Genomic DNA, 57,671 nt, shown 5'->3' with positions numbered 1-57,671 from the left:
ATGGGTTTAGCTGTATGATATGCAAACAAAAATATCAGAATTCACCTCCAAAAAAAAATTATTGTTACTTTTGATTCGATTTTAATTTTTAGCACATGCAGAAAGTACTCATAACAGGTGGAGCAGGATATATCGGGTCCCACACAGCCGTGAAACTGATCGAGAGCGGCATCACACCAGTCATAGTGGATAATTTTAATAATTCCGAGCGCTTCGTTTTAGACCGCTTAGAAGAAATTACCAAACAAAAAATCACTTGCTACGAGGGTGACTGTAACGATCAAGCTTTATGGATTCCCTCTTTAGCCAAGAAAAACTAGACGGTATGATACACTTTGCAGCCTACAAAGCCGTGGGAGAAAGCACGCAGAAACCGCTCAACTATTATGAAAATAATGTGGGCAGCCTAGTAGTTTTACTGCGCCTCATGGAGAAATATGGGGTGAAAAACCTTGTTTTTAGCTCGTCTTGTACAGTTTATGGGCAACCTGAACTGCTCCCCGTCTCGGAAGATACGCCGAGAAAGCCTGCTGAAAGCCCCTATGGAAATACAAAGAAAATTTGTGAAGACATCTTAAAGGATGTAATCAACAGTAAAAGTGGGCTGAAAATTATTTCCTTACGTTATTTTAATCCGATCGGCGCACACCCTTCCGCTCTCATCGGTGAGCTGCCAAGGGGAGTGCCAAATAACCTGGTCCCCTTTATCACACAAACCGCAGTCGGCCTAAGAGAAAAACTCTCCGTTTTCGGCAGTGATTATCCGACTCCGGATGGTACCTGTGTGCGCGATTATATTCACGTGATGGATCTCGCTGATGCCCATTTGAAAGCCCTAGAGTACGTAGAAAAGCAGCCCGATAATTTTATCGACATCTTTAATGTGGGGACAGGTAAGGGAAATACCGTCTTGGAAGTGATTCATGCCTTCGAATCGGCCTCCGGCCAAAAGCTACGCTACGAGCTTACCAGCCGCAGACCGGGTGATGTGGAGCAGGTATGGGCAGATACTACGAAAATAGCTGCGCTACTGAACTGGAAAGCAGCTTTCTCTTTAGAAGATGCATTACGAGATGCTTGGAGATGGCAGCTAGCGCTGAGCAAGGGCTGAAATTATAGTAGCTGATAATGAAGCGCATAAATAAGTGAACAGTAAATTTTTATTTGGTAGCTTGGCACTTATCAAACAAAAACTTACCTTTGCATCACTTCAAAAGAGAAGGGAGCGCATAACAAATTAAAAAGGAGTGGTAGTTCAGCTGGTTAGAATGCCTGCCTGTCACGCAGGAGGTCGCGGGTTCGAGTCCCGTCCATTCCGCTTTTGTTTTGTTATGTTTGTTATAAGGAGTGGTAGTTCAGCTGGTTAGAATGCCTGCCTGTCACGCAGGAGGTCGCGGGTTCGAGTCCCGTCCGTTCCGCATTAAAGGCACCACATGGTGCTTTTTTTGTTTTATGACCGTTTCATTCTAAGTACTTGAATGTCGCCTTTCATTTTTTTAATTCTTATCTTTGTTACGTAGAAAGACCTATGCCGTATAAAGAAAAAGATATCGAGAAAAAGTACTTCACCATCGGGGAGGTAGCACAGCTTATGGGCGTAAGCACTTCTGCCATTCGCTACTGGGAGGGTGAATTTTCGATAATCAAGCCAAAAAAGGACAGAAAAGGCAACCGTCAGTTCACAAAAGAAGACATCGAAAAACTGCGCTTTATCCATCATCTTATAAAAGAGAAGGGATACACCATTCAAGGTGCACAGGAGGTGGTCAAGCAGCAGCAAAATACTTTTTACGATAAAGCTGCTTTAATCGAAAGATTAAAGGCGATCAAACATTTTTTACATGAAATCAGACAATCTCTCGACCAGCGCACCGGAGGGTGAAGCGCTTTATGAGGTAGCACTAAGCCTCATGCCTAATTTAGGCCCTCTTGCCTTTAAAAATTTAATAAGCTATACGGGAAAGGCTTCCCACCTATTCACCTGGCCACCAAAACAACTTTTGCGTATCCCACGCATAACGCTAAAAGTGCTAGAGCATGCGAAAGAAGCGAATCGATGGCTCGAAAAAGCTCACCGTATCCAAGAACAAGCAACCAAAAGAGGAATGGAGGTTCTCCATTTTTCTCACCCCCATTATCCCGACAGACTGCGCCGAATTGAGGACAGTCCTCTGGTGCTTTTCGTCAAACAGGAATCCAGCCACAACCTCAGCCCACTTCGTACCGTCGGAATTGTAGGAACGCGTCACGCCAGTGCCTATGGTCTTCAAATTACCAAGCACATCATAGAAGAACTGAGCCCCTATACGCCCACCATCATATCTGGACTAGCCTATGGTATCGACATTCAGGCACATAAGCATGCCATGCGCCTCGGGCTTTCTACTTGGGCAGTATTAGGCTCGCCCTTAGATCAAATTTATCCCAGTCAGCATGAAAAGGAAGCGAAAGCGCTCGTACAGACGGGAGCTTTAATCAGTGAATACCGCCCGGGAGAGAAAATGCTCCCTAGCAATTTCCCACAGCGAAACCGGCTAATAGCGGGTCTATCCGACGCCATCATCGTGGTCGAGGCAGCCAAACAAGGTGGGGCGCTCATCACCGCAGAACTCGCGTATGGCTATCAAAAAGAAGTCTTCGCAGTACCTGGAAATTTAACGCTACCCTACAGCGAAGGCTGTAATGCCTTAATAAAGACACTGAAAAGTGCGATTTATATGGATGCACGGCAGGTAGCCAAGGCATTACACTGGAACGAACCAAAAGAAAAGAAGCGCAACCGCCCTAAAAACCTTTTAGATAAGCGTTCCCTTTCCGCCACCGAATTAGCCGTGGTGGAATTCCTGGAAATCCATAAAGAAAGTCACCTTGATGCCCTCTGCCGAGCGCTTCACTTAAACTCAGCTGTTCTCGCTCCTAGTTTACTTAAACTGGAATTTGAAGGTGTCCTTTGCAGCCTACCCGGAAATAAAATTCGCTGGACTGCATGATGCGCTTTCAAAGCTGACCTTAAGGACTGTAGCTTAAAAGTACCACCTTAAAGCATTTCAGCCCTAACACAATTAGGCGGGTGATGGGACAAGCTGCTCCTATGACCCGATTACGCATAAAAAAACTTTCTTTTTTACCTGAGGATAAAAAAGAAAGGTGAAAAAAGAATACGCCGATAGGCGAAGCTGTGCATAAGACACTTTAAGCTGCCGCTCGTAGAGCTACGCAGCACCTGCCCTACCGCCTTTTCATATTAGGAACCATAGAACCTAAAGCCTTTTGAGCACCGCCCATTTTATTCATTTGCTTCATTAGCTTACGCATATCATTAAACTGCTTCAGCAGGTTATTTACTTCTGTAATGCTGCGTCCACTGCCCTTTGCGATGCGCTTCCTACGGCTACCATCTAAAATATCTGGGTGCTCGCGCTCGGCAGGAGTCATACTACGGATAATCGCTTCTATCGGCTTAAAGGAATCGTCATCGATATCCAAACCTTTTAACGCCTTGCCCATGCCAGGAATCATGCCCATGAGGTCTTTGAGATTCCCCATTTTCTTGATTTGCTCCAGTTGAGAGAGAAAATCATCAAAATTGAACTGGTTTTTACGAATCTTAGCATTAATACGCTTCGCCTCATCCTCGTCGAAAGACTGCTGAGCGCGCTCTACTAAGGAAATAACGTCGCCCATTCCGAGGATTCGCTGCGCCATACGATCTGGATGAAAAGCATCGATGTTTTCCATCTTTTCCCCAGTCGAAATAAACTTGATCGGCTTATTGACCACGTGACGAATCGAAATCGCCGCACCACCACGGGTATCCCCATCAAGCTTGGTTAGCACCACCCCGTCGAAATCCAGACGCTCGTCGAAGGTCTTCGCCGTATTCACAGCGTCCTGACCCGTCATGGAGTCCACCACAAAGAGTGTCTCCGATGGATTTAAGGCTTTTTTCAATGCCTCAATCTCCTGCATCATCTGCTCGTCCACAGCTAGACGACCCGCCGTATCGACGATTACGGTCTTTTTACCCGTCTTCTTCGCATGCGCAATCGCACGGCTGGCGATTTCTAAAGCATTTTTATTCTCAGGCTCAGCATACACCTCTACTCCGATCTGCTCACCGAGCACCTTTAACTGGTCGATCGCTGCCGGACGGTAAATATCACAGGCCACTAATAATACCTGCCTGCCTTGCTTTTTTAATTGACCCGCTAGTTTTCCAGAAAAAGTTGTCTTACCAGAACCTTGAAGACCTGAAATTAGCACCACAGCAGGATCACCCTGCAAGTTGATATCCTCTTTCTTGCCCCCCATTAATTTGGTAAGCTCCTCTTGGGTGATTTTGACTAAAAGTTGGCCCGGAGAAACGGCGATCAGTACATCGCGTCCAAGCGCTTCCTGTTTGATGGTATCTGTTACCTCTTTGGCTACCTTATAGTTAACATCCGCATCGATTAGCGCACGACGGATTTCTTTTACTGTGGAGGCCACATTAATTTCTGTAATCTTCCCAGTACCTTTCAGCGTTTTGAACGCCCGATCTAATTTATAACTTAAATTATCAAACATGTCGCGAAATTCTTTTCATGCAAAAATAAGCAAAAACTATTTCTAAACCTGCGGAATGCAAGAATTACCTGCCCGATCGCCTATTTCCTGTCCGATGGAGGGAATCCTAGTAGGAATTTATTTATTTTGCGAAGCAAATGCCAAAAAAGACATGCCATCCATTCATTTTCGTTCTATTCTTCCCCATGCACTCAGCCTCATCGGTTTTTACCTACTGGTGCTCGTGTATTTTTCTCCACTCGTTTTCGACGATAAGATCATCTTCCAAAACGATATCTTGCAGTGGGAAGGTGGCGCTAAGGAAATCCTAGACCATCGAGCAGCCACAGGGGAACAGCTCCTCTGGACGAACCGCCTCTTTGGTGGCATGCCTGCCTACCTAGTGAGCCTAGAAGTACCCGGCGACATCACAAATAGCGTCTTAAAAGTGATTAGCCTAGGATTGCCGCATCCGGTAAACAGCCTTTTTATCGGCATGATCGGCATGTATGTGCTGCTGCTCAGCTTCCGCATCCGATCCAGCATCGCCGCCCTCGGAGCGATTGCCTTTGCCTTTAACACCTTCCACCTCATTAGCTTAGACGCAGGCCATAATGCGAAAATCTGGGCCATCTGCTTGATTCCACTCATCTTCACCGGCATGCACCTGGTTTTTGAACGCAAAACCCTGCTCGGCATGGCGCTCTTTGCCTTTGCACTCATGCTGCAGCTGAAATTTAACCACCTACAAATCACCTATTACACCTTACTTGTCATTCTAATTTATGGTATCCCGCGCATCATCGCAGGCTGCGCCGCAAGCAATTCCCACAGATGGGTACCGCCATTGGCGTACTAATCCTGGCTGCAGGCATTGCCTTTGGTGCGAACAGCACCCGCATCGCCACTGTCCTCGAATACGGAACCTACTCCACACGTGGCGCCGCGAACCTGCCCGGAGAACAGCAGGAAGGTGAAAGTGGGCTAGGAAAAGCCTATGCCTTTAACTGGTCACAGGGCAAGTTAGAAACCTTTACCCTGCTGGTTCCTTACCTCTATGGCGGAGGCAGCGTGGAAGCACTGCGACCAGATAGCCAGTCGGAAAAGGTGCTGCGGCAGCAGGGTGCAGATGGCTCCCAGATTCGTGGCTTCACCGCTGGAGCGCCGACCTACTGGGGGGATCAGCCCGGTACAGGAGGCCCTATTTACGGAGGAGCTCTCATGCTGGGGCTCTTTATTCTCGGCCTGCTATTCGCAGAAAAAAGCTACCGCTGGATCTTTTTAGGAATGGCACTTACAGGAATTATTTTGGCCCTAGGGGCCAATTTAAGCAGCGTAAATTATTTCCTATTCGATTACTTACCTGGCTATAATAAATTTAGAGCTGTGACTATGGCACTCAGCATCACCCTGTTTGCGATTCCCATCCTCGGTGCGCTCGGTGCAGAGCAGTTTCTCGCGAAGGACTGGCCGGAGAAAAAGCGCTATCAGGGGCTTGCCATCATGGCGGGCGTGCCACTTGTGTTTTTGTTATTCGGAGCACTCTTCCTCGATTTTAGAGGAAAAGTAGATGCCAATCTACCCGACTGGCTCGTAGATGCCCTTCGCGCCGATCGCCGTAGCCTTTTCCTGCGAAGTGCCTTCTCCAGTCTCGCGATGATCCTTGGAAGCGCAGCGCTTCTTTGGGCCATTTGGAAAAATAAACTGCGCAGTGAAATCGGTATCGGCTTGATGGTACTAATCCTGACCGTGGATCTATGGATCATTAACAAACGCTACCTTGGAGAAGAAGCCATGCGCACCAGCCCGGCTGCCGCCTTCTTTGGCGAAACGCCTGCCGATAAAAAAATCGCCGAAGACTCCGGCTATTTCCGGGTTTTTAATCTCGAGAATCCTTTTAATGAAGCCCGGACCTCCTACCGCTTTGCAAGTATCGGCGGCTATCATGGCGCGAAAATGCGGCGCTACCAAGAGCTAATCGAAGCGGGCATCAGCCCTGAAATAGATAATTTTATCCTCGCCGCGCAGGAGGGACAGTTTAATTATCAAGACCTCCCCATCCTGAATATGCTAAATACGCGCTACCTCATGGCGGGGCGCTCGGAACAAAGCGTATTTCGTAATCCCCGCGCCTCGGTCCGGCCTGGTTTCCCCGAGAGGTGGTGCATGTACGTAGCGCACAGGAAGAGATGGATAAACTGAAGCGGATGAATACGGCTACCGTAGCCGTGATGGATGTCCGACAGCAGGAGGCGCTTTCTCCAGGTGCAGGGACACTGGAACTGCTGGACAGCCGGCCGGATCGCTTGCGCTATGCCGCACAGGTGGATAAAGCTGGCCTCGCCGTCTTTTCGGAAATTCACTACCCAGAAGGCTGGGTCGCTGAAATTAATGGCGAGGAGCTACCGATTTATCGGGTCAACTATCTCCTGCGGGGGCTCAACTTGCCCGAGGGAGCCTACGAGATCAGCATGCGCTTCGAGCCGAAGAGTTATTTTGGCACCAAGACCCTGCTGGTCATCTTCCAGTATGTGAGTGTGTTGCTTTTACTCGGAGCTCTTGGGGTAGCCTTCGGCCAAAAACAAAGGAGAATGCCACCTAAATTACTGCATATCTTTCCACAAGCGAGCAGTTTTATACAAGAAGATCAGGCCCAGCTGGAAAACTATTTTGAGGTACTGCAGGATGTGCGCCCCTGGACTGATAAACGAAAAGCGATCGGGAATTTCCTGGGCCAAGGGCTCTTTCTCCTTCGCCGACTGGCTGAGGTGGATTATGTCTTGGTGCAGTTTGCGGGCTACTGGTCCTTTCTGCCCACGCTCCTAGGCAAATGGTACGGCAAGCCGGTGTACATCGTGCTGCATGGAACCGATGTGGCGGCACTTCCCGAGCTGGGCTATGGCAGTCTTCGCATCCCACTCTTGCGCCGTGCCATACACTGGAGTTTGAAATGGGCGACTGCCCTATTTCCAGTGTCCAGCGCTTTAGTATGGACCGAGCTTCATTTCGACACGCGGATTCAAAACCGAAAGCAGGGGCTTTATGCCCATTTTCCGGATTTACTGAGTCCGGTGGCCATCATTCGGCAGGGTGTAAATACCCGCTTTTGGGCGGCGCCCCACCAGCTGCCACGACAGGAAAAACAGTTTGCTGCCGTGATGGGCCCGGGCCAAGAATATTTAAAAGGCTTGGATTTTATAGGAGAACTAGCAAAACAGATGCCCGAATATACCTTTCATATCGCAGGGATAGCGGCAGAAAAACATTCTTCCTTACCGCCAAATGTGTACTTGCTCGGGCGCCTAGATGCTGAAGCCTTACGCGAACTTTACCGCTGTAGCGGATTTTACCTGCAACTCTCTCTTTTTGAAGGGTTTGGATGTGCCTTAGTGGAAGCCATGGCGGCAGGTTGCTTACCGATCGTGGCCCAGACCATGCACCTGCCCCACATTATCGGTGAAAGCGGCTACCTCCTCCCCTACCGGACGCTCTACGCCTGGGAAGCACTGTGGAAGCAGATCGAAAGTGAGCGGGAGGCATGGGGGACTTTGCGCCAGCGGGCGCAAAACCGAGCCAAAACCTATTTCGATAGCACACTGCGCGGGGAATATTTACAAGAAGCCATACGGATATGATGGAAAAATTAGCGGCCAAAATCGCCCGAAATGTTTACTGGATTCCTGGAGGCTACTTTATAGCGAAGGCGCTGCGAAGCTTGTTTTTCCAAGTGAAAACACGGAAGGAAAATCGCCGCTACCAGTTTCGAGGCGTGCAGTTTGAGATCAAGCCAGAACAGCAAATGGGAGCGGCCATGTATTGGAGGGGCTCGCATGACTGGGCACCTATTTTCGCGATGGAGAATCTACTACAACCTGGAAATACTGTGCTGGACATCGGTGCCAACCAAGGGGAATATACGCTTTGGGCAGCGCGGAAGGTAGGCCCCAGGGCCACGTGTACGCCTTCGAACCTTTCCCGCCTTTATTTTCACAACTCACCCGACAGCTGAAGCAAAACCCTGCCTTCCACGATCGCGTTACCTGTCTACCTATCGGGCTAGCGGAGACCCCTGGACGGCAAATGCTGTACACGCGCGCGGGAGCGAATGAAGGGGTAAATACCCTTTTTCAGGACGCTCAGCATCAGCAGGCCTTAGAAGAGATTGTGCTGGACACCTTAGATGCAGTCTGTAAAGCGCAAGGCATAAAGCGTATAGACTTTATCAAAATCGATATCGAAGGAGCTGAACTATCGGCCTTAAAAGGTGCTGAGCAGACCCTAAGAGCGCATCTCCCCACCCTGCTGCTAGAGGTCAACAAACAAGCCTGTGCCGCAGCAGGATACACGGCTGAAGAACTTCTTAGCTTTCTAAGGGAGCTCGGCTACAGACGTTTCGAGCGGGTCGGCCTTCGCGGCAGACTGCTTCCGCTTGGGGAGTTACCTGCCTTTAGTAATTTGATTATCAGATCGTAGCCATGCAAAACCTAAAGCGTCAAAGCCTGCTTACGGGGCTCTCCTCTTATGCAGGAGTGGTCATCGGATATGTTAATTTGCTTTGGCTTTTGCCCTTCATTTTTAGCCCCGAGGAGTTCGGCACCTTCCGCGCGGTGCAGGATTTGGGGCTTCTGCTCGTCCCTTTCGCTCAGCTGGGCGCCGCGAATGGCCTAATTCGCTTCTTCCCTACGGTTCGGGACCGCCCATTACGGCTTGTAATGATGAGCTTTGGTTTATCTGCTTTCGGGTTTTTACTTGTGCTGGCCGCCTTTCAGCTATTTGATACCGCACTGACACAGGCCTTTAGCCAAAATGCCGCTGCTTTACTCGAACAGCTTACTGCAACCAAGTTGTTGCTCTTTTTTGCGCTGAGCGTCACGCTATTAGAGGCACTTTCTGCTAGCTACTTTAAAATGGCGATGCCGACCTTTTTGCGTGATGTGGGGATTCGGCTGATGACCTTTGGCTTAGGCCTCAGCTACTACTTCGGACTCATCGATTTCGATCAGACCTGCCTGGGGCTAGCGGTCATTTATGCTCTCAACAGCCTTTTTCTCGTCCTTTATCTCCTTCGGCAGTCCTCCCCGACTCTTCCAGCAGCTGCTCAGCGTGATGGTACTCCACCCGCAATTTTATCCCTCCGCAACTTCCTGACCTATAGCCTGATTACGATGCTGGGAGCCGCAGGGGGCATCATCGTCTCCCGGGTGGATAGCCTGATGGTCAGTAGCTTGATTGGCCTAGAGGCGACGGCGGTGTATGCGATTGGCTTCAGCATGGCTGTGGTAATCGAGCTCCCGCGAAGAGTGTTGTCACAGGTACATATTCCGGCAATTTCTCAGCACATGCAGCAGGAAGACCGCCAGGCCATAGCCAAGCTGTACACCCGGATGGGAGTAGCTCCCGCCCTGTTGGCTTTACTTGTTTTTATTTTGATATGGGTCTGCCTCGATGGCATTTACGCCTACATTCCGAATGCAGAGGTCTATCAAGCGGGAAAATGGGTGGTTTTTTGGATCGGCTGTGCCAAATTAATCGACGGTCTCTTTTCATTTAATGGAGAAATCATCGTCTATTCTAAGTATTACCGCTTTAACCTAGTGGCTACACTACTCATGAGTGTGGCGGTTATTGGCTTCAATTTACTGCTTATTCCGGTTCACGGGGTCTCGGGAGCAGCCTTTGCCAGTTTTTTGGCCATGGTAGGGTTTAACTTGCTGAAAGCCTGGTTTCTATATACTAAAATGCGCCTGCATCCCTTTTCTATTCGACAGCTTTACTTATTGGCTATCAGCCTTTTGGCGCTTACTCCTCATCTTTTCCTTAAAGGATTAGAGCTGGCACCATGGGGCACTATACTCTTACAGGGGACTGTGGCCGCGTTCATTTATGGTATAGGAATTTGGAGGATAGGCTTTGGCCAAAGGATATTTTTGGGAGCAAGTAAAAAATAAAACCTGGGTCTACAGAGTGTTACAAACCTCCATACTGACAAGATTTGAGCTGTCCTAAAATCGCAAACGTCCACTGTTAACCTGCTTGTTTTCCAAACGAGGCTTCCCGAAGGAAGTGAGGCCTGTTTTTGAAAGGGACTTCACTCGGCATTGTTATTAAATTGTGAAGTTTGAACATGTCGTCAACCCAGGTTCTGTACAAATATACGGAAATTCCTGGGACGCTGTTTTCTATTATAAGCTTTTTCCTGACTTTGAGCGCCGCATTTTGGTCATTGCATCGTGTATCTTCTTCTTTCCGAGTAGTCTATGGAATTTGAAGATTTTTACTATCTTTCTTTTCCGATTAAATGCAGGGCACCTTATAATTCTGGTTTAATCGCCATGTTTCCTGGGAGATCTTCGTTTTGTAAATAGATTTGAATCGGTAACTTCTCAAAATAGATGCATGAGAGAAAAGAAAATACACAAGTATTATTTCATCTGTAAGGCTATTATGCGTTAAAAGCGTAATTTTGTATGGTTTTCACACATTGCTATGTACGAAATTAAAAAATTAATCGTCTGCTTAGATTTAAGTAGTCTGGACGAGACGCTGATTCGGTTTGCCTCCTTCATCGCAGAGGCGAATAAGACGAAAAAAGTCTATTTTACGACGATCATCCGGCATTTAAATATCCCAAAAGAGGTGTTAAATGAGTTCCCGAATTTAATAGAGAAAATGATCGACGAGCGAAAGCAGCAGATGCGCGAACAAGTGGAGCGCCACTTTTCTGCTCCTTCGGCCATTTCCTACATCGTTAAGGATGGGCAGTTATCGAAAAAAATCCTCAAGCTGGCGCATGAGAAATCTGCTGACATGATTTTAGTGGGGCGGAAAACCACTTTGCCCGGGACGGGCGTTATCTCCCAGCGACTGGCACGCAGAGCTTCCTGCTCCTTACTTATCATTCCAGAGGGCAGCCAGCCGAAGATGGACCGCATCCTAGTGCCGAGTGATTTTTCGGACTACTCGCGCGATGCCATGGAGGAGGCTATCATGATCGCCGCCCGCTATGGGGATTCTGCCCATATCACCTGCCAAAATGTGTTTACCGTTCCTTCCGGCTACCATTTTACGGGTAAATCGTATCAAGAATTCTCGGAGATCATGCGCATGCACGCGGAGATCAATTTTAAGAAATTCATAAAAAAAAATCGATACGAAAGGGATACAGGTCACTCCTGTGTACACGAAGGATGAGGATGATGATCCGGTAGAAGATATTTTAGAAAAAGCGAAAGAGATTCAGGCGGACAGCATCATCATCGGCGTGAAAGGGCGGACAGCGGCGACAGCCCTATTCATCGGCTCGATGGCGGAGCGCCTGATCCAGCTCAACGATCATTTTCCGCTTTTGGTAACGCGTCCTAAGGGTAAAAATGCCGGTATTTTAGATTATATCTTGGAGATTTAGCCTGAATGCCTGGACGCGGATTAAACTTTTCTTCCTTTTCGCTATCCAAGCAGGTAGATGCAGCTCGATGATGCCACTTTACTCGCCCTGATCCAGTCTCCAGCACTTATGAAAAGGGCTGCAGGCTGCTGGTATCCAGCTATCAGGCACGGCTGTATGCGCTGATACGCAAAATGGTGATCCTGCATGAGGATGCGGATGACGTTCTGCAGGAGACTTTCTTAAAGGCCTGGCGGAATATCGGACGCTTCGAAGGGCAGTCGAGTTTATATACCTGGCTGTACCGTATCGCGGTGAATGAATCTTTAAATTTTTTAGAAAAGAAAAAGCGACGCTTGCTCTTTTTCAGCTCCAACCATGAAGAGGAGATGGCGCGGTATGTGCAGCATGCTCCCGAGTTCGATGGAGACGAGGTGGAGCGCCGTTTGCAGCGGGCGCTGCTTACCCTTCCGGACAAACAGCGGCTCGTGTTTCAGCTACGCTACTACGATGAGTTAAGTTATGAGGCCATATCCGAAATTACGGGTACGAGTGTGGGAAGTTTGAAAGCGAGCTACCACCATGCAGCAAAAAAAGTAGAGCAAAGTGTAAAAGAAGAATAAACCTAAGCGATTACTCCCTGTCTAAAGATATGATGCAAGCAAATAAATCACCAAAATGGGCCAGCCCTCCTGAAGGGTATTTCGAGGGGCTTTATGCAGCCACTCGTGCTAGACAGCGGCGACAAGAGCAACTGCTGACGCTGCGTAATTGGGCGCTAGCTGCGATCTTAGTCTTAGGGCTTGGGCTTAGTTGGTGGGCAAATGACCGCCAAAAAGTTTTGGAAGAGGAGCCGTATTTTCTCTTTAGCAGTCTGGATGACCAGTTTTGGCTCTATGACCTTTCCTTTACAGAGGAAGATGTGCTGGACTGGAGTGACGACCCTGTAGGTCTTTTAGAGGAAGTGGTCCATGACGAATATGGACTTTCCGATTGGGAGCTTGATTTTGACACATTGGATTTAGAAGATTATGAATAAGTTAATTGTTTTAGGAGTGGCGTGGTTTCTCTTTATAGGTTTTGGCCTAGGGGAGGCACTCGCACAGCGTGGCCCTGGCCAGGGTCAAGGCCAAGGACGCGGATCCGCTGAAGCCGAAACCCAAAGTGAGCGTCTGGAGGCGGCTCGTGTAGCTTTTTTCACCAATCGACTCGCGCTAAATGCCGATCAGGCTTCACGGTTTTGGCCTTTATATAACACCTACCAGGAGCAGCGTAATGCAGAAATTCGCGAAATTCGTGCACTCACAAACCGAGATGCGAATAAATTGTCCGAAAAAGAAATTAATGAGTTGATCGAACGTAAGCTTCAGCATCAGCAAGCGATGCAGACGCTGGAAGTAAGCTTTATGCAGCAGATGAAGGACGTCTTAGAGCCCAAACAGCGCTTCATTTTAATGGGAATCAACCGTGATTTTATGCGACATCTATCCGAAATGCAGCGTAGAGGGCGTGGGAGAGAATGAAGCCTCATCATCTTGAAAATAATAGGTTATGATTTGGTAATCCATAAGGGGAAGGCCATTTATTTTTAGTAAATTTGGCCTACCTATTAGACCTATTCGACATATGAAAATTGCTTTAATCGCCCACGATGGCAAGAAAGCAGACATGGTGCATTTTTTAAGTGGCTTTAAGCAGCTGTTACACCATGCTGATATCACCCTTTGTGCCACGGGCACCACGGGAACCCATATCGAAAAAGCGGGGTTTCAGGTGGAGAAACTTCTTTCAGGACCTCTAGGCGGAGATGCCCAAATAGCTGCGATGGCAGCACAAAAAGAAATCGCTATCGTGGTTTTTTTTCGTGATCCGCTCGATAAACACCCGCATGAGCCGGATGTACAAATGCTCCTTCGCTTATGCGATGTGCATAATATTCCGCTAGCTACGAATCCTGCTACTGCGGATTTAATCTTTAATGGACTTCAACTGAAACTTCATGGAAACTAAAGTAATAAAAAGAATTGGGGTGTTAACCTCAGGGGGGGATGCTCCCGGCATGAATGCGGCGATTCGTGCGACGGTACGTGCTGGCTTTTACTATAATTTAGAGATGTTTGGCATTTATCGCGGCTACGAAGGGATGATTGCGAATGACATTAAACGCTTAGAAAGTCGGCATATCGCTCATGTATTAGAGCGCGGCGGCACTTTTTTTGAAATCAGCTCGATCAGCAGCATTCCGAACACCTGAAGGACGTCAAAAGGCTTATGAAAACTTAAAAAAGCATCAAATCGATGCCTTAGTGGTAATCGGTGGGGATGGTTCTTTAACCGGGGCGCATCTGTTTTTTCAAGAGTTCGGCATTCCTGCGATTGGCTTGCCGGGAACGATCGATAATGACCTCTCCGGAACAGATTTGACGATCGGATTTGACACTGCCTGCAATACTGCCATTCAGGCTATCGACAAAATTCGGGATACCGCTACTTCGCATGACCGCCTGTTTTTCGTAGAAGTGATGGGCCGTGATGCTGGGTTTATCGCGATCAATGCAGGGATCGGCTCTGCGGCTGCAGCGACCTTGATTCCAGAAAAAAAGATGCCAATCGAGAAGCTCGTTGATCGTTTAAAAGCGCGGACGAAGGCCATGAAACAGTCGAACATCGTGATCGTCGCAGAAGGGGGAAAAAGTGGTGGTGCCGTGGAAATCGCGGAAAAAGTACAAAAACACCTCCCTTATTTTGATATCAAGGTAACTATTTTAGGCCACTTACAGCGAGGGGGCTCCCCTAGTTCTTTCGACCGCGTCCTAGCCAGTAAGCTCGGCGTGGCAGCAGTAGAAGGTCTCATGCAGGGCAAGTACGATGTAATGGCTGGTATAATTAATAACAAAATTGTGTATACCCCGATTACGAAGGCGATAGTAGATGATAAAGAGGTGGATGAAGATGACTTCCGCATCGCGAAAATTTTATCTACTTGAGGAGATTCCGCTCACAGCCCCATGGCAGGATACCGAATCATGGGCAGCAGCATACGAAAAGTAAAAACCACTAAGCAAAAAAAGCGGGCGGCGGACCTTAGGTTCGTTTCTCGCTTTTTTATTTTAGCTAGTAGTCCACTCCGCTTGTCTAAAATCACTTGTTCCTTCTTTCCCTTTTCTCTTTTTTAAAGCCTTAAACTCCTGAGATCCTAATGAAAAAATTGCTCTTCAGTAGCATGCTAGTTTTCTGCATATTAGCGGCACATGCTAGTTCGCTCGTATCGCTCATCACCACCTATCAGGCTGATGTGGGAGCCTTAGGGAGACTCTATCCGAATAGTCTCTCCATAGCCTATTTCGAACGTTTCGACCGGCTTTACACCGACTGGCTGAAGGAGCTAAAAAAAAGTCGATTACGCATCGCTTAATATCGACGATAAGATGGACTATCAGTTGTTTCGAAACCACCTTATCATGAAGCAAAAAGCGCATCAAGATGCCTATACTGCCTTTAAACAGGTAGCAGATGTGCTGGACTTTGACACTGACTTACAGGTATTTATTTTCGAGCGCAAGCGTGCTAAACAACCGGATGCCGCGACCTTGGCGGGGCAGTTCGACGTAGCTACGGAGGCCATCCGACAAAAACTGAATGCGTTACCCAAACGTACACCTTATCCCTCATGGCAAGAGGCCGCACTGGCAGCACAGGTCATCCGTTCCTTCAAGCGCAGCGTAGAAGAAGCCTATCAATTTTATTTTGACTATGACCCTGCCTTTACTTGGTGGATAAAAAAACCGATGGAGGAACTCTCCAAACAGGCTGACCACTATGCCAAAGCTCTCGAAGCACATTATGCTTCCACGAGTGTGAGGGATGACGGCTCGGGAATTATCGGTTTGCCTATCGGCAAAGCTGCCATCGACCGAGAACTGGAGGCTAACATGATTCCCTACAGCGCAGAAGAGCTTATCCGAGAAGGAGAAAAACAGTATGCTTGGTGCGAAGCCGAAATGATCAAAGCCTCGCAAGCTTTGGGTTACGGCACCAACTGGTTAGAAGCCCTCGAACATGTGAAAAATCAATATCTACCCCCAGGAGAATGGCCTCAACGCGTAGTAGAAATGGCTGAAGAGGCGATCACCTACATGCAGAAAAATGATTTGATTAGCCTACCTGAGGTCGCTATTGAGTCTTGGAGAACGACGATGCTATCTGCCGAACGGCAGCGAGTGAGCCCCTTCTTCTTGGGAGGAGAGAGTATCTTAATCGCCTATCCCACATCTGAAATGTCTCATGCAGATAAATTGATGAGCTTACGCGGTAATAACCCTCATTTTGCCCGTGCCGTGGTCCATCATGAATTGATCCCTGGCCACCACCTACAGCAATTTATGAATCAGCGTCACTTTCCGCATCGCCGCCTTTTCAATACTCCTTTTTGGGTAGAGGGCTGGACGCTATATTGGGAGTTTAACCTCTGGGATAAGGGCTTTGCTACTACTCCAGAAGATAAAATCGGCATGCTGTTTTGGCGGATGCATCGCGCAGCACGCATTGTGTTTTCCCTGAAATACCACCTTGGAGAGTGGACTCCGCAGCAGTGCATCGACTTCCTAGTAGACAGGGTCGGACATGAGCGTGCAAATGCCGAGGCAGAAGTGAGAAGATCCTTCGAGGGAAACTATGGCCCTTTATACCAACTCGCCTACATGATTGGAGGCATACAAGTGCAGCGGCTGCGCACAGAATTAGTGGAAAACGGAAAGATGAGTGAAAAGGAGTTTCATGACTTCTTTATTCGACAAAATTACACACCTATAGCTCTGCTTCGAGCCAGGATGCTCGGAGATATACCAGAAAACTTCAAAGGGGATTGCGCTTTTTAGCTCCTTAAAAAAAATGCGTTAATACCCCGCAAGACAGGCATACCCACTACCTTAAAAAAAAAGTGTCTCCTTAAAAAGAAGACACTTTTTTTACTTATTTCAGTCAATAAATCGGTATAGCATGCACAACTACCTGACAATAAACCAATACAGCCCATTAGACCACTGGGGAAAATCGTTGGGCAAATAAGGTATTTCACAGCAAATGAAAACCCTTTTCACCTCAAACCGCAGCCTAGCACTAACGAAGTAAATGAAAATCATTTACTTTTTTTTACGCTAATGCGAGTATTATACTGGCTTGTCCAGGAATTTTCAATTGACTACCACTTAAAGTAGCATCCTGAAGACTGTAAATAACCTCTTTCACCTCTATTCCCATGCTTTCAAGTGCAAATTCCAAGGGTGTATCTGCCAGCTGATGCAAGATTAAATAGGTTTTTCCTTTATAACTTCTCGTATAGGCTAGAAGACTTTTCTCTGATGTGAAGGCCTCCTGACTCACTTTGCCTAAATCACCTAAGGCCAGGACATCATGCGTATTCCGTAAACGTATGATCTCCTTATAGAAATTAAAGTACGAGCTAGACATAGACTTCTGGATGGCCAGAGGCGTCACCGTTTCGTCGGTGCTGTACATCGGTTCTATCCAAGTAGTGCGACCCTTATCATTTGCTTGAATATCCCATAGGAAAGGCTCACGAATTTGCTCATCCGGCTTTAAGCCTAACATGCCTATTTCTTCTCCATAATACAAGTAAGGGGCTCCGGGCATGCTCATTAATACGGTAATCGCTTGTTTGAGCTTTTTGGGGTCTTCTTGAAGTTTATTGAGGAGACGCGGCTGATCGTGGTTAGAGCTAAAGGTGGCATCGATGAAATCATCTGTAATGCCCTGGTAAAAGTCTAAAATCTCTTTTTGACGATTTACCAGCAGCTGACCATCTTCTTTTTCGAAAGCCTCCACTAGTGTATAATGGAAATCAAAATTAAATAATGCAGGAAGCCCAGGCAGGTACGGTGCCACCACTTCTTTCATATCATAGACCTCTCCGACTAAATACACATCGGATTTAATGGCTGTCATACGTTCCCGAAACTCCTTCCAAAAAGCATGATTGTCTTCTGGCCTGTCATCTGGAAAAATATGCTTGGCCGCATCCAGACGGAAGCCGTCCACTCCCACTTCTTCTAACCAGAAAGCACCGATACGGTAGATTTCTTCACGCACCTTCGGGTTATCAAAATTTAAATCCGGCATCCCTCCTATAAAGAATCCGTAGTAAAAATCTTCCCCTATGCCCGGGTCATGCCACTGCCGAATGTTGTCACTATCACGGGTGATCGTTTTTTTGTTGATAAAATCCGCGATCGTATCTTTTTGCGCCCATACATAATAGTCTCTGTACGGATTATCTCTTCCCTTCTTAGACTCTAAAAACCAAGGGTGCTCACTTGAGGTATGATTAATAATTAAATCGATAACGATTTTAATATCCTTCTCCTGCGCCTCCTTAACGAGCGCCTTAAAATCTTCTAGCGTCCCATAATCTGGATGGATATCCAAATAGTCGGTGACATCATACTTATGATAGCTGGGAGATGGCATGATGGGCATAAACCAAATCGCATTCGCCCCCAGTTCTTTCACATGATCTAACTTCCTGCGTACTCCGTTAATATCTCCAATTCCGTCACCATCCGAATCAAAAAATGATTGAATAAATATCTCATAGGTTATCCCGCCTCCGGCCAATGATTTTTCACCTCTTGCTTTCCTTTATTCTGACAGGAAAAAGCCATCGCTATCCATACTAGGGCACATAGACCGCTAATTTTTTTCATAGTTTCTAAACTGTTGAAATCGCTTTATGTTCTCTCTTCACATCTGAAGGAGCTGCTATGAAAAAGAAAAGCCACCCGTAAGAGCGGCTTTTCCACTGTATTTCCCTTCGGCTTAATTACGGTTCACCGCATTCAGCATATCGAAAGCTACCTCTAAACGTTTTACAAAATTCTCTTCACCCTTACGTAACCAAACGCGTGGATCATAGTACTTTTTATTTGGCCCATCGGGCTGTCCGGATTTCCTAACTGCGACTTCAAGTACCCTTCGTTCTTTGTATAGTACTGCTGTACACCTTCCCAGAACGCCCACTGCATATCTGTATCAATATTCATTTTAATGGAGCCATAGCTATTCGCTTCACGAATTTCCTCGACAGAAGAACCTGAGCCACCATGGAACACGAAAGAAACAGGTTTTCCAGTAGTCCCAAACTTCTCATTGATATAATCCTGTGAGTTCTTTAAGATGATAGGCTGCAGAGATACATTTCCAGGCTTGTAAACCCCATGTACATTACCGAAGGCTGCTGCTACAGTAAATAGATCACTTACCTCTTTTAACTTTTCATACGCATAGGCTACCTCTTCCGGCTGTGTATATAGCTTTGAGCTATCCACATGTGTATTATCCACGCCATCTTCTTCACCACCCGTAACGCCGAGCTCGATTTCAATCGCCATTCCTAACTTTGAAAACTTTTCAAAGTAAGCTACAGAAGTGCTGATGTTTTCCTCTAAAGACTCCTCCGAAAGATCCAGCATGTGGGAGCTGTAAAGCGGACGCTTAAAAGCTTCGAAGTACGCTTCACCTTCTGCTAACATTCCATCGATCCAAGGTAATAGTTTTTTCGCCGCGTGATCCGTATGCAAGATAACCGGAACCCCATACGCTTCTGCCATGCGGTGTACGTGCTGCGCTCCTGAGACTGCCAAGGCTACGGACGCCTGCTGCTGCCCATTATCCAGGCCTTTACCTGCGAAAAACTGCGCTCCACCATTAGAGAACTGGATGATTACAGGGGAATTGACCTTCTTTGCAGTTTCTAAAACAGCATTCACCGTACTGGTGTTAATCACATTTACGGCAGGTAAGGCAAATTCACTTTCTTTAGCATAGTCAAGAAGGTCTTTTAGCTCCTGTCCATACTTCACGCCTGGTTTGAATTTCATGATAATCGAGGTTAAATTATTTTTTTAAAAATCTTTTTCTATGGATACCTCTGGTATCAAAGATTTCAAAGATATAAAGTCCTGACTGAAATTCCCGTACATCTACCGCTAAATTATCGCCTTGATTGAGGAATTCTCCCTCATTTATTACTTTTCCGGTAACGTCGATAACCCGATAGGTGAAGGAACGCATCGTATCTGGAATAGTTACGTTCACTACTGTGGTCGCTGGGACAGGATAAAGCTTAAAACCTGTCTGATCTACTTCCTGATTTTCGATACTCGTAATCACATCGGTCATTAAAATAGACTCCTGTGGAGTAGGTAAAGGCGTACTCGTAAATAGAATAAACTCACTCGGTCGTAAGCGTAAGGTGCGGGTCCCTCCTGTTACTGTTACCGCCTCACCGGTAAAATGGTTATACCAAGTTCCGTCATAAGGGAAAGTAACTGTAACGGTATTCGCAGCAGTAAGCCCAAAATTCCCATAAAGCACAACATCAGTTTCCTCATCGCGAATGGTAATATGTTTGATGCTACTGCCCGATAATGCAAGCTGTACATCTTCCGGCTGATTGAAGAAATTATAATCGTTTTTTAAACGCATCATCTCCTGATATAAAAAGAATAAGCGCTGACGTTCAGGGTCATCGAGGTACTCCCAGCGCGTCGGTTTGATGCCCAGTCGATCGTTATTCAACTCTAAATCATAGCCAAACTCTTCAAACTGCCAAAGCATCTTAGGTCCTGGTATGGCGAAGAAAAAAGCAGCAAGTAACTGGTTTCGGTTGACCGCATGAGATAATTCACGGATATTCACTGGGGATGTGCGCCCATTTATCAGTGACTCCCACATCGTACGCTCTTCATCATGGCTCTCCATGTAGGAGACCAGGTTGTTTTTTGCCCAGCCTCTCGTTTTGAAGTAGCCGTAATCAAAGTTGCGAGAATTTCCTTTCGCCATTTCGCGGAAATCAAAATTCATATTTCCCCAAAAAAGCAAGCCATAATCTGCGAGTTCACGTTCCTCCGAATTATCGGCAAAATGCTCTAAAATCAGATAAGAATCCGGAAAGTCCTTCTTCACCGTATCGTAAATATTTTTCCAAATACGAATTCGAGACTCATCACGCTGGGACCAAAAACCCACATCATCACCCGAATTCACCTGCGTAAAACCTTTACTCAAGTCATAGCGGTAACCATCGAAACGATATTCGGAAAGCCAATAGTGATTGACAGAATCCACAAACGCTTGCGTGTACGGACTTTCATGATTGAAATCATACCCCACATTAAAAGGGTGCTTCGCCACTCGGTTTAGCCATGGATTATCTAAAGTCGGGGCACCAAAATCACCATCGTTATACAAACGCACAAATGGACTTTGGCCGAAGGCATGATTTAATACCATATCCAAAAGCACCACCATATCCCGCTTATGCGCCTCATCGATAAGGCGCTTCAGATCATTTTTCGTCCCGTAATACTTGTCCGTAGCGAAAAAGAAGGAAGGATTATAACCCCAAGAGATATTTCCCTCAAATTCCTTAATCGGCATCAATTCGATCGCATTAATGCCCAGCTCTTTCAGGTAATCCAGACGCTCGATAACGGCCTCATACGTACGGCGGTCATCAAAGTCTCTGACAAGTAATTCATAAATAATCAACTCCTCTGTTTTAGGCTTCTTGTAGGTGGTATATTTCCACTCATAAGGAGTCTGAGCCGTCTGCAAATAGGTGGCCTGAAAGCTGGTTTTGCCCTCAGGAAATGGCAGAAGGCCCGGATGTCGGTTTTCATTAATGATCTCTTGGTCATGAAAAGGATCTGAAGTCATATCCGCATACGGATCACCGATCCGAATCTGACCATCTACTAAATACTGAAAAATATAGGGCTTCGCTGCCTCTAAGCCTGTGATTTTTAACCAAAAGAGCTCGCCTGTGGGATCCACGGCCATCTGGAAATCGGGCAGCACCTGCCATTCGTTAAAATCACCGATGACATAGACATTTTTCTTCTTCGGCGCCTCTAAAACCAGAAGCACCTCCGTATCCGATAAATAGTTAATTCCTTTTTTTGCCCTGGGGGCAAAGGCAACACAGGGGAAGGCCCGGCCACATTTATGCGTAATTCAGACTCACTCTCCTGCTCCCCCGCCTCTGCGGTAGCCCGGAACGAAACTGTACCTTCTGCTTCCGCCGTAAATCGATAGGAAAGACTCGTGGTGGCAGATGCCTGCGCTACCTGAGTACCATTTTCAAAAAGTCGAAGCGTCGCCTCTTCGGGACTTTGGAGAAGAATATCTACACTTTCCCCTACCGTAAGCAATTGATTCGGTGCCGGGGAGGCAAAAATAACTTGGAAGCCCTGACTTAAATTGATGAAAATATCACTATTCGTCTCCGATTTACCCTCACGCGTTCCTGCAGCGTTACGGAAAACCATGCCCACTCTAAAAATGGGCGTTTCTGGGGATACCGTGAAAAGATCTCTAGGACGGAAGGTCCATTCCCAAACATCTGTTTCTCCTGAGACTGCSACGCATCTCAGCATTGGGATCGGCCGTACCCCAAGTAAAGGGGACATTCGACCACGTGCTGCTCGTAGGACCAGTGGTGACTGCTCCAATATGAATGTATACGGGTGACTCTCCTACTAAATTAGAAGTTCCTTGTCGGGCGTCATAACGAATCGTGATTTCCTGCTCCGCGCTCGGAAAGCCAGGACTAACGGTTACCTGAGCGTGCAGCGGAGAAAAATGGGAGAAAACGAAAAAGCTTAACAGCAAGGGTAAAAACTGTTTCATGTATTTTGGGCGTTTACTTGAAAAAAGTGCGCTAAACATGAGGCTGCTTAGCGCACTTTAAAAATTAGTTATTTTTAACGATCTCGTATGATACTTGACCAGGGACTTTCCAATCCATTGTAATAGTGTAATTTCCTGCGGCTGGTATTGGAATGTTGGCACCATCCTCTTCTAATTCACCGTCTGCACCGCCGTAGTTAAAATCCCAGCTTTGGTTGGCTCTAAATTTCATATCACCTTCTACTAGGTCTAAGGTGATGGAAAGCACATTTTCATCCGCATCAAAGCCCATAGGTGTTTCTGAATCCCAGCCTCCCGGAGTAGCACTTCCGATGATACCCCATACGAATACATCACCCAGCGTAAACGTCATGTCGTTTAGGTCTACCGTTACGGTCTGCGTTCCGAAGGATGCAACTTTTATATTTCCTCCACCAGGTGTTAGGGTTTCGCCGTCATCAGAACCAAAATCCGCATCCCAATTCGGCTCAGGTGTAAACTTAAATTCTCCAGAGCCACTAAGTACGTGTACAAAACCCGTAAATACATTATCTGAATTTTCTGAAAAAAGCACAGTGTTCATGTTGGCAGGGTTCCAGCCTTGATAATCACCCGGCACATGCAGCATTGGCAGTTCGATCGCATCAGCGAAAGCAGTCACCATAATCATCGTAGCTGGCCCTACAAGTGCAGGCATCCCTTCAGCAGTAGCACGTACGCGGAAAGCCATTTCACCCGCCTCATTGGGAACTAAACCTCTACTTAATGCGCGTCTGTTAATGTCTGCTGCCGTAACTGTTAGCACGGTGGTGGTACCTTCTACGAGTGTAGCCGCATTCTGGAAATTATTTCCAGGCGCGTCCATCTGAAGGGTATAGATCACCCCACTTTTCGGCACTCCGAAATCTGCTGGGCTTACTTCGAAAACAAATTCCGCATCCCGCTCATCCACCGATAATACGAGCGAAGAAGGGGGAGACAGTAAAGATGCCCTGTCTGCTGAATAATACTGGGCTGTTCTACATCATTACAGGCGAATGCTCCTGCCACCAGCAGTGCGAGCATCCATACTTTAGATAAAACTCTCATGTTAATTGGTATTTATTGTTTCAAGTGATAGATTTTTATTATTCAACAAAAAACCCCTAAAATGCAACTTGAATAATATTCGCTAAAATTTACGCCCATATCGCATTAGGATGTTCTTTGAATCTAAGCATTCCCAAACAATCTACCAAAAAGTCACATAAAAAATAACTCAACTTATTTCATGCAAACGTCGCCGCAAACGATTTCCATCACGAAAAAAAAAGTGCTCTCCACCGAAAACCCATCTTCATGCAGCTATTTTTTTTCAGAGGCCCCACTTGAATTCCATGAAAATACTGTAACTTGTATCATTTAAAAAGTACAATTTATGAAGTCGCACCAAGCTACCATCAAAGATATCGCGCGTCTCCTGAATATTTCAAGCTCTACAGTGTCCCGAGCGCTAAAGGATTACCCCGGAATAAGCCAAGAGACAAAAGATAAGGTAAAGAAGCTTGCCGCCGAACTGCACTACCGCCCGAATGCTGTGGCGCTCTCTTTGCGCAAGCAGCGCTCCATGATCATCGGCGTGGTCATCCCGGAGGTCGTGCATTTTTTCTTTTCCACCATCATCGGAGGGATCGAGGAAGTCGCGCAGGCACACGGATATACCGTTATCCTCTGTCAGACAAATGAAAAATACGAGCGAGAAAAAACCGCTTTGCAGACCTTGCTATCGAACCAAGTGGATGGACTGCTGGTAAGTTACAGCAAGGAGACGGAAGATTTCGCACACTTTACCGCCCTACAGCAGGAAGGTGTCCCACTGGTATTCTTCGACCGTATCCCGCCCCTATCCGGCATTATGGGCGTGACCGTCAACGACTATTTAGGTGCCCGACAAGCCACCGAGCACCTCATCCAGCAAGGGTTTAAGTCCATCGCACACCTTTCAGGCCCGAAAAACCTATCCCTATCACAGGAGCGAATACGTGGCTATCAGGACGCCCTTAGGACGCATGAACAGACATATAACCGTGTAATCGCTTGCCCACAGGGAACGCTCGAAGAAGCTCAAGCGATTACCGAGCAGCTTCTTCTAGAGCCCGATAGACCCGACGCGATCTTCGCCAGTAATGACCTGGCCGCTGCTGGCGCCATGCACGCCGTGCTGGATAAGGGACTGAACGTCCCAAAGGACTTCGGAGTGGTGGGTTTTTCCAACTGGCAGTTTTCAAGACTCATCAGGCCCTCGCTGACTACGATAGAGCAACATGGAAAACAAATCGGCACTGAGGCGATGAACCTGCTCCTAAGAAGTATGCAAAAGCAGCCGATAGACACGCCCAACCTCGTCTTGGAAACTTCCCTAATCACGCGCAACAGCTCAAAAAGAACAGAAAAGTGAAGCCTAAATGGGTCCATTTTAAAAAAATTCAAAAAAAATGTGCAAACGTTTGTTATTCTAAATTTAAAAAATGAGCCCGCTTTATTAGTTCATTAAAAAGCATTTTCAGCCTCCCACAGCTACTGCATAATTTTTTTCCAACAAGCTATTTTTCTAAATTGCTTATCAGAAACTGATGAAGAGGAATTATGGAAGAACTTATCGCCACTACGCAGCGGGGAACAAACCAGCGGATAGGTAATTTAGTCACCTACGAAACTACGCCCTTTGGCATCCACGGAAAAACACCGGAAGCACAGGTGCGTATTTCCTGTTACGGATCCGGAACACTCCGCATTCAAATCAGCAAGGAGGGGTTTCAGCCGAACCCCTACAGCGTCATCGCCTCCCCGCTCGCCGACAGCTTTACACTGCGCGAAGAGACCGATACCCTGATCTTAACCACAGCAGATATGCACGTCCATATCCATCGCTATCCGTTTCGACTTCAATTCTTTACACCCGATGGTATGCTCCTGCATGAAGACGATCCTAGCTTCGCCGTTTCTTGGTTAGGCACGGAGGTCACCAACTACAAAACCCTGCGTGAGGGAGAAAAATTCATCGGCCTAGGCGAAAAAACTGGACCTCTAAATCGTGCAGGAAACGCCTACACGAACTGGAACACAGACTATTTTGCGTACGGAGTAGGCGATGATCCCCTGTACATGTCCATCCCTTTTTACATCGGACTCTACCAGCAGCAAGCTTATGGCATTTTCTTAGATAATAGCCATAAAACGATCTTTAACTTCGGAGCCTCGAACAGACGATTCTCCTACTTCAGCGCTGAGGATGGCGATATGGATTATTACTTTTTCCATAAGCCGACCGTGGCAGAAATTATTTCTGCCTACACCGCCCTGACGGGCAAAATGGAACTCCCCCCCTGTGGACATTGGGCTTCCAGCAGTGCCGCTACTCCTATTATCCCGATCATGAGGTTTTGCGCATCGCGCAAACGTTTCGAGACAAGCAGCTCCCGGCGGATGTCATTTACCTGGACATCCACCACATGGAAAAATACAAAGTATTTACGTTCGATGGAGAAAAATTCCCTGACCCGAAAGGAATGATCGATGCCCTACACGCTAAAGGCTTTAAAGTGGTGGTGATTATGGATCCAGGAATTAAGGTGCTCGAAGGCTATGCTCCCTATGATGAAGGTAAGGAGCAAGACCTGTTCGTGAAATTCCCTGATGGCAGCCTATACGAAGGACAAGTTTGGCCAGGATGGTGTGCCTTTCCAGATTTTACAGCTGAAAAAACCCGCTCTTGGTGGGCGGAAAAAATGAAATACTACACAGATCTGGGCGTAGATGGCTTCTGGACTGACATGAATGAGCCCGCCTCCTGGGGGCAGTTTACCCCGAATCTTATCGAATTTGACTACGAAGGCGAACAGGTAAGCCACCGCAAAGCACGTAACGTGTACGGCATGCAGATGGCGCGAAGTGCCCAGGAAGGTAGCCGCCTTCAAGTGCCAAATCAGCGACCCTTCGTGCTGACACGCGCCGGTTTCGCAGGCATACAGCGCTATGCGGCCGCCTGGACGGGTGATAATGTTTCTTCCGATGAACACATGTTGGCAGGTATTCGCCTCATTAACAGCCTAGGGCTGTCAGGTGTACCTTTTTCCGGCTATGATGTAGGAGGTTTCGCTGGCGAGGCCAGCAAAGGGCTCTTCGCACGCTGGATGAGCTTGGCTGCTTTCTCCCCTTTTTACCGTGCGCACTCGATGATTAACTCAAACGCCGCCGAGCCATGGGCTTTCGGTGAAGAAGTAGAGGAAATTTCTAAAAATTACATGCAGCTGCGCTACCGCATGCTTCCTTTGCTGTACAGCGCTTTCCGTGAGGCGACGCGCACTGGACTTCCCGTTCAAGCGTCCTTAGCGCTGCACTACCCGCATGATTCCAGCATCTACGATAGCCAATACGAAAATCAGTATCTTTTCTGTGATCAACTGCTCGTGGCGCCGGTTCGCTCCGATGAGAAAATCACAAAAGTGTACCTCCCTGAAGGCGAATGGTATAATCTCTACGATGATAGCCTCCACAGCGGAAATCAAGCCATTTACGCGGAGGCTCCCCTCGCCTATCTTCCCGTTTTCGTAAAGGCCTCATCGCTACTACCCCTAAATGGCACAAACAGTCTGCACACTGCTGCCAGCAGCAGCTCCGATACCTTAGAATTACATGTGTACCTAGGGACAAAATCGTATTCATTTACCTACTACGAAGATGCCGGAGACGGCTACCAGTACCAAGATGGTGATTTCTATGCACAAGTAATTAGTTGGGATGGAGCACATAACCGCCTAAGATTCGAGTCCCCTGAAGGGGGCAGGGCGACTGCCAAAAGCCAGGTCAAAATATATTTCCATGGCGCAGCGAATGAATTGACCGTCGAATTAAACGAGCAGCCTATTGCCGTCAAGAGAGAGCATTATGCCTTTCTCGCGCAGCTTAGCGAATTCGACCCCCTGCCTGAGCATGAAAGAAGCTTCGCGCAGGTAAAAAATCTCGCTTACGTGACACTTCCTTTGACAGGAGATGCACATACACTCCAACTACGATTTTGATTTCTCTATAGCGCCTTTTACCGATTACCCGAAATGACCCAGCCTGTAACCACCTCCGTAAAGCCTAAGCTCAGTTTTTGGCAAATATGGAACATGAGTTTTGGATTTTTAGGAATCCAGTTTGGATTTGCCCTTCAGGGCGGATTCATGTCCCGAATATTCCAAACTTTAGGTGCCGAAAAGGATGCCATCCCTATCCTCTGGATAGCAGCCCCACTGACCGGTCTTATCGTGCAGCCCATCGTGGGCTACCTGAGCGACCGAACTTGGCACCCCACGCTGGGACGACGAAGACCTTTTTTCTTGATTGGAGCGGTACTTTCCTCGATCGCGCTATTTTTTGCTCCCTATTCTTCGGCGCTTTGGATGGCAGTCGGGGCACTTTGGATTCTGGATGCCTCCATAAATATCAGCATGGAACCCTTCCGTGCCTTGGTGGCCGATAAGCTGCCAGATAGCCAGCGTAGCTACGGTTTCGTGGTCCAAACACTCATCATCGGAGTCGGAACCTGGGCAGCCAGTAACCTCCCCTGGTTGATGACACAGCTGGGCGTTCCGAATACCGCCGCTCCAGGTGTAATCCCAGACTCAGTCAAATTCGCTTTCGCAGTGGGCGCTGGTGTGCTCTTTTTCAGTATTCTCTACACCATTCTGACCACCAAGGAATATCCACCAGAAAATCTCGCAGCGTTCGAAAAAGACAAAAAAGAGACAGAAGGCTTTCTGCATGGCTTCAAAGAAATCTTCACGCAGATAGTCACCATGCCCAAAGTAATGGTGCAGCTCGGCGTGGTGCAGTTTTTCAGCTGGTTTGCCTTCTTCATTCTCTGGTCTTTTGCGACTCCTGCTATAACAGAACACATTTTCAAAGCCACGGACACTGCCTCGGCTGCCTATAACGATGCTGCTGACAAGGTAGGGAACTATTTGGGTACCTACGGACTGGTCTCCATGCTCTATGCCCTTATTCTCGCCTTTATTACCAGCAAAATAAAAATTAATCGCCGCGCCTTTCATATGTTCGGGCTTTTCTGTGGTGCCTTGGGCTTTTCGTCCATTTACATCGTAGAAAACCATGAGAACCTGCACTACAGTTTTGCACTCGTCGGCATCGCTTGGGCTAGCATTCTCTCCATGCCCTATGCCATGCTCTCTAGTGCCGTTCCGGCCAAAAAGATGGGCATCTACATGGGAATATTTAATATGTTCATCGTTATCCCTCAAATTATAGCCGCTGTCGGCGGTATTAATTTTACCTATAAATTCCTTTTTGGCGAAGCCACCATAAACACCATGCTCCTCGCGGGCCTCAGTCTGGCCGTGGCCGCAGTAGCGAATTTGTTTATAAGTAGTAAAGCTGCTATTTTAGATGGGTATATCGACCCCTCATTAGAGGAAAAAACCTAAACCATGAGGGCCTAATTGCGTTACAGAGGAGGCATGGAGCAGTTATTAATTACCGGAGTACCCGAACACTTTAATTACCCTTGGAAAAAGCTAATCGTCGAGCAGCCTTTTCTAAAAAAATACGATGTACAGCTCATTTGGGAGGACGAGCCGAAGGGATCTGGCGCCATGAATCGCTCCCTTCGTGAAGGGAATACGGATCTAGCCATCGTACTGACAGAGAGCTTTATAGCAGATAGGATAGCTGGAAACCCTGCACGGGCTCTTGGCTTCTATGTGGAGTCTCCCCTCACCTGGGGGGTGCATACCAATCCGCAGTTTGCAGCCAAAAGTATCGCTGACCTAAAAGAAAGCCAGTTTTTGATTTCGCGCTTTGGATCAGGCTCACATCTGATGGCTTTTCTACTAGCAGAACGAGAAGGATTCGGAAGTTCTACCCTGCAGTTTGAAGTGATCGGAGATCTTCAGGGAGCGCTTCGCAGCGCAAAGAGTAATACCCCCAAATTATTTCTTTGGGAAAAGTTTACCACCTCACCCTACGTGCAGCAGGGAAAATTCGCCCGCATAGGGGAAATCCCCACACCATGGCCCTGCTTCGTCTGTGTAGCGAGACCGGAAGTGGTCCATACGCACCGGGCACTTTTAGTAGAATTACAGGCACTACTCTGGCAAGAAATAGAAGAGATGCACCAAGACCGTGCACTCCATAAAAAAATAGCGGCCATGTATCAGCTGGACCCCGAAGAAACCCTGTCTTGGCTATCGAATACTACTTGGGCCACAAATGCCTACATGGGTGCAAGCAGTTTTACCACGACGATGGAATTTCTGCTAAGGGCCGGAATCATTACGCATAGCGAATCAGTAGAACACTTCGTTTACCCAGAATTTGTTCGCATAGTATAAGCGTTTAAAAAACATGCTCCTCCTCGCCCATTAGCATCCACCCCAAACTTTCCCTTACGCCCTAACTCTACTTGCCTATGAAAGGATCCGCATCCAGTAGCCATTTTGATCGTATCCACAGGGCATTTTTGCTTCATGCGAATGAAGAGATTTCTTTTCTAGCGCAGGTAATCCAGGCCTTATGTAAAGAGGCCCGGTTAGGATTAGCCCTCCGGGCCAAAGAAAACAACTACCTGCTTGAATATCCCAATCCCGCTCTAGTCGAAATCCGCCAGCTTACTCCCTGGATGCTCCCCCTATTCGAGCAGCTCGGAGCATGGATAAAAGGAGAGTCAGTAACCTGTTTGTTTGAAGAAATCGACGAAGGGAAAGTAATAATGGAAAAGGCTAGCTCTCCCCCTGCTACCATGAGTTGGGTTTCTTTTCAGATCGAAAACCCGTTGCTGATACAAACGATTCTTTGGGTCGCCGTACCCGATGAGGCAGAAAAATCAAAGCTAGATCTAGCATTACTAGCAGAAGGAGTACGCAGCATAGAAAATAGTTTACGAACCAAAGAACAGGTTAGCCTACTCCAAAATGAAGTGGTCAAGTTACAGCGCGAGAAGGCGCAAGTGGAGTCTCTTTTAGCGGCATTCCCTGACCTGCTTTTTCTTCTGGATGAGCAGGGGACTATACAAAGTGTTCGTGCAGGTAATGCTGAGGATTTGGTGCAGCCCGCCGCCCTTCTTCGGGGACAAAACATTCAAGATATCCCAGGACTTTCCTCCGGTACTTACACGAAATTTTTAGAGGCCGTGCGCGCTATTCAAGCTGGAGAAACCCACGCACTCTTTGAGTATACCACGCTTAAAGACCATGAGACGCAGTATTTCGAGGCCAACATGGCCCCTTTTGGCGAAAGCCAATTTATCGCTATCGTTCGAAACATTACAGAAGTAAAAAAAATCGAAGCAGATTTATTTACGAGCAGTAAGCTTTTCGAACAAGCTGGCAAGCTGGCTAAAATCGGTGCATGGGAATACGACTGTGTGAAACATACCCATCACTGGTCACAGGTCACAAGAGAAATTTTAGGGTATGATGCTCACGCTCCTGAACCTACTGTAGAGGTTGGCATGCGCCTGTATGAGGACGAGGAGAGTTTCCGCCTGATAAATGCTTCCTTTCGCTTAGCTGTAGAAGAAGGCATCCCCTACGATGTTGAACTTCGATTAAAAACGTATAAAAACGAAACGATTTGGGTACGAGCGCTGGGGATTCCTGTCATGGAAGATGGCATCTGCCAGCGTATTTTCGGAACATTTCAAGATATAAGTGCGATCAAAAAAAGCCAAGAAGAGCTAGCCTTAAAGGTAGAGGAGTTTAGAGCCTTGTTCGAAAATATGGGACAGGGTGTCGTGTACCATGATCAAACAGGCGCTATCATTCGTGCGAATAGCGCTGCGCAAGATATTTTAGGCCTAAACCTTGAAACCTTGCTGAATAGTAGCTCGATAGATCCACGATGGCATATTATAACCGAGGATGGGGTCCCATACCGGGAGAGCAACATCCCGCCATGTGTGCCTTAAAAACGGGAGAGAGGGTGAAAGAACAAGTGTTAGGCGTCTATATCCCGGATGAAAGGCGGTATCGATGGATTTTAGTAGATGCCACGCCGGAATTCTTAAGCGGGGAAGAAACACCGCACCGCGTGTTTTCTACGTTTACGGATATTTCAGAACTTAAGCATTTTGAACAAAAGTTAGAAGAAAAACGGGTACATCTCCTCTCCATCATGGAAAGCGCTGCGGATGGCATATGGGCGATCGATAAGGATATGAAGCTCACCTATGCGAATGAGGTATTTAAAATCGACTTTTTTAAATTCGTGGGTGCAGAGATCAAGGAAGGAGAGGCGCTGTTACCCCTCATGCCAGAAGCAGGAAAATTATTTTGGGCGACCCACTATGAAAGAGGACTGCGGGGAGAACGCTTCACTTTTGAGTTTAATGCCACCTTTACAAATGGTGAAAAACGCGTGTATAAAGTCAACTGCAACCCCATCTTAATGAAAGAAGAGGTAATCGGTTTAGCGCTTTTTGCTTCTGATAAAACACGCGAAAGACAGTATACGCAAGCCATCGAACAGCAGAACAGACAACTTCGTGACATCTCCTGGAGTCAGTCTCACTTAGTACGTGAGCCCTTAACAAAAATTCTTAGTATTTGTCAGCTGATTAAAGATACTGGTTTCGAGACATTAGAAGAGTTAGAGCTGATACCCGAATTACTGCACGCCAGTGAGGAGATGGATCAGGTGATCCAAAAAATAATACGCGAGGCCAATCATTCCAAAAAGTAAAGCCAGAGCATTCGAGTGCTCTGGCTTTTACATGAAGTCTTCTTACTTTAAATCAGCCCAATCCCAGTCCTCATGGAGCTGTTTCATGGCATGATGCGCGGTAAGGTCAAACTGGCAAGGTACGATAGAAACATAATTATTGGCGATAGCCCATTCGTCATTATCTTCTCCCTTATCGAAATTCACGAAATTTCCTGACATCCAGAAGTAGCGACGTCCATTCGGATCATACCGCTCAGCGAATTCTTCTTCCCACTTAGCATGCGCCTGTCTGCAGACCTTAATGCCCTTAATCGATTCATTTCGTTTAGGGGGAAAATTAACATTTAAGGCCGTGCCCTTGCTCATTCCGTTCTTCAGCACTTGAGCTGCGATTTTATACACATACTCTTCCACATGCGAAAAATCTGCTTTATGGGAAAAATCACACAAAGAAAACCCGATGGAAGGATAGCCCTCTATGGCGCCTTCTATGGCAGCCGACATGGTTCCTGAATAGAGCACGGAGATACTGGTGTTACTTCCGTGGTTAATGCCGCTCACGATAAGGTCAGGTTTGCGGTCTTTTAGTACATAATGCTTGGCTAATTTCACGCAGTCAGCGGGAGTTCCACTGCACTTATAGGCCTGCACACCCTCAAAAATATCCTCTTCTACTAAGCGAAGCGTTTCCCCTATAGTGATGGCATGTCCCATACCAGACTGGGGGCTGTCCGGTGCTACCACCACGACATCCCCCAGCTTTTTCATTACTTGTACCAAGACACGGATCCCTTTCGAGGTGATGCCGTCGTCATTTGAAACAAGGATCAAAGGTTTTTTCGTCATTTGACTATTTTAATTGATTATAATACGCGGTAATACGCAGCAGATCTCCTCTTTTATCGTGAGAAAGTCTGTTTTTACGCATAAACAGATCCACTTCGTCTGCTTTGTCATCAAAGAAATCGAACAGCTCCCGCTTCTTTTGCGAATAGCGCTGTATTCTGCCATCCTTAAAGAAATAGAAGTTAAAAGCTAAGCGGTATCCCCCCATCATCGGTGTCCCCACATAGGATTCATCATCATGGGACCCATGCCCATACCCATATTTCGGTTGTCTGTAACGATATGTTCACGACAGAGCAGCGCGATATCATCCCCCTCCGTTAAAATCTCGAAAAATACAGGCGTTTCATAGTCTCCTGCATTTAAGGAAAACGGCAAGGAATAAAAGGTACGTACACCTCCATACACCTCATCGAAGATTTCAAATTGAAATACATTCGAAGAGCCAAAAGTTTGTACCGCCTTATCCGTCTGCAACTGCACGACGTTATTATCCAAGTCATATTTGACCAAGCCTCTGTATACGGAATTGTCAGCAGTCACAATCTGGCCCTTATGCCACATCTGGGATGGAAACTGACCTTGCGCGAATAGCGCAAAGCTGATCATCAGCCCGATTAAAGTAAGTCCTGTTATTTTCTTCATATCTTTGATTGCTTTACCCAATATACTAACGAAATTTAAGCCAATCAGGTTAATGCTCCAAAAAATAATTCTGAAAATAACCTATAAGACAGCTAGAGAAAGTTAGCATACGACTTTCTAAGCGATAGTTGTAATGAAAATAACCCTTTCCACAAACAAAAAATAAAGAAAAGCGCTAGCTCTCTTAGAAGAAAATAGCACTTTTCTTGCGCGAACATAGCTATTACAATCTATTTTTCAAGATAGTATGTCCCATCTTATCTCGTTTTGTTTTTAAATACCCCTCATTATGTGGGTTCGGGTCTATTTCTATTGCCACCTGCTCGACGATCTCCAAGCCGTAGCCGATGAGACCCACGCGCTTCGTGGGATTATTTGAAATAAGGCGGAGCTTACTGATCCCGAGATCGCGGAGAATCTGCGCTCCCACCCCATAATCCCGCTTATCCATCGGCTCACCTAAAGCAATATTCGCCTGAACGGTATCCATGCCTTGCTCTTGGAGCTTATAAGCCTTCAATTTATTCAATAGGCCGATGCCGCGGCCCTCTTGGTTCATGTATAGGACTACCCCTTTGCCTTCTTGCTCCACCATCTGCATCGCCTTCTGCAGCTGTGGACCGCAGTCACAGCGACAAGAACCGAAAATATCACCTGTCACGCAGCTGCTATGCACACGCACCATAACAGGTTCGTTTTCCTCCCATTTGCCTTTAATAAGCGCAAGGTGTAAATCGCCTGTGTTCACCTGACGGAACGCGATCAGTTCGAAATCCCCGAACTCCGTTGGCATTTCTACACCTATCTCACGCTTAATCAGGCTCTCATGCTTCATGCGATACGCGATAAGATCCTTTATGGAAACAAGCTTTAAGTTGAAGCGCTCCGCCACCTTCACTAGATCCGGAAGCGCGCCATGGTGCCGTCCTCATTCATGATTTCCACCAAAACACCTGCAGGCTTAAGCCCTGCTAAGCGTGCTAAATCGATCGCGGCCTCCGTATGACCTGCACGACGTAACACCCCACCTCGCCGAGCTTTTAAAGGGAAGATATGCCCTGGCTTGCCCAGCTCATCTGGATGAATCGAATCATCGATAAGCGCTTTAATGGTCTTCGCACGGTCACTCGCAGAAATACCTGTCGTACAGCCATGGCCCACTAAATCCACAGACACGGTGAAGGGCGTCTCGAAGGCAGCCGTATTCGCACCCACCATCATCTCTAGGCCAAGCTTTTCACAGCGATCCTCGATTAAAGGGGCACAGATAAGCCCGCGGCCATGGGTGGCCATAAAATTCACGATCTCAGGTGTTACCATCTCCGCAGCACACACGAAGTCCCCCTCATTCTCACGATCCTCATCATCCACGACGATGATCACTTCTCCATTTTTTATGGCTTCGATGGCCGACTCTATACTGTCTAATTGAAAGGCTGCAGACATACGCTTATTTTGAATATTAGATTATATACTCGTAAAATTAAACTCTTTATCGTAAATTAACAGCATATACCAAAGGAAAGTTTGTGGCTAAGCACTGATCACGGTGCCCAGCTGCTTATCTATCTCCATCTGATACTGCTTTAACTCCATGTAAACTTGAATGACCTCATTTAGTTTTCAGGATCCTGGCCAGGACCTTCTGCCTCGCGAATTTTTTCTCTGGCTTCCGCCAAGACCTGAATCAGCACCTTCTTTTTAAGCCGTAGTACACTCTCATACACCGTCTTAGCCAGATCATCTGCTTCATGCTTGGTAAATATCTGATGCCGGCTGCGCCAAAGTTCCGACAAGTTATGCTTTTCAGACACCAAACTGATCACCAAATCCCGTACCTCCACATCAGGGGATGCAATAAAGTAACTCAACTGCGGCAGCACCCCCTGCGCTAAAGCACCTGTATATGCTTCTAAAACCCGCTGATGTAAGGGCACCTTAAACTGCACATCCGCCACCTCCCGAAGCAGGTAGTCACAGACATTTAAATCCTCCGAAACTGCCTCGAAACCATAGTTTACCAATAAGCGCAGCATCTCCTGCTCCTGCACTTCCAGCACTCGGGCCGGGCTTATCTGCTCTGGGGCTACTGGTAAAAAGGTCTCAAAGGCCGCCGCCTCCGTGTCACTGCGCAACTCCCGCAGCGGTGCCGCACTTGGAGCACCACCAGCCTGCCGCTGCTCCCGTTCCTGCCGCAGCCGCTCCTCACGTTCTGCCTGTAAAAAACGTTTATTGAGTTCTGCGTGCAGCAGATCCTCTTCTAACGCTAATAATTTCGCAGCCTCCTTCACATAAAGTGCGCGAGTCAGCCATCCCCTATCTTCGAAATGCTCGTCAGTAGTGTCTGTATCAATGCTACCCGCGCCTGAGGATCCTTAGCCGCTTCTTCCTGAAATAGGTCGATTTGGAAGCGCACAAAATCCTTTGGCGCCTGCGCCAAATACTCCCGAAACGCCGCCGGACCTACCTTACGGGCATAGCTATCCGGATCATCCCCATCCGGGAAGGTGATCGCCTTCACATGTAGCCCGCCCTCTAAGATCAAATCGATCCCACGCAGCGATGCCTTTATCCCCGCTGCATCCCCATCAAAGAGCACCGTCACCTGATTCGAAAAGCGCTTGATGAGCTTGATCTGATTTTCGGTCAGCGAAGTCCCAGAAGAGGCCACCACGTTTTCCACCCCCGCCAAGTGCATGCTGATCACATCGGTATACCCCTCCACCAGATAGCAGTTATTCTGTGCCTTGATGGATTTCTTCGCCTGAAAAATACCATAAAGCACGTCTGACTTGTGGTAAATCTCGGTCTCTGGGGAATTAATGTACTTCGGCTGCTTCTTGTCCTGCGTAAGGATCCGCGCCCCGAAGGCGATCGGCTTACCCGACACATTATGAATGGTAAAGGTCACACGATTACGGAAGCGATCATATACGCGCTCTGCATCCCCCTCCTTCTGGAGCACCAGGCCTGCCTTTAGAAGAACATCCCGCTGTAGGCCCGCCTTTTCCGCCGCAGTAAGCAGCGCGTCCCAGCTGTCCGGCGCATATCCCAGGTCGAAAGCCTCTAGAATCTCCGGTGTGAAGCCCCTTTCTTTAAAGTAGCTGAGCCCGATCGCGCGTCCCTCCGGCGTCTTAAGTTGGTCGATAAAAAAATCCTTCGCATAATTTAGCGCCATAAAGAGGGCTTCTCGCTCACTTAGGGCTCGCCGCTGCTCAGGCGTCCGCTCCCTTTCCTCCTCGATCTCGATCCCATAGCGCTGAGCCAGATGGCGCACGGCTTCTGTAAAGGACATGCCTTCGATATCCATGATGAACTGGATCGGATCGCCTGCTTTCCCGCAGCCAAAACACTTGTAGATCTGTTTAGCGGGCGAAACAGAAAACGACGGAGACTTTTCGTTATGGAAAGGACAGCAAGCCCACAGGTTTTGGCCCTTCTTTTTTAGGGGCACATACTCATTTACGATATCCTCGATATCCGCTACTTCTCGTACACGATCGGTCGTCTGGGGGCTTAGCATAGGTAAAATTGAACACAAATATAAGGGTTTTTGAAGAGAAAGTGCCGCTACAGGAGGTTTTGGCCCGCGGCCAAAAAGCAATCTGCTCCCTGCTTACAGTAAGCACTTAATTAAAGGCGCAAAAGAACCTTTTTTTCCTGCCTCAGGTTACATTTTAGGGACAGATCGACAAGAATCGCTTATAAATTTCGGTTTTGGAACGCTGTCTATTAACTTGCATTAAAAATAGAGCTTATAGCATGACGGTTACGCGCGAAAAGGTATTAGCGGCACTTTCCAGAGTGGAAGACCCGGATTTAAAAAAAGACTTGGTGACCCTAGGGATGATTCAGGGGCTGGAGGTAGCCTCAGATGCGATTTCTTTTAAAGTGGTGCTCACTACCCCTGCCTGCCCCCTAAAGGAGGTAATAAAAAATAACTGCCTAGAGGCGCTGCGAGAAGATTTCGGTGACAGCCTGAAGGTGAATATTCTCATGACCGCAAATGTGACGACCGCGCGCGCAGATGGCCCCCTGCTTCCGAAGGTGAAGAACATCGTGGCGATCGCCTCCGGCAAAGGGGGAGTAGGAAAATCTACTACCGCCAGTAATCTAGCCGTGGCACTGGCGCTTTCGGGAGCGAAAGTAGGACTGATCGATGCGGACATCTCCGGGCCATCTATCCCGACGATGTTTAACGTGGAGGCAGAGCAGCCAAGTGTGCGCCAGGAAGACGGTAAAAATATCATCATGCCAGTGGAGCAGTATGGCGTGAAGCTGATGTCGATCGGCTTTTTAACTCCGGCAGAAGCTGCTGTGGTGTGGAGAGGCCCCATGGCCAGCTCTGCTCTGAAGCAGTTTATCAGTGATGTAGATTGGGGAGAGTTAGATTATTTATTGATTGACTTGCCTCCAGGCACCTCGGATATTCACTTGACAATGGTGCAGACTGTGCCTGTCACGGGAGTAGTTATCGTGACGACTCCACAAAAAGTAGCCCTAGCAGATGCCACGAAAGGGCTTACCATGTTCCGACAGCCACAAATTAATGTGCCGATCTTAGGCGTTGTCGAAAATATGGCGTATTTTACGCCCGAGGAGTTACCGGAGAATAAATATTACCTTTTCGGGAAAGACGGAGGATTGAAATTAGCAGAGCGATTTGAAGTGCCTTTCTTAGGTGGTATTCCGATCGTACAGAGCATCCGTGAAAGTGGTGACTCTGGCTATCCAGCTGTATTCAAATCAGGTGTCACGGAAGGGGCCTATCGTGATTTAGCAGAGTCGGTAGCACGTCAAATCGCCATCCGTAATGCATCGAAAAACAAAACAGAAGTTGTACAGGTTAACCCTTAGGTAAATGGATCAAACATTGCGTTCGCGAATTGAAGTTGCCCTTGATAGTATTCGGCCTTATCTGGAAGCTGACGGCGGAAATGTAAAAATAGTGGAGCTCACAGAAGATATGGTGCTACGCTTAGAGCTCTTAGGAGCTTGTGGCACTTGTCCGATGTCCACCATGACATTAAAAGCGGGTGTGGAAGAGGCTGTAAACGGGAGGTTCCTGAGATTACACGCGTAGAAGCCATCAATATTCAGGTGGCTTAGTCTTATGGAAAATATCGGATGATAAAAATGTTACGTACTGGAGTGAGTGTCGCCATGTGGACACTCCTCCTTTTTTTAGCTTCGACTCATACAACCCGTGCACAGAAGTTTTTTGGGGCGCCGTACCAGCATGTTCATGATGAAAAATGTGGTGCCGTCTGGATAGAAAAGGAGCAGGAAGCCTCATGGGGGTCCAAGGTAGCCCTGAATTTTTTGAAACCTGGATGCAGGGAGAAATCCAAAAGTTAAAAAGTAACCCTGAAGCCCTCCGCACTTTAAGTGAAGGACGCCGCGTCATCCCGGTCGTCGTACACGTAATCCATAATGGAGAGCCAGTCGGGCAGGGCGCAAACATTCCCTTCTCACAGATTGAGAGTCAAATCCGCATTTTAACAGAAGACTTTACCCGCACGAATCCGGATACTGCGAATACGCCAGCAGAATTTAGAAATGTGGCGGCGAATGTGAACATTGAATTTGTTCTCGCCAAGCAAGACCCAGACGGCTTACCCACCGATGGCATTAATCGCGTACAGGGTCCGAGAGGGTCATATGGCATAAACGACCGTATGCTTATCGCCTCGCTTTCTTCCTGGCCCCCTGAAGACTACCTAAATGTATGGGTGCTCCCCTTGAATTCTCCACTCTTAGGTTTTGCCAGCTTTCCAGTCTCCAATCTACCCGGATTGAATTTCGCTCCTACCCCTCGCGAAGCAGACGGAATCACAGTCGACTTTCGCTTTTTTGGAGTTGGTGGGAGTGCTTTAAATGGATTGGCAGGAAGAACAGCCACGCATGAAGTCGGTCACTTCTTAGGATTACGCCACATCTGGGGAGATGGCAACTGTGACGTAGATGATTTCGTGGAGGATACCCCAAATCAGGATGGCTTTAACTCCGCCTGCCGGATAAATAACCCACGCTTTACCTGTGGCAGCCGTGACATGACCGAAAATTACATGGACTACACGGTGGATGCCTGTATGAATATTTTTACACTGGGACAAAAAGAGCGAATGGATGTGGTCCTGATGAACAGCCCACGGCGCGTCAGTCTAGTCAATGGGCGAGCAACTCAGGAGCCAGCACTTAACCCGAATAGCTTAACGCCACTGAACTTAATCGAGCCCCTCGATTTTATTTGTGAACTCACTGTAACGCCTGCCGTTGAGGTGGTCAATAACGGGAATAATCCCGTAACCAATGCCGTTATCGAATTACGAAATAATGGCGCGCTGCTTCAGCGCCAAACCGTTTCACTTAATTTGGCCACAGGTGAGCGCACGCTTTTAAGCTTTAACCCGATTACGCTTGGGGAGCAAAACAATAATTTCGAGCTCGCTATCGTGCAAGTAAATGGACAAGCTAATGGCTCTACACTGGCTACCTCACTTCGCTCCCAGCCGCGCCTCCAGGGTGATATTACGCCTTCCCTATGTCTTTGATTTTGAGGATTTGGAATCAGGCCTTTGGCAAATCGTGAATCCAGATGAAGCGATCACATGGATAGATACTGTCGTTACCCTAGACGGTACACCTACGCGCATGTTTAAAATGAATAATTTCGAGTACGACGCACGTGGACAAGAAGACTTTATCATCTCCCCTCAGATCGACTTAGCGGCATTTCCAAATGCGCAGCTTACTTTTAATATGGCGCACGGCCCCTTTCCGGGAGCGCAGTTTGCAGACGAATTAATCGTGGCTATCTCTCAGGACTGTGGAAATAACTTTGACTTGGCAGGAGCCCCTTTCTTTAAAAATGAGACTTTCCTCCAGACAGTGGCGCCAGCAGAATCCCCCTTTATTCCCATATCTGCGGGTCAGTTCCGCAGGGAAATCGTGAATCTGGCCCCCTTCGCTTCGCTCGGCAAAGTAAGAATCGCCATCATTAATCGAAATGGTTTTGGCAATAACATCTTTATCAAAGACCTTGAAATCCTAGCAGAGGAGCAGTTCCGCTACGCTATGCGTATCACTGAGTTAGTAGCTCCTAACCCGATAGCGGCTCCGGGAGGTAATGGTAACGAGGTATTAGCCGTCGAAAACACGGGGAACTTACCGATTAGCGGCTTTTTATTGGAACGGCAGGTGACCAATAATCCACGTCAAACCTTCATAGTCCGTGGTCAAGCACTTCCTGTGGGAGGTGTTAATCTGCTGAATCTCCCTCTTTCTCCTACCATAGAGGGCACCAATAGCTTCCGCTACCAACTGCTCAATCCGAACTTTGACCAGAATCCTGCTCCTGCGATTAACTTTCAGCAGTTTTCGATCTTTAGTTCCACCACCATGGACACCCCTTGGAGACAAAACTTTAATGGCTCCGTCGCTTTAGCTCCTTGGCTCACCGTAAATCCAGAAAGAAATAATGTGGTTTGGCGAATAGAGCCTTCACCTGTGGGAGATGGTGAAAACCAGCTTGTGCTGCGTAATACACGCGATGGGGACAGTTACTGGGTAGGTTCACCGCTCTTTGACCTATCACAAGCACGCTTTGCAAGCTTATTCTTCAGAAGAGGAGCAGGCCCAGTGGATCTAAACACCCGACTGCGTGTGCTGATCAGCCGAGATGGAGGGTTAAACTACGAACCACTATTAGAATTAGATGGGGAAACGCTAAGCACGACAACATCGGAACTACCGAACAGGAATACGCCAGGTGAATTTGTGCGTGAATTTATCAATCTAAATGATTTTACGGGGGGAAATAATAACCGCCTGCGCGTGGCCTTTGCGCTGGAAAGCGCTAATGAGGACAACCCACCTATCTTCTTAGATGACATCGAGCTGTTTTTATCTGACAACCCGAATCCGGTAGATCCAGGCATAAATAGCACGCGTCTGTATCCAAATCCAGCGCGAGACGTCTTTAATTTGGCGTTTAATTTCAGGAATTTTGAGGATGTTTTCGTCCAGGTTGTATCTACGACGGGTCAAGTCGTGTACGAACAAAGCTTCCCGAACACGCTAAACCAAACGTATTCCTTTACGACGGCCTTATTTTCGAAGGGGGTATTCGTGGTAAAGGTGACAAGCAGAAGTTTATCCGAAACCAAAAAACTGATCATACAATAATTCGGCAGAATTTCTGTTTATACTACGTGTGAAATTGGCTAACTTGCACCAAATTTTACGATAAATTAGTGCTATGAGCGGATTTAAGAGAAAGCTGAAACTCGTCCTTTTGAATTTTTTAGCGGCGAGTGTCCTCTTCTTTGTGGTAGCGTATGTGGTTTTGCAGGTCTTTTTACCTTCTTACACCAAGCATGGGCAGACGGTGACAGTTCCCAGCTTGGAGGGATATTCCTATGAGGAGCTGGATCAGTTGCTGACCTTAGCAGAGCTTCGTTTAGAGATTTCACCAGACAGCGGATATAATGCAGAGGTGGCACCCTTAACGGTACTGCGCCAAAATCCGCGTGCAGGCAGCAAAGTCAAAAAGAACAGGAAGGTTTACCTGACTTTAAATGCTGAAAATGCTCCTTTAGTCAAAATGCCGAATCTAGTCAACAGTCAGCTACGTAATGTCCAGGAGATTCTTGCGAATATGGGCTTAGTCCGTGGAGAGATCGTTTATGTGCCGGATATCGGAATTAATGTCGTTTTAGAGCAAAAGTACCGCGGACGCAATATACCCGAGGTTTCGAGCTGCCCAAAGGCTCCCAGATCGACCTGGTGGTGGGGGACGGTATGGGTAACCAAATTTTAGATGTTCCGATGCTAATTGGCCTAGATGAGGTGGATGCAGAGTTTTTAATTATTGGTTCTGGTCTACGGCTCGGGAGAATATCCTATGTACAAACAGACACCGTACCGCAGGGCACGATCGTAGAGCAGTCTCCACCCGCTGGTTTTGAAGTGAAGACCGGTGACCCGATCGACTTGTGGATTTCTGAATTAGAAAATCGATAGGCGTGCACTCGCGTATCTCCCATATCGTTTGCTTGGTTTTAGGGGTTTTTAGCCTAAGTCTTTCTAGCGCTTACGCGCAATTTCAGCAGCTCCCGACCCCTTTACCCGAAAAAAGCATTCCGGCGCGCGACTCCTTTCTAGGCGCACAAAGAATTAGTGAAGATACGCTAGCAGAAGAGCGCCTGCAACTTCCTTTTTGGGATGATTTTTCATCGGGGAGAATTGACTCTACGCGATGGGAGGCTAGAGGCGCTACGCATAGCTTTTCGGTGGGGATTTTGCCGCCGAGTACAGGACAGGTTTTACTGGATGGCACGGATGAGCGCGGCAGACCCTACGGACTTTTAGCCATCGAACAGGGGCAAGGTGATCGCTTAACTTCTAAACCCATAGATTTATCTGCGATACCTGCGGGTTGGGAAGAGAGTGTCTTACTTAGCTTTTTTTGGCAAGCAGGAGGCAGAGCGGAGCTTCCAGATACGGGAGACCTGCTGCGTGTCGCCTTCTTAAATGCTGCCGGTGAATGGATCGATGTATGGGAGATAAATGGCGGTAGCGAGCGCAACAGCGAACTATTCGAGTATGCCGAAATTCCCGTTTCGGAAGCTTTTCAACACGAAAACTTTCGCTTTCGCTTTACGATGCGGGGAAGAATCAGCGGTCCTTTTGACAGTTGGATCATTGATTATGTTTTTCTAGACCAGGGAAGAACTTTAGGAAATAGAAGTTTCGAAGACCGAAGCATTCATACACGGCCAGGCAGTCCGCTTCGCCCTTACACAGCGCTGCCCTGGTTCGAGGTGGGCACTTATTTGGCGAATAATACCACGAATCCCATTTCTTTAGGCTTTAGTAACCTTAGTAATCGCCCGATCGCCATGGAATTTAGTGTGGCGATCCAAGGAGAAGGAGCACCCCTAAACGTCAATCAAAATTCGCCTATAAATCCAGTCACGCTAGCATTTGAAAAACGAAACCTGTTAAGTGCCGTACCCGCTTCGCTTCCGGAGGTTTCAGGACCCGGTACCTGGCAGGTCCAAGGCCGAATTTTAGCCGATGATGGCATTTACATACGCGAATTTGATGGCATAGGTCAACCTTTTCCAGAAATTGACTTTCGTGTTAACGATAGTAGCAGCGTGCGCATTCCTCTACAGGATTTTTATGCCTATGACTTCGGAAACGTAGACTATTCAGCAGGAATTAATCAGCGAGAAGGAATGCTGGCGGTGACCTTTGAAAGCACACAGCCTGTATTTATCACCAAGCTATCCATCAACTTCACGAACTTTGCGCAGGTAGGGCGAGGCGTAGATATCATGATTTGGGATGATTTGGATGCACCGCCTATCTTCATAAAAGAGGCCGTAATCCCTGAAAAGGAGCTGCTTGCCGATTTCGGAGAGTTTCTCATAGATGAAAATGTGCAAGTGAACGGCACTTTTTATGTGGGCTTCATGCAGTTTACGAATGATTTTATCCATGTGGGTTTAGATAAACGTGAAGATGCGGGGGAGCGCATACGCTTTAACATTGGGGGAGGCTGGCAAACCAATACCGAGGTAACAGGTGCACTGCTCATTCGTCCCCATGTTAGTTTGGATCCGCCCTTCCGTGTTCAAGATGAAGAAGAACCCGCCCCAGAGGTACGCATTTTCCCGAACCCAGTCGTTCACTTTCTGCGGGTAGAGGCCCAGGAAGTGGATATCGTAGCAGTTTTTGACCCTGTGGGTCGCCAAGTAAGTATCCCCATAACGGAGGATAGTATGGGCAAAATGCTTAACTTTACGGGCATGCGATCGGGCATTTACCTGCTCAGGTACGCTAAAAACGGAAAAACATATTCAACACGCGTATTAGTACAATAATCACTATGGAAGACATACAAGTTGGCGCCTTAAAAGAGCGCTTAGAAAAAGGAGACGATTTCTTATTTCTCGATGTTCGGGAGGAGTGGGAATACGAGGAGGACAATTTAGGGGCAAAAAACATCCCTCTCGGCACTTTACCAGAGGTATTAGATACATTAGAAGCTTATAAAGAAAAAGAAATCATCATCCACTGCAGGTCTGGAGCACGTTCCGGTAATGCCAAGCAATATCTGCTGTCTCAAGGCTTTACGCAGGTGCGCAATGTACTCGGTGGGATTTTAGCCTATCGCGCTTTATAATAACCTACAAAACCGCCAACCTTTGTGCAGTTAAACCGTTATAAAGAATACCATTTCGTTTTCATCTTGAAAGAAATGAGGTTTAAACTGCTTTAAATAGGTTTAAAAACCTGGGTCTTTAGGCTCAGGTTTTTTTATGCGGATAAACTGGTTCACGAGATAATAATAGATACAGATAATGTGTCGGCTTGGATCCCTCTAATGCCCCTTACAAGTCAAAGGTAAATGGTCTTGGCGTAAAACAAAGCACAAAAATCAGGATCCCGATCCATGCTAAAATTTTTCGTTTACGGTCAAGCGGCCTCCCATCCACCACTTCGGATGGTAAATACCGAGCACACGACCTAGGATAAAGGCAAAGAATAGCCAGCCCGCATAGCCTTCTAAGTTTGGGAAGAAAAACAGGCTGAGGTACTGTACCGCGGCTAGGGTCAGCACCAATGCGAGACGGGTTTGGTTCTGCATGGGGGTTTTGCGGTAGCAGATGTACAGAAAACCGACATAAAGCGGGATGCTGATCAGCAGCTCACTGGTTGTGTCTTGCGGATGGATTAATCCTAAGCCTGCGAAAGCGATAAAAAGTGTGTAGGCGGTTAAGGCGATTTCTTTATGATGCTTCGGAAAAAGGCCATAGATAACGTGTCCGCCGTCTAATTGCCCTACGGGCAAAAGGTTCAAAGCCGTGAAAAACAAAGCCAGATAGCCTGCGAACAGGTAAGGATAGTGGATCACCTCCCCTATTTCAGGCATCCTTTCTGGGTCTGCTAAGGTTTTTTCCAGCAACCAAAAAAGTGCGTTATAGCCCAGCTCAAAGGCCACCATGCCCGACTCCGCGTCTGGACCGGCATAGTCAGGATCAGCATATTCTGGGTGAATGGAGTAGATATAATCCGCTTCGGGGAGGTTTAAAAACCCATAGACCAGCAGGGCCAGCGCGACGATAAAACCCGCTAAAGGGCCTGCTACGCCGATATCAAAAAACTGCCTGCGGCTCCGGATAAAGCCTTTCATCTGAATAATGGCTCCAAAGGTCCCGAGTGAGGGCCCCGAGGAAGCCTAGCCAGCCAGGAATGAAGAAGGGCAAACTACTTTTTACTTTATGATGCAGAGCAGTCAGGAGATGTCCCAGTTCATGTACCAACAGGATAAAAAGAAAAGGCACAGAGAAGTGCAGTGCCTTTAGAAAATAAGCCACGGTGAGGGCATGCTCCCCTTCACGGCTAAGAATGGTTTTACCGTAGAGCCATTCCGCTCCTGCTAATGTGGTGGTGAGCAGCGTGAGGAGAAAAAGTCCTAAATGTTTAAGTATGGTTTTAGTTGAATAGGTTTTCATCAAAAAAACGGGTCAAGGCATTTTTGTCTTTGATCTGATGCGCTTGGAACCCTACCTGTTTGGCTTCATGGATATTCGCCTCTAAATCATCGAAGAAAAAAGTCTGTTCAGGTGTAAAACCAGTTTTTTCGGCTACTGTTTGGTAAATTTTAGGATCTGGCTTGGAAAGGCCTAGCTCATGGCTGAAATACACATAATCGAAGAGTTCATGCAGGTTTTCGTAGCCATGCTGCTCCTGCAGGATCGCATTAAATGCACGAATATGAATAGCGTTCGTATTACTGAGTACCCCTAAGGTGAAGTTTTGCTTTAGCTTTTTCACCAGCCGAATACGGTCTGCTGGAATATCGAAAAGAAGGGAGTTCCAGAGGGTATCGATCTGCTCATCACTCCAGTTTTCTTCAAAATGCAGCCGCACCGCCTGACGAAACTCAGCATCTGAGATCTCGCCCCGCTCATACGCTTTATGAAAGCTGCTCGGAAAAAAAGAAGCGCATCGCTCGTGCTTCTCCACGGGTAGCAGTGCTTTTAGCTGCCCGATGGTGTGCTCATAATCGATATCTATGATAACATTTCCTAAGTCAAAGAGTAAAAACTGTATTCCTGTTAGTCGCGCCATGTTTTTATTTAACTACCCAAATATCCTACCTTCGTCCACATAAACCAAATGATCCTGCCTTCAATTTTATTTTTAGTCTAAGCGGAATTTTTTATGACTGAAAATCAATACGCTGGCATTTCGGGATAAAAATTAAAGAAAGAAGCGGAGGAGAGTCTTGGAGAATAGACGCTTAATGCGTAAACTTGCATTCCGAAAGCGAGTAATCGCACCGGGCCTATAGCTCAGCTGGTTAGAGCATCTGACTCATAATCAGGGGGTCCCTGGTTCGAGCCCAGGTGGGCCCACCCCTACTTCCAAGGTCATCACGGCCTTGGATTTTTTATTTTAGGAATACTTTACTTAACTTTCCTCCTTTAATCCACTAAAGACCATTTATGAAACAAGCACAGGCAGTTTTCGAGCTGCTACAGGAGCGCTATGCTGGGGAAAAGGAATACCTGCAGGCGGTGAAAGAAGTTTTTGAGAGCTTAGGCCCACTTTTAGAGCAGCGTCCACATTTTAAGACGGAAAATCTTTTACTTCGTATCGCGGAGCCTGATCGCGTCATCAGCTTTAAAGTCTGCTGGCAAAACGATGCCGGCGAATGGGAGGTGAATCGTGGCTACCGGATTCAAGCGAATAATGCGCTTGGTCCCTATAAAGGAGGGCTTCGCTTTCACCCGAACGTGACACCGAGTGTCCTGAAGTTTTTAGCTTTTGAACAGACTTTTAAAAATGCGCTTACCGGTTTGCCCCTCGGCGGGGCAAAGGGAGGGGCTGATTTCAACCCAAAAGGCAGATCTGAAGCTGAAATTAGGCGTTTTTGTCAAGCATGGATGTTAGAGGCCTATAAATATCTAGGGCATTTTCGGGATATCCCTGCGGGAGACATTGGGGTCGGCGAACGAGAGATCGGCTTTCTCTTCGGCACCTATAAAAAGCTTAGCGATAGTTTTGAGGGTATGCTGACAGGAAAAGGAGTAACATGGGGAGGCTCGCAGCTACGCTCCGAAGCTACAGGCTATGGCCTTGTGTATTTTGCGACCTACATGCTAGAAGATGCTGGCTACTCGCTTAAAAATAAACGCTGCATCGTTACAGGTGCAGGGAAAGTATCCATTTATGCGGCAGAAAAACTGCTTCAAGAGGAAGCTAAAGTGATCGCCTTATCGGACTCTAGTGGCTGGATTCACTACCCGGATGGTATCACAGAAGAGGACTTAGACCAACTAAAAGAAGTAAAGTTAGTCAAGGGAGAGTCTTTGAATGCTTTAGTGGATAAAGAGCGAAACATTTTATTCCATAAAGAGCCGGAAACGCTTTGGGAATTACAGGCACAGTGTGTGTTTCCTTGCGCTACACAAAATGAAATTGACCGTAAAATCGCGCAACAACTGGCCAAGCAAGGCATTTTGCTTATCGCGGAAGGCGCTAATATGCCACTAACGAGTGAGGCACAAGAAGTGATCTTAAAAAGTAAGGTTCTTTATGCACCGGGGAAAGCCTCTAACGCAGGGGGGGGTGGCTGTTTCCGGGTTAGAAATGAGCCAAAACCGAGCAGGTGTATACTGGTCTAGGGAAGAAGTGGACCAGCGGCTTCGTGCTATCATGCGCCACATACACGATGTTTGCTTAGAAACGATACGCACCTACAACTTGCCTGCAGCCAGCTACCATGATGCTGCTAACATCGCAGGTTTTGAGCGTGTGGCTGTGGCCAGTGGTAAACAAGGGATTTAATAAACGATAAAGCAACATGAAATCGCCGATAGCACCACCAGAACGAGAAATTTTCCCAGTAGATAATTGGCGCGTAAGGAGCATTTTCAGTTTTTTAATGCTTTCGAGGAACCCTTCTTTGGCGTGTGCGCTACCGTGCACTGCCATAAGGCGTACAAGCGAGCGAAAAAACAAGGGGTTTCCTTTTTTCTGTACTACCTGTACCGCGCGCTGAAAGCCGTAAATGAGTTAGAGGCATTTAAATTACGGGTAGTCGATAATACTGTTTATCGCTACACGCGAATCGATGGCTCATGTACGATCATGCGTAAGGACAATACCTTCGGCTTTTCCTATATCCCTTTTCAGGAGGACGAACAGGCCTTCTACCGAGATGCTGCACGCATCGTGGAGGAGGTGAGTCAAAGTGCAAGCTTGTTTCCGGCACGCGCGGGAGAAGGAGTTATTCATTTTAGTAGCCTACCCTGGCTAAATTTTTCATCTGTTTCGCATGCACGGCCGTTTAAAGAGAAGGACAGCTGTCGAAAATTACTTTTGGGAAACTCATGCAGGGCGAGCAGGGTAAATTTATGTCGGTTTCCGTTCATGGACACCATGCACTGATGGATGGCTTCCATGTAGCTGAGTTTTACCAGTTGTTTGAACGCCTGCTTTATGAGCAGGCAGAGTAAATTCAGATATATGTTTTAGGAAAAAAGCATGCACGCGGATCCATGATTAGTGGTTATCTGCATGCATACTTTTTACACGTATTAAGGTTTAACCTCCAAAAATGTCGTTTTTTTAAGCGGCTCGGGTTGGAAAAAGTGGTTTAAGGGGCCTGGACCTGCCCCTATACTTACATCTTTACCTGCATCCAATGCCCCCTTGATGTAGCGATGTGCGTTAGCTACGGCTTCGAATAGTCCTTCTCCCCTTCCCAGATAAGCCGCGATTGCTGAGGAGAGTGAACAGCCGGTTCCATGCATATTAGGGGTGTCTATTCTTTTTCCGGGAAATGTTTCCGAGCGATCGGTACGATCGACGAGGTAGTCGTACAGCGTCTCTCCTTCCATATGCCCTCCCTTCACGAGAACGGCTTTCGCCCCATCGTTTAGGAGCGTTTCTCCAGCAAAGCGAAGATCTGCTAGGGAGTTCAAGTTTTTATTAATCAGGAACGCAGCCTCATCTAAATTCGGTGTGATGAGATCCACACGGGGGAAAAGGGTTTCTTTTAGTAGGGAAACAGTGGTGTCTTGAATCAATTTAGCACCTGAGGTGGCGATCATCACTGGGTCGAAAACGGCCGGGATAGTAGGATATTTATCTAAAAAAACAGCCAAAAGATGCGCCACCTCGGGGCTATTAATCATCCCTATCTTAATCGCTCGAGGAGGAATATCTTCCATGATAGCGTCAAGCTGCTCCTGAATAAATTGGGTAGGAACAGGGTGGATCGCCCGTACCCCCGTGGTATTTTGTGCGGTGAGCGCAGTCAGAACCGTCATTCCATAGCAGCCTAGCGCTGAAAACGTCTTTAAGTCTGCCTGAATACCTGCCCACCGCTGCAGTCTGAGCCCGCTATCGTTAAAACAGGTACATAGGTGCTTTTTTCCATGTTTAACATTTTTAAACCTAAAGATACTAAACTATGTGCTGGAAAAAGTTTTGCGCCAGCAATCCTTTCAGCCAACTTTTATCAAGGCTATTTATTAACCACATAATCCAATAGGAATTATCTGTACGTACATATAATATCCTTTCACCAAACCAATATCAAGATGAAAAATATTTTCCACCGATCAGCAGCCTTATTTTTAGTCGGCGGGCTGATGCTAGGCTTCTCTGCCTGTGACGATGAGATGTCCGAAATGATGCCCGAGCAGGAGATTATCCGAACGGCCCCGATGTAGCTTTTACTGTGATTACAGAAGATGGGCGCATGGCCACATTTAATGCCCGAAATTTAAATGCCCCTATGGGAATCCGACCGATTACCGGCTTAGCGGATGATGAAAAAGTTTTAAGTATCGACTATCGTCCCGCCACTGGTCAACTTTATGGGATTACGAACCAAAGTCGCCTCGTGGTCATCAATGAGACCAATGGTGAAGCTACCGCATTAGGAACTGCACCTCTTGATCCGATGATCGATGGGGATAAGCCTTCTCTTGACTTTAATCCCACAGTCGATCGCATCCGTTTAGTGACGGCCACGGGCCAAAATTTACGTTTACATCCTGAGTTGGGGACAGTGGTGGCAGTAGATGGCCCTATTAGCGGAGGCAATAATCCACGGATCGGGGCTGTGGCGTATACAAACAGCTTCGCAGGATCTAATAGTACCTTGCTTTATGATATAGATTTTGAAAGTGACAAGCTTTTCATTCAGGATCCACCCAATGACGGTGGTTTAGCCGAAGTAGGTGATCTAGGAGTAGATTTAGAGGGCATCGGTAGTTTCGACATTTCCCCTGACAACATATTTTCTTTAGCCACCGTCCGCGATGGGGACCGTACACGGTTATTTACGATTAATCTTTCTACAGGAAAGGCGACATTGGTTGGCAATTTCGATTTACCCGTTATCGCATTAAGTTTTAAAACGAATCCTATTGCTTATGCTACGGATGCTAACAATCGTTTGTATCGTTTCAACTTCATGCGCCCTCAGATGAACTCCATCGCTTTACAGGGAATGATGCAAGGGGAAACTGTGGTAGGTTTAGACTTCAGGCCACAGAATGGACAGTTGTATGCGATTACAAGTGCGAGCCGCATGCTAACGATTAACACGGCAAATGGTGCTACTGCTGTAGTGGGCACTTTAGATCCGATGTTAGAGGGTGACAGCTTCGGTTTTGACTTCAACCCAACGGTGGATCGTATCCGTCTGGTGAGTAACACAGGTCAAAACCTGCGACTACACCCTGATTTAGGCACAGTGGTAGCCGTGGATGGCACCTTAAATCCGGGCATGCCCTTTGTTAATGGAGCTGCTTACACGAATAATTTTGCTGGTACCACATCTACCGTACTTTATGTAATGGATAGCGAGAGAAATCAGTTATTTAGACAGGATCCACCGAATGATGGCGGGCTCGTTTTGATCGGTGATTTAGGGGTAGATATAGAAGCAGAAAATGGTTACGACATAGGCGGTAAAAGCAATATCGGTTATGCCCTCCTAAAAGTAGATGGGGCTTACGCAATTTATTCTGTAAGTAATGAATCCGGTAGCGTAGAAAAACTCGTAGATTTCAACATACTAGCGACAAGTTTCGCGGTAGGTTTAGGGTTTTAGCATTTTATAGTTTCCCGTATATAGCGAGTAGACTCGCATGGCATGCATCTTAAAGGTGCATGCTTTTTTAGTTTAGTAGCTTTCGTGTTCGATATAAGGGTATTCCATATAACGAGCTACCTGCTTGACGAAGTGCGAGTCTGTAAGTGCTAAAAGCATGTGAAGGGCTAAATCAATTCCCGCACTTACCCCTGCTGCCGTAGCATACTTACCTGTTTTTACGAAGCGCTTATCTACAAAAAAACCATTTTTCGTAAGTTTCTGCACGTCTTCTATCACCAGATGATGGGTGGTGAACGGCTGTCGATCTAAGACACCTAAGGCGGCCAAAATGCGGGCACCACTACAGACAGACCAAGTAAGTTTAGCATGCCCATTTAATCTGCTGATGTCCTGCATCGCTTCAGTGTTCTCTAAGAGCGCTTTAGAACCATCGCCGCCAGGGATAATGAGCATATCGGTCTCGAAGACCGCTGCAAGAGAAGTATCAGCTACAATAGTCAGTCCATTTTTAGCCCGAACTATTCGCTCGTCTGTTACTGAAGCTACCTGTAGTGTTAATAGTTGATATGCTTTCAGTTGATTCGCCACTGAAAAAACCTCAAAGGGTCCAGCGAAATCAAGGACTTCCATGTCCTCAAAAGCGCACAATGTTACTTTCCACATCGTATACAAAATTAAAGCTCCGATTCAAGGTACGAACCGGAGCTTAAAAAGAAAAGAATGATACGTTTTTCTCACTTAATAACTTATAATCTTAAATTCTGTACGTCTGTTTTCTTGATGCTGTTCTTCTGTACAATCGATAGAACCATCACAATCATTTACCAGCTGATCTTTTCCAAATCCTTTCGCTGTAATGCGTCCAGCCCCGATGCCTCTGCTTATAATGTAGTCTACAGCAGCTTGCGCCCTACGATCAGAAAGTTTTTGGTTGTATGCGCGTGAACCGCGCGAATCTGTATGGGAGTACAACTCAACCACCATAAGTGGATAGGCTTTCATGAGTTTCACGAGCTCATCCAGCGCTGGCTTCGCGTCTTCACGAATAAAGGATTGATCAAAATCGTAGAAAATATTATCTATCGTATAAACCCTATCGACTTCCACTTTCTGCAAGAAAAACTCTATATATTTCTCGCCAACCTCTCTTTCTTCTTGATTTCCTTTTAATGCGAGCTCTAACGATTGCCCCATGTAATCCGTGGCAGAAACGGCTAAATCATGGGGTTCGAGGATGGGTAATAAGAACACAAAACTCCCATCTGATTCACTTATAAAGCGTGCATTTACGCCAGTTTTCTTACTTACCGTCGTTAATACAGCATTCCGAATAGGCGCCTTCGTATCTTTATCAAAGACTTTTCCATAGAGCTTGATGAGCTCCTTCTCATCGCGTTTAATGAGGTAAATATCCTCCATCCCAAGAGAACCTCTTCGGTCAGAGGACAGGTAGGCTTTATCCCCAAAACTTGTGTAGAAGAAATCATCACGAGCAGAGTTAATAGGAGCACCTAGATTCTCTACTTCGCCCGAGGCCAAATTGGCAGCTCGAACAACAAATACATCCAATCCGCCAAGACCTGGATGGCCAGAAGATGCAAAATAAAAATCACCCTTCTCATCTATAAAAGCGGACCGATCATCGCCAAAGGTATTGATAGTAGGGCCTAGATTCTCTGGCTCTCCCCACGTTCCATCAGAATTTGGCGTAAGCTTATACAGATCTAATCCACCTTCACCACCAGCCATATCAGAAGCGAAGTAAAGCGTTTGCGTAGCTCATGCCAAAAGGGATCCGTTACAGCGTGTTTCAGCGCATCGTTAAAAGCAAAACGTTTTACAGGCCCTAAACTTCCGTCTTCCCCAACTTCACGATAAAACAATTCTGGCTGTACTGTAATGAATCGCTTACGCAGCGAAAAACCTTTCGCCTTTCTATTCTCTTGTGTTTTCGAGAAGAAGATGTATTTTTCACCCTCGCTTACAGGTCCTATATGATAGGGGTGTGCCAGATCATCTACACTTTGTATGGCAGACACTTTGTTTTCTGCAGTATCCAAGCTGCCTGTCATAACCCTAAGAAAAGCATTTCCGGTCCAGCCATAACGCTCCGAACGAAATGCATTTTTGCGATTTATCGCTCCTGGTCTCCCCTCAAATCGATCAGTCGAAAATAATACTGCCCCCTCGCTATTGACTTGAAAAGCAAACTCAGCAAACTCCGTGTTGATACCTCCCACAGGAACCACCTGAGCAGAAGAAAGGGTATTCACGAGATTTTTACCATTTTGGATGGATTTACCCAAGTTTACCGTCTGCTGATTTGCCTTTTGCTCCTCTTCTAAGAGGGTCAAATAACGCTGAAACATAGTCTCCGCTTCCTCAAAGCGGGCATTAGCTATTTTGGCCTGAATGTAAGGAACGTAATCTCCTTTTTTCAGTTTGCCCATATTATCAAGCTGTCGGAACCAAGACTCTGCAGCTTCAAAATTCCGCATTTTAAAGGATGAACTGGCAAGCCCTCTCGCTGAAAATTCTTTTTGGCGCTTCGCCCAAGATTTCTGATACTCCTGCTGGGCAAGGCTGTAGTTCAAGAGTTTCTCTTGCTCCATACCTCTTTTCACAAAACGATCTTTGCCTGAACTACAGGCAAAGACCATTAAGCTCATAAGTAAGAGCAGGGTGACATTAAAACGTAAATTATTATTCATCACTTTTCATTTGGTTTAGAAATATCTCGGTGAAACGGTACCAACACGCCTTCCCTGCAGCATAAAGCCTAAGGATATATCATGCGTCGTGAAATTACGCACATTAAAGCCTGTAATATTATGGTCATAGGCGTAACCTATTCTAAGCCCCTCTGTCAAAAACACTTGAAACATAGCTACCACAGCAGTAGCACGCTGCAAGTCCGGTGACAGAGACCTATTCGCATAATCGACACTCGTTCTGTAGGTAGCTCCTACCCAGAGTCTCTCATAAAAAGAAAAGTTTGTGGTTAAATCTACTCGTGCAGGACTTCTATAATCGTCCATCCAGAAAAACGAAGGACGAAAATCAATGTTATCCGAAAGTGCAAAGGCAGACCCACCTGTTAAAAATAGGTGAGACCTAGGCTCTGCGATGACCTGACCATTATCGAAGTCCAAAATTGGTGAAAGCAAGTTATCAAAAGCCGCACCAAAATAAAAGCGTTCATTAAAATAAAATACACCAGCTTTTAAATCTGGATACAGCACATCATTACGACCCACCGGTACTGTAGGATCATCTGGATTAGTAGTTTCTGCCAGCCCTCCGTCGAGAACAGCATTTACCATGCCCACGCCGATCCCAAACTGAAGAAAATCATACTGTCCGAGCTGTAAGCGATAAGAAATGTTCGCATATAGAGCCGAAGTACGCTGCATACCAAGTCGGTCTGACATACCGATTACCCCGATTCCGAGATTTTTATCCGGAATAAAACCATCCGCCGCCACCACAAATGTTTCTGGAGCACCCTCAAGTCCTACCCACTGTTTCCTGTAATAACTTTGTAGAAACAGCTGATCTTTATACCCCGTATATGCCGGGTTTATAAAAATCGGATTGAACATATACTGACTGTACTGAGGTACCTGTTGTGCATTAGCCTCCAGGAAAAACTGGAGGACTAATGCAAGGAGGAATATACTTTTTCGTTTCATCTGCTGGTCTTATCTTAAAATGGTTACGTAACCTGTTAACACGATTTCTGCACCCTGTGCATCTCTCAAAGTAAACTGGTAGAAGTACGTACCTTCATTCAGATTACCACCGTCCCAATCATTCGCATAATTCGCTGATCTAAAGACTTCTACTCCCCAGCGATTGACAATTAACAGTTGTCGTGATGGGAAGAACGCTTCCAAACCTGGCACCTCGAAAGTATCGTTTATTCCATCGCCATTCGGCGTGAAGGTATTTGGAATGCGGAACTCTAGCTGCGCATGCTGTACGTTGGCCACGTTATTTGATACATCTGGATCCCGCTCACGCGCTGTTACCCTCGCTGTATTGCTTACCAGATCACTCGCTCGCTCAGCTAGCACACGAATTGTTAATACCACTTCTTCTCCACCCGCTAGGGCATTGATATTCCAGGTCAGCACGCGTGTTGTGTTGTCGTAACTTGCCGTACCCGCCGTTGGAGACGCATCTACGAAGCGCGTAGGCAGCGGAATAAAGTCGGTGACTACCACTTCATTTGCCGTGTTCGTAGAAAGGTTACGTACCGTCAAGCGATATTCGAACTGCTTCCCAACTTGTACCACTGCGGCAGATACCTCTTTGGTGATCGCCAGATCGGCCGTGTTGAATCCGATTGGATCTGTACTCGCCTCTTCATCTGGAACATTTTCCCCAGTTACAAAGACTGTATTCACGATCGGCGCGCCTTCACGCATCACCATGGTGATTACTGTTAAAACAACCTGCTGCCCTGGCTGTAACACCGGAACGGTCCATGTGATGCGATTACCTGTAGAAACTGCATTTCCAGTTATGGAAAGTATCATCAGCGACTCCGGAATATCATCGACTACGATTAATCCGATAGCAGGAGAGTTTCCTGTGTTACGCACCGTTATAGTAAAGCCGAGTTGATCTCCTACAGACACCCGATCACTATCGGCCACTTTCGTCACTTCGATCGTGGTCTGCCCAGGATTCACCGTGATAACTTCAGGATCAGATGCCTTCTCTCCTCCTGGATCAGATGGTGAGATGACTGTAGCGATGTTCTCTATCGTTGTCTCTGCAGTAAGTAGCGGATCTACACGCACTTGCAGCTGAAGCACTACCGTTTCATTTGCTGCGATAGCAGCTAAATTCCAAGTAACCACTCCCGACTCAAACACGCCACCGTTATCTGCCGACACGAAGCTTAGCGCAGGGTTCAGCACATCGCGAACCAAGACATTTTCTGCTTCTCCTGAACCGACATTTCGAACGCGTATCGTGTAAGTCACTAACTCACCCGCATTGACCACTGAAGACTCAGCGATTTTTTCGATAACTAGATCTGCTCTGAAATCTACTGTCACACCATCCCCTGGTTCATTCGATTTCGGCCCATCCGGATCATCCGGCGATTCCGCTGTCGCAATGTTCACGATACGTGATTCCGTTATCGTCTCAGTCACTCGGACCTCTAAGCGCAGGCTGATGGATTCGCCTGCGGCAATGAGCGGTATCTCCCAGCGTACCACGCCATTCTCAAACACACCCCCATTATCTGCAAGAACAAACTCAGTTCCAGCCGGTAATGGATCACTTACACGAACCTGAGTAGCAGGGGCATTACCCGTATTACGAATCGTAATGGTGTAGCCAAAAGTATCTCCAGGTAGGACCGTAGTGACATCGGCAACTTTTATGACTTCTAGGTCTGCAAACTCATTCACCACTGGCGTCTCGTCTGGATCAGACTCCTTCGGTGTGTCTGGATCCGTAGGACTTTCTACCCTTGCGATATTCGAGATAATCGTTCCATCTGCTAGGTTCGCATCTACCAGCACCACCAAGCTTAAGGTCACAGTCTCGCCTGCTGGGATAGTACCCACATTCCAAGTCACGATGCCATTCTCCAACATGCCGCCCATGTCTGCACTTACAAAAGTAGTTCCCATCGGAATCGGATCCGTTACCACTACCTCTTGTGCA

General features: G+C 47.0%; 52 protein-coding genes, 3 tRNA genes and 8 pseudogenes. 41 read left to right on the top strand and 22 right to left on the bottom strand.

Translation table 11 applies throughout. From position 1 onward, the window contains the following. The first annotated feature begins 95 nt into the window (after positions 1-95). The 5 genes and pseudogenes from galE (at position 96) to dprA (ending at position 2,990) form a co-directional block, all read left to right on the top strand. Positions 96-1,111: pseudogene (gene galE / locus A3SI_RS00250) on the top strand (UDP-glucose 4-epimerase GalE). A 133-nt stretch (positions 1,112-1,244) separates the two neighbouring features. Next, positions 1,245-1,318 (top strand) — tRNA-Asp (locus A3SI_RS00245). Positions 1,319-1,344: 26 nt separating this feature from the next. Next, positions 1,345-1,418: transfer RNA gene (locus A3SI_RS00240), tRNA-Asp, on the top strand. A 110-nt stretch (positions 1,419-1,528) separates the two neighbouring features. Then, positions 1,529-1,882 carry a MerR family transcriptional regulator gene (locus tag A3SI_RS00235; protein WP_009053085.1) on the top strand — a complete coding sequence of 118 codons (354 nt, stop codon included), beginning with the start codon at positions 1,529-1,531 and terminating at the stop codon, positions 1,880-1,882. Then, positions 1,842-2,990, top strand: a complete 1,149-nt coding sequence (gene dprA / locus A3SI_RS00230) for a DNA-processing protein DprA (protein ID WP_009053084.1) — start codon at positions 1,842-1,844, stop codon at positions 2,988-2,990. Before A3SI_RS00235 ends, dprA begins: the two co-directional genes overlap by 41 nt. 238 nt (positions 2,991-3,228) lie before the next feature. Here the strand turns inward: dprA and ffh are convergent, their stop codons facing one another. Then, entirely contained in the window at positions 3,229-4,566 is a 1,338-nt protein-coding gene (ffh, locus tag A3SI_RS00225) for a signal recognition particle protein (protein ID WP_009053083.1), read from the bottom strand. 55 nt (positions 4,567-4,621) lie between these two features. Here ffh and A3SI_RS21875 point away from each other — a divergent pair, with 55 nt between their 5' ends. The 14 genes and pseudogenes from A3SI_RS21875 to A3SI_RS00165 all read left to right on the top strand — a co-directional run bounded on the left by A3SI_RS21875 (position 4,622) and on the right by A3SI_RS00165 (position 16,806). Further along, positions 4,622-5,404, top strand: coding sequence for a hypothetical protein (locus A3SI_RS21875; protein ID WP_316929016.1), 783 nt, complete (start codon positions 4,622-4,624; stop codon positions 5,402-5,404). Further along, positions 5,380-6,747: a hypothetical protein gene (locus A3SI_RS21870; RefSeq protein ID WP_316929015.1), complete on the top strand. Its 1,368-nt coding sequence runs from the start codon at positions 5,380-5,382 to the stop codon at positions 6,745-6,747. The genes A3SI_RS21875 and A3SI_RS21870 overlap by 25 nt, the downstream gene beginning before the upstream one ends. Further along, positions 6,708-8,180 carry a glycosyltransferase family 4 protein gene (locus A3SI_RS21865; protein ID WP_316929014.1) on the top strand — a complete coding sequence of 491 codons (1,473 nt, stop codon included), beginning with the start codon at positions 6,708-6,710 and terminating at the stop codon, positions 8,178-8,180. The genes A3SI_RS21870 and A3SI_RS21865 overlap by 40 nt, the downstream gene beginning before the upstream one ends. Further along, positions 8,177-8,554 (top strand): class I SAM-dependent methyltransferase, encoded by a 378-nt coding sequence (locus A3SI_RS19265; protein WP_009053081.1) that lies wholly within the window; start codon positions 8,177-8,179, stop codon positions 8,552-8,554. The genes A3SI_RS21865 and A3SI_RS19265 overlap by 4 nt, the downstream gene beginning before the upstream one ends. Then, positions 8,500-9,018, top strand: a complete 519-nt coding sequence (locus A3SI_RS17955; RefSeq protein ID WP_162098397.1) for an FkbM family methyltransferase — start codon at positions 8,500-8,502, stop codon at positions 9,016-9,018. Before A3SI_RS19265 ends, A3SI_RS17955 begins: the two co-directional genes overlap by 55 nt. Positions 9,019-9,020: 2 nt before the next feature. Continuing rightward, positions 9,021-10,493 (top strand): lipopolysaccharide biosynthesis protein, encoded by a 1,473-nt coding sequence (locus A3SI_RS00205; RefSeq protein ID WP_009053079.1) that lies wholly within the window; start codon positions 9,021-9,023, stop codon positions 10,491-10,493. Positions 10,494-11,031: 538 nt separating this feature from the next. Further along, positions 11,032-11,950, top strand: a pseudogene (locus A3SI_RS00195) (universal stress protein). 173 nt (positions 11,951-12,123) lie between these two features. After that, positions 12,124-12,552 carry an RNA polymerase sigma factor gene (locus A3SI_RS00190; RefSeq protein ID WP_009053078.1) on the top strand — a complete coding sequence of 143 codons (429 nt, stop codon included), beginning with the start codon at positions 12,124-12,126 and terminating at the stop codon, positions 12,550-12,552. Positions 12,553-12,581: 29 nt separating this feature from the next. After that, positions 12,582-12,968 carry a hypothetical protein gene (locus A3SI_RS00185; protein WP_009053077.1) on the top strand — a complete coding sequence of 129 codons (387 nt, stop codon included), beginning with the start codon at positions 12,582-12,584 and terminating at the stop codon, positions 12,966-12,968. Further along, on the top strand, positions 12,961-13,452 hold the full coding sequence (locus A3SI_RS00180) for a Spy/CpxP family protein refolding chaperone (protein ID WP_009053076.1): 492 nt from the start codon (positions 12,961-12,963) through the stop codon (positions 13,450-13,452). The genes A3SI_RS00185 and A3SI_RS00180 overlap by 8 nt, the downstream gene beginning before the upstream one ends. 103 nt (positions 13,453-13,555) lie before the next feature. Beyond that, positions 13,556-13,939 carry a methylglyoxal synthase gene (locus A3SI_RS00175; RefSeq protein ID WP_009053075.1) on the top strand — a complete coding sequence of 128 codons (384 nt, stop codon included), beginning with the start codon at positions 13,556-13,558 and terminating at the stop codon, positions 13,937-13,939. Next, positions 13,929-14,916: pseudogene (gene pfkA / locus A3SI_RS00170) on the top strand (6-phosphofructokinase). Before A3SI_RS00175 ends, pfkA begins: the two are co-directional and overlap by 11 nt. Before the next feature lie 212 nt (positions 14,917-15,128). Continuing rightward, complete coding sequence (locus A3SI_RS21860; RefSeq protein WP_009053072.1) at positions 15,129-15,344, top strand: hypothetical protein; 216 nt, start codon at positions 15,129-15,131, stop codon at positions 15,342-15,344. Positions 15,345-15,357: 13 nt separating this feature from the next. Then, complete coding sequence (locus tag A3SI_RS00165; protein WP_316929013.1) at positions 15,358-16,806, top strand: DUF885 family protein; 1,449 nt, start codon at positions 15,358-15,360, stop codon at positions 16,804-16,806. Positions 16,807-17,080: 274 nt separating this feature from the next. On the opposite strand, the pseudogene A3SI_RS00160 reads toward A3SI_RS00165, so the two are convergent. From A3SI_RS00160 to A3SI_RS00145, 6 genes and pseudogenes are all read right to left on the bottom strand, one after another. Then, positions 17,081-18,609: pseudogene (locus A3SI_RS00160) on the bottom strand (alpha-amylase family glycosyl hydrolase). A 154-nt stretch (positions 18,610-18,763) separates the two neighbouring features. Further along, positions 18,764-19,824, bottom strand: a pseudogene (gene fbaA / locus A3SI_RS00155) (class II fructose-bisphosphate aldolase). Positions 19,825-19,840: 16 nt separating this feature from the next. Next, positions 19,841-21,874: an alpha-amylase family glycosyl hydrolase gene (locus A3SI_RS00150; protein ID WP_238531535.1), complete on the bottom strand. Its 2,034-nt coding sequence runs from the start codon at positions 21,872-21,874 to the stop codon at positions 19,841-19,843. After that, positions 21,859-22,275 carry a hypothetical protein gene (locus tag A3SI_RS19890; protein WP_238531533.1) on the bottom strand — a complete coding sequence of 139 codons (417 nt, stop codon included), beginning with the start codon at positions 22,273-22,275 and terminating at the stop codon, positions 21,859-21,861. The genes A3SI_RS00150 and A3SI_RS19890 overlap by 16 nt, the downstream gene beginning before the upstream one ends. A gap of 46 nt (positions 22,276-22,321) precedes the next feature. Further along, a complete protein-coding gene (locus A3SI_RS19885; protein ID WP_238531531.1) occupies positions 22,322-22,636 on the bottom strand; it encodes a hypothetical protein in 315 nt (104 codons plus the stop codon). A gap of 64 nt (positions 22,637-22,700) precedes the next feature. Next, complete coding sequence (locus tag A3SI_RS00145) at positions 22,701-23,588, bottom strand: SusE domain-containing protein (protein WP_009053068.1); 888 nt, start codon at positions 23,586-23,588, stop codon at positions 22,701-22,703. A 465-nt stretch (positions 23,589-24,053) separates the two neighbouring features. Between A3SI_RS00145 and A3SI_RS00140 the strand changes: the two genes are divergently transcribed. From A3SI_RS00140 to A3SI_RS00115, 7 genes and pseudogenes are all read left to right on the top strand, one after another. Beyond that, entirely contained in the window at positions 24,054-25,073 is a 1,020-nt protein-coding gene (locus tag A3SI_RS00140) for a LacI family DNA-binding transcriptional regulator (RefSeq protein ID WP_009053067.1), read from the top strand. A gap of 188 nt (positions 25,074-25,261) precedes the next feature. Continuing rightward, a pseudogene (locus A3SI_RS21855) lies at positions 25,262-25,801 on the top strand (glycoside hydrolase family 31); the annotation flags it as partial. Between the two features lie 209 nt (positions 25,802-26,010). Continuing rightward, a complete protein-coding gene (locus tag A3SI_RS00135) occupies positions 26,011-27,696 on the top strand; it encodes a TIM-barrel domain-containing protein (RefSeq protein ID WP_316929012.1) in 1,686 nt (561 codons plus the stop codon). A 93-nt stretch (positions 27,697-27,789) separates the two neighbouring features. After that, complete coding sequence (locus A3SI_RS00130) at positions 27,790-29,103, top strand: MFS transporter (RefSeq protein ID WP_156810089.1); 1,314 nt, start codon at positions 27,790-27,792, stop codon at positions 29,101-29,103. Between the two features lie 33 nt (positions 29,104-29,136). Next, on the top strand, positions 29,137-30,009 hold the full coding sequence (locus tag A3SI_RS00125) for a type 2 periplasmic-binding domain-containing protein (protein ID WP_040669676.1): 873 nt from the start codon (positions 29,137-29,139) through the stop codon (positions 30,007-30,009). A 77-nt stretch (positions 30,010-30,086) separates the two neighbouring features. Then, entirely contained in the window at positions 30,087-31,583 is a 1,497-nt protein-coding gene (locus A3SI_RS00120; protein WP_009053064.1) for a PAS domain-containing protein, read from the top strand. A gap of 14 nt (positions 31,584-31,597) precedes the next feature. Further along, positions 31,598-32,356: a PAS domain-containing protein gene (locus A3SI_RS00115; protein ID WP_162098396.1), complete on the top strand. Its 759-nt coding sequence runs from the start codon at positions 31,598-31,600 to the stop codon at positions 32,354-32,356. A gap of 42 nt (positions 32,357-32,398) precedes the next feature. On the opposite strand, the gene surE is transcribed toward A3SI_RS00115, so the two are convergent. From surE to dnaG, 6 genes and pseudogenes are all read right to left on the bottom strand, one after another. Beyond that, a complete protein-coding gene (gene surE, locus A3SI_RS00110) occupies positions 32,399-33,184 on the bottom strand; it encodes a 5'/3'-nucleotidase SurE (protein ID WP_009053062.1) in 786 nt (261 codons plus the stop codon). A 4-nt stretch (positions 33,185-33,188) separates the two neighbouring features. Further along, positions 33,189-33,407: a hypothetical protein gene (locus tag A3SI_RS21850; protein ID WP_316929011.1), complete on the bottom strand. Its 219-nt coding sequence runs from the start codon at positions 33,405-33,407 to the stop codon at positions 33,189-33,191. Beyond that, positions 33,392-33,829 (bottom strand): hypothetical protein, encoded by a 438-nt coding sequence (locus A3SI_RS00105; RefSeq protein ID WP_009053060.1) that lies wholly within the window; start codon positions 33,827-33,829, stop codon positions 33,392-33,394. The genes A3SI_RS21850 and A3SI_RS00105 overlap by 16 nt, the downstream gene beginning before the upstream one ends. A 223-nt stretch (positions 33,830-34,052) precedes the next feature. After that, positions 34,053-35,275 (bottom strand): annotated as a pseudogene (locus A3SI_RS00100) (bifunctional 3,4-dihydroxy-2-butanone-4-phosphate synthase/GTP cyclohydrolase II). Positions 35,276-35,445: 170 nt separating this feature from the next. Beyond that, the gene (locus A3SI_RS21845) at positions 35,446-36,120 is read right to left on the bottom strand and encodes a hypothetical protein (RefSeq protein ID WP_316929010.1); all 675 of its coding nucleotides are present in this window, start codon (positions 36,118-36,120) and stop codon (positions 35,446-35,448) included. Between the two features lie 14 nt (positions 36,121-36,134). After that, entirely contained in the window at positions 36,135-37,370 is a 1,236-nt protein-coding gene (gene dnaG / locus A3SI_RS21840; protein WP_316929009.1) for a DNA primase, read from the bottom strand. A 221-nt stretch (positions 37,371-37,591) separates the two neighbouring features. On the opposite strand from dnaG, the gene A3SI_RS00090 reads away from it, so the two are divergent. From A3SI_RS00090 to A3SI_RS00065, 8 genes and pseudogenes are all read left to right on the top strand, one after another. Then, positions 37,592-38,686: an Mrp/NBP35 family ATP-binding protein gene (locus A3SI_RS00090; protein ID WP_009053059.1), complete on the top strand. Its 1,095-nt coding sequence runs from the start codon at positions 37,592-37,594 to the stop codon at positions 38,684-38,686. Positions 38,687-38,690: 4 nt separating this feature from the next. Further along, positions 38,691-38,938 (top strand): annotated as a pseudogene (locus A3SI_RS00085) (NifU family protein). Positions 38,939-39,123: 185 nt separating this feature from the next. After that, on the top strand, positions 39,124-40,383 hold the full coding sequence (locus A3SI_RS18695) for a M43 family zinc metalloprotease (RefSeq protein ID WP_162098395.1): 1,260 nt from the start codon (positions 39,124-39,126) through the stop codon (positions 40,381-40,383). Then, positions 40,355-42,016, top strand: a complete 1,662-nt coding sequence (locus A3SI_RS18690; RefSeq protein ID WP_162098394.1) for a T9SS-dependent choice-of-anchor J family protein — start codon at positions 40,355-40,357, stop codon at positions 42,014-42,016. Before A3SI_RS18695 ends, A3SI_RS18690 begins: the two co-directional genes overlap by 29 nt. Positions 42,017-42,089: 73 nt before the next feature. Continuing rightward, the gene (locus A3SI_RS00075) at positions 42,090-42,650 is read left to right on the top strand and encodes a PASTA domain-containing protein (protein ID WP_316929008.1); all 561 of its coding nucleotides are present in this window, start codon (positions 42,090-42,092) and stop codon (positions 42,648-42,650) included. After that, positions 42,632-42,853 carry a PASTA domain-containing protein gene (locus tag A3SI_RS21835; protein ID WP_316929007.1) on the top strand — a complete coding sequence of 74 codons (222 nt, stop codon included), beginning with the start codon at positions 42,632-42,634 and terminating at the stop codon, positions 42,851-42,853. Before A3SI_RS00075 ends, A3SI_RS21835 begins: the two co-directional genes overlap by 19 nt. Before the next feature lie 2 nt (positions 42,854-42,855). Beyond that, positions 42,856-44,721 carry a T9SS type A sorting domain-containing protein gene (locus tag A3SI_RS00070; RefSeq protein ID WP_009053057.1) on the top strand — a complete coding sequence of 622 codons (1,866 nt, stop codon included), beginning with the start codon at positions 42,856-42,858 and terminating at the stop codon, positions 44,719-44,721. Positions 44,722-44,726: 5 nt separating this feature from the next. Beyond that, positions 44,727-45,023 carry a rhodanese-like domain-containing protein gene (locus A3SI_RS00065; RefSeq protein ID WP_009053056.1) on the top strand — a complete coding sequence of 99 codons (297 nt, stop codon included), beginning with the start codon at positions 44,727-44,729 and terminating at the stop codon, positions 45,021-45,023. 273 nt (positions 45,024-45,296) lie between these two features. Here the strand turns inward: A3SI_RS00065 and A3SI_RS21830 are convergent, their stop codons facing one another. From A3SI_RS21830 to A3SI_RS00055, 3 genes are read right to left on the bottom strand one after another with little or no spacing between them, the layout of a single operon-like run. Beyond that, on the bottom strand, positions 45,297-46,034 hold the full coding sequence (locus A3SI_RS21830; protein ID WP_316929006.1) for a site-2 protease family protein: 738 nt from the start codon (positions 46,032-46,034) through the stop codon (positions 45,297-45,299). Beyond that, on the bottom strand, positions 45,997-46,356 hold the full coding sequence (locus A3SI_RS21825; protein ID WP_316929005.1) for a zinc metalloprotease: 360 nt from the start codon (positions 46,354-46,356) through the stop codon (positions 45,997-45,999). The genes A3SI_RS21830 and A3SI_RS21825 overlap by 38 nt, the downstream gene beginning before the upstream one ends. Further along, positions 46,337-46,975, bottom strand: coding sequence for an HAD family hydrolase (locus A3SI_RS00055; RefSeq protein ID WP_009053055.1), 639 nt, complete (start codon positions 46,973-46,975; stop codon positions 46,337-46,339). Before A3SI_RS00055 ends, A3SI_RS21825 begins: the two co-directional genes overlap by 20 nt. Positions 46,976-47,188: 213 nt before the next feature. On the opposite strand from A3SI_RS00055, the gene A3SI_RS00050 reads away from it, so the two are divergent. From A3SI_RS00050 to A3SI_RS23035, 5 genes are all read left to right on the top strand, one after another. After that, a tRNA-Ile gene (locus A3SI_RS00050) sits at positions 47,189-47,262 on the top strand. A 90-nt stretch (positions 47,263-47,352) separates the two neighbouring features. Continuing rightward, positions 47,353-48,534, top strand: coding sequence for an NADP-specific glutamate dehydrogenase (gene gdhA, locus A3SI_RS00045; RefSeq protein ID WP_009053054.1), 1,182 nt, complete (start codon positions 47,353-47,355; stop codon positions 48,532-48,534). Next, positions 48,500-48,697 carry a hypothetical protein gene (locus A3SI_RS21820; RefSeq protein ID WP_316929004.1) on the top strand — a complete coding sequence of 66 codons (198 nt, stop codon included), beginning with the start codon at positions 48,500-48,502 and terminating at the stop codon, positions 48,695-48,697. The genes gdhA and A3SI_RS21820 overlap by 35 nt, the downstream gene beginning before the upstream one ends. Positions 48,698-48,763: 66 nt before the next feature. Next, positions 48,764-49,300, top strand: coding sequence for a CatA-like O-acetyltransferase (locus A3SI_RS00040; RefSeq protein WP_009053052.1), 537 nt, complete (start codon positions 48,764-48,766; stop codon positions 49,298-49,300). After that, positions 49,243-49,368: a hypothetical protein gene (locus tag A3SI_RS23035; RefSeq protein ID WP_202946835.1), complete on the top strand. Its 126-nt coding sequence runs from the start codon at positions 49,243-49,245 to the stop codon at positions 49,366-49,368. Before A3SI_RS00040 ends, A3SI_RS23035 begins: the two co-directional genes overlap by 58 nt. An 81-nt stretch (positions 49,369-49,449) precedes the next feature. Here A3SI_RS23035 and thiD read toward each other — a convergent pair whose 3' ends face one another. Continuing rightward, on the bottom strand, positions 49,450-50,184 hold the full coding sequence (gene thiD, locus A3SI_RS00035; RefSeq protein WP_009053051.1) for a bifunctional hydroxymethylpyrimidine kinase/phosphomethylpyrimidine kinase: 735 nt from the start codon (positions 50,182-50,184) through the stop codon (positions 49,450-49,452). A gap of 273 nt (positions 50,185-50,457) precedes the next feature. Here thiD and A3SI_RS21365 point away from each other — a divergent pair, with 273 nt between their 5' ends. Both A3SI_RS21365 and A3SI_RS00030 read left to right on the top strand, forming a co-directional pair. Then, positions 50,458-50,589: a hypothetical protein gene (locus A3SI_RS21365; protein WP_262491741.1), complete on the top strand. Its 132-nt coding sequence runs from the start codon at positions 50,458-50,460 to the stop codon at positions 50,587-50,589. An 8-nt stretch (positions 50,590-50,597) separates the two neighbouring features. Continuing rightward, complete coding sequence (locus A3SI_RS00030) at positions 50,598-51,980, top strand: DUF4394 domain-containing protein (protein ID WP_009053050.1); 1,383 nt, start codon at positions 50,598-50,600, stop codon at positions 51,978-51,980. Positions 51,981-52,052: 72 nt separating this feature from the next. Here the strand turns inward: A3SI_RS00030 and A3SI_RS00025 are convergent, their stop codons facing one another. The 5 genes from A3SI_RS00025 to A3SI_RS00005 all read right to left on the bottom strand — a co-directional run. Further along, a complete protein-coding gene (locus tag A3SI_RS00025; RefSeq protein ID WP_040669673.1) occupies positions 52,053-52,646 on the bottom strand; it encodes a DJ-1/PfpI family protein in 594 nt (197 codons plus the stop codon). Between the two features lie 75 nt (positions 52,647-52,721). Further along, positions 52,722-53,732, bottom strand: coding sequence for an OmpA family protein (locus tag A3SI_RS00020; RefSeq protein ID WP_050977288.1), 1,011 nt, complete (start codon positions 53,730-53,732; stop codon positions 52,722-52,724). Then, a complete protein-coding gene (locus A3SI_RS00015) occupies positions 53,708-54,694 on the bottom strand; it encodes an outer membrane protein assembly factor BamD (protein ID WP_040669672.1) in 987 nt (328 codons plus the stop codon). Before A3SI_RS00015 ends, A3SI_RS00020 begins: the two co-directional genes overlap by 25 nt. Before the next feature lie 15 nt (positions 54,695-54,709). Continuing rightward, a complete protein-coding gene (locus A3SI_RS00010) occupies positions 54,710-55,675 on the bottom strand; it encodes a PorP/SprF family type IX secretion system membrane protein (RefSeq protein WP_009053048.1) in 966 nt (321 codons plus the stop codon). Positions 55,676-55,684: 9 nt separating this feature from the next. Next, positions 55,685-57,671 (bottom strand): T9SS C-terminal target domain-containing protein (locus A3SI_RS00005; RefSeq protein ID WP_009053047.1); only part of this gene is annotated, 1,987 nt, incomplete at its 5' end.

It is taken from the genome of Nitritalea halalkaliphila LW7, from assembly GCF_000265075.1.
Taxonomy (GTDB): Bacteria; Bacteroidota; Bacteroidia; order Cytophagales; family Cyclobacteriaceae; genus Nitritalea; species Nitritalea halalkaliphila.
Note: the sequence above shows the minus strand (reverse complement) of the source record. Positions and strands in the feature narration are given on the sequence as shown.

Bases quoted from the DNA above. Each gene is read 5' to 3' on its own strand.
- gdhA (WP_009053054.1), top strand. From the start codon at position 47,353: ATGAAACAAGCACAGGCAGTTTTCGAGCTGCTACAGGAGCGCTATGCT.
- ffh (WP_009053083.1), bottom strand. From the start codon at position 4,566: ATGTTTGATAATTTAAGTTATAAATTAGATCGGGCGTTCAAAACGCTG.
- A3SI_RS00105 (WP_009053060.1), bottom strand. From the start codon at position 33,829: ATGAAGAAAATAACAGGACTTACTTTAATCGGGCTGATGATCAGCTTT.
- A3SI_RS00065 (WP_009053056.1), top strand. From the start codon at position 44,727: ATGGAAGACATACAAGTTGGCGCCTTAAAAGAGCGCTTAGAAAAAGGA.
- dprA (WP_009053084.1), top strand. From the start codon at position 1,842: ATGAAATCAGACAATCTCTCGACCAGCGCACCGGAGGGTGAAGCGCTT.
- A3SI_RS19265 (WP_009053081.1), top strand. From the start codon at position 8,177: ATGATGGAAAAATTAGCGGCCAAAATCGCCCGAAATGTTTACTGGATT.
- A3SI_RS00010 (WP_009053048.1), bottom strand. From the start codon at position 55,675: ATGAAACGAAAAAGTATATTCCTCCTTGCATTAGTCCTCCAGTTTTTC.
- A3SI_RS00015 (WP_040669672.1), bottom strand. From the start codon at position 54,694: ATGAATAATAATTTACGTTTTAATGTCACCCTGCTCTTACTTATGAGC.
- A3SI_RS00185 (WP_009053077.1), top strand. From the start codon at position 12,582: ATGATGCAAGCAAATAAATCACCAAAATGGGCCAGCCCTCCTGAAGGG.
- A3SI_RS00125 (WP_040669676.1), top strand. From the start codon at position 29,137: ATGGAGCAGTTATTAATTACCGGAGTACCCGAACACTTTAATTACCCT.
- A3SI_RS00090 (WP_009053059.1), top strand. From the start codon at position 37,592: ATGACGGTTACGCGCGAAAAGGTATTAGCGGCACTTTCCAGAGTGGAA.
- A3SI_RS21875 (WP_316929016.1), top strand. From the start codon at position 4,622: ATGCAAGAATTACCTGCCCGATCGCCTATTTCCTGTCCGATGGAGGGA.
- A3SI_RS00190 (WP_009053078.1), top strand. From the start codon at position 12,124: ATGGTGATCCTGCATGAGGATGCGGATGACGTTCTGCAGGAGACTTTC.
- A3SI_RS00130 (WP_156810089.1), top strand. From the start codon at position 27,790: ATGAGTTTTGGATTTTTAGGAATCCAGTTTGGATTTGCCCTTCAGGGC.
- A3SI_RS21830 (WP_316929006.1), bottom strand. From the start codon at position 46,034: ATGAAAGGCTTTATCCGGAGCCGCAGGCAGTTTTTTGATATCGGCGTA.
- A3SI_RS00205 (WP_009053079.1), top strand. From the start codon at position 9,021: ATGCAAAACCTAAAGCGTCAAAGCCTGCTTACGGGGCTCTCCTCTTAT.
- A3SI_RS21870 (WP_316929015.1), top strand. From the start codon at position 5,380: ATGGGTACCGCCATTGGCGTACTAATCCTGGCTGCAGGCATTGCCTTT.
- A3SI_RS18695 (WP_162098395.1), top strand. From the start codon at position 39,124: ATGGGGGTCCAAGGTAGCCCTGAATTTTTTGAAACCTGGATGCAGGGA.
- A3SI_RS00055 (WP_009053055.1), bottom strand. From the start codon at position 46,975: ATGGCGCGACTAACAGGAATACAGTTTTTACTCTTTGACTTAGGAAAT.
- A3SI_RS19890 (WP_238531533.1), bottom strand. From the start codon at position 22,275: ATGGTTTTCCGTAACGCTGCAGGAACGCGTGAGGGTAAATCGGAGACG.
- A3SI_RS00180 (WP_009053076.1), top strand. From the start codon at position 12,961: ATGAATAAGTTAATTGTTTTAGGAGTGGCGTGGTTTCTCTTTATAGGT.
- A3SI_RS00120 (WP_009053064.1), top strand. From the start codon at position 30,087: ATGAAAGGATCCGCATCCAGTAGCCATTTTGATCGTATCCACAGGGCA.
- surE (WP_009053062.1), bottom strand. From the start codon at position 33,184: ATGACGAAAAAACCTTTGATCCTTGTTTCAAATGACGACGGCATCACC.
- A3SI_RS00075 (WP_316929008.1), top strand. From the start codon at position 42,090: ATGAGCGGATTTAAGAGAAAGCTGAAACTCGTCCTTTTGAATTTTTTA.
- A3SI_RS21820 (WP_316929004.1), top strand. From the start codon at position 48,500: ATGAGCCAAAACCGAGCAGGTGTATACTGGTCTAGGGAAGAAGTGGAC.
- A3SI_RS21365 (WP_262491741.1), top strand. From the start codon at position 50,458: ATGAAAAATATTTTCCACCGATCAGCAGCCTTATTTTTAGTCGGCGGG.
- A3SI_RS21860 (WP_009053072.1), top strand. From the start codon at position 15,129: ATGAAAAAATTGCTCTTCAGTAGCATGCTAGTTTTCTGCATATTAGCG.
- A3SI_RS00140 (WP_009053067.1), top strand. From the start codon at position 24,054: ATGAAGTCGCACCAAGCTACCATCAAAGATATCGCGCGTCTCCTGAAT.
- A3SI_RS00175 (WP_009053075.1), top strand. From the start codon at position 13,556: ATGAAAATTGCTTTAATCGCCCACGATGGCAAGAAAGCAGACATGGTG.
- A3SI_RS00165 (WP_316929013.1), top strand. From the start codon at position 15,358: ATGGACTATCAGTTGTTTCGAAACCACCTTATCATGAAGCAAAAAGCG.
- thiD (WP_009053051.1), bottom strand. From the start codon at position 50,184: ATGACGGTTCTGACTGCGCTCACCGCACAAAATACCACGGGGGTACGG.
- A3SI_RS23035 (WP_202946835.1), top strand. From the start codon at position 49,243: ATGCAGGGCGAGCAGGGTAAATTTATGTCGGTTTCCGTTCATGGACAC.
- A3SI_RS00020 (WP_050977288.1), bottom strand. From the start codon at position 53,732: ATGGCTGGTGGTGAAGGTGGATTAGATCTGTATAAGCTTACGCCAAAT.
- A3SI_RS21835 (WP_316929007.1), top strand. From the start codon at position 42,632: ATGGGTAACCAAATTTTAGATGTTCCGATGCTAATTGGCCTAGATGAG.
- A3SI_RS21825 (WP_316929005.1), bottom strand. From the start codon at position 46,356: ATGAAAACCTATTCAACTAAAACCATACTTAAACATTTAGGACTTTTT.
- A3SI_RS00025 (WP_040669673.1), bottom strand. From the start codon at position 52,646: ATGTGGAAAGTAACATTGTGCGCTTTTGAGGACATGGAAGTCCTTGAT.
- A3SI_RS00235 (WP_009053085.1), top strand. From the start codon at position 1,529: ATGCCGTATAAAGAAAAAGATATCGAGAAAAAGTACTTCACCATCGGG.